The organism is Insulibacter thermoxylanivorax (assembly GCF_015472005.1).
GTDB lineage: Bacteria > Bacillota > Bacilli > Paenibacillales > DA-C8 > Insulibacter > Insulibacter thermoxylanivorax.
Genome location: NZ_BMAQ01000031.1, coordinates 1 through 57671 on the forward strand (window position 1 = coordinate 1; position 57671 = coordinate 57671).

The 57671-nt window shown below is 52.6% G+C and carries 57 protein-coding genes, 4 tRNA genes, 1 pseudogene, 1 riboswitch and 1 other annotated feature (1 of these 64 running past the window's edge); of the genes and pseudogenes, 13 read left to right on the forward strand and 49 right to left on the reverse strand.

The genetic code is table 11. The features are described 5' to 3' along the window. The 13 genes from PRECH8_RS11035 to infC form a co-directional block, all read right to left on the reverse strand. On the reverse strand, positions 1 to 1186 hold a 1186-nt coding region (locus PRECH8_RS11035), incomplete at its 3' end, for an anti-sigma factor domain-containing protein (protein ID WP_200967163.1). Beyond that, positions 1183 to 1989: an RNA polymerase sigma factor SigI gene (sigI, locus tag PRECH8_RS11040; protein ID WP_200967164.1), complete on the reverse strand. Its 807-nt coding sequence runs from the start codon at positions 1987 to 1989 to the stop codon at positions 1183 to 1185. The genes sigI and PRECH8_RS11035, both read right to left, overlap by 4 nt. Before the next feature lie 165 nt (positions 1990 to 2154). Beyond that, entirely contained in the window at positions 2155 to 2580 is a 426-nt protein-coding gene (locus tag PRECH8_RS11045; RefSeq protein ID WP_200967165.1) for a hypothetical protein, read from the reverse strand. A 317-nt stretch (positions 2581 to 2897) separates the two neighbouring features. Continuing rightward, positions 2898 to 4730: a monovalent cation:proton antiporter family protein gene (locus tag PRECH8_RS11050; protein ID WP_200967166.1), complete on the reverse strand. Its 1833-nt coding sequence runs from the start codon at positions 4728 to 4730 to the stop codon at positions 2898 to 2900. A gap of 308 nt (positions 4731 to 5038) precedes the next feature. After that, a complete protein-coding gene (gene gcvH / locus PRECH8_RS11055; RefSeq protein ID WP_200967167.1) occupies positions 5039 to 5428 on the reverse strand; it encodes a glycine cleavage system protein GcvH in 390 nt (129 codons plus the stop codon). Between the two features lie 164 nt (positions 5429 to 5592). After that, complete coding sequence (gene leuB / locus PRECH8_RS11060) at positions 5593 to 6675, reverse strand: 3-isopropylmalate dehydrogenase (RefSeq protein ID WP_200967168.1); 1083 nt, start codon at positions 6673 to 6675, stop codon at positions 5593 to 5595. Between the two features lie 100 nt (positions 6676 to 6775). Further along, a complete protein-coding gene (gene leuA, locus PRECH8_RS11065; protein WP_200967169.1) occupies positions 6776 to 8455 on the reverse strand; it encodes a 2-isopropylmalate synthase in 1680 nt (559 codons plus the stop codon). A 90-nt stretch (positions 8456 to 8545) separates the two neighbouring features. After that, positions 8546 to 8813 (reverse strand) — a binding site (T-box leader). Positions 8814 to 8874: 61 nt separating this feature from the next. Next, complete coding sequence (ilvC, locus tag PRECH8_RS11070; protein ID WP_200967170.1) at positions 8875 to 9867, reverse strand: ketol-acid reductoisomerase; 993 nt, start codon at positions 9865 to 9867, stop codon at positions 8875 to 8877. Between the two features lie 147 nt (positions 9868 to 10014). Then, positions 10015 to 10512, reverse strand: coding sequence for an acetolactate synthase small subunit (ilvN, locus tag PRECH8_RS11075; protein ID WP_200967171.1), 498 nt, complete (start codon positions 10510 to 10512; stop codon positions 10015 to 10017). Beyond that, complete coding sequence (gene ilvB, locus PRECH8_RS11080; RefSeq protein WP_200967172.1) at positions 10509 to 12257, reverse strand: biosynthetic-type acetolactate synthase large subunit; 1749 nt, start codon at positions 12255 to 12257, stop codon at positions 10509 to 10511. The genes ilvN and ilvB overlap by 4 nt, the downstream gene beginning before the upstream one ends. A gap of 472 nt (positions 12258 to 12729) precedes the next feature. Continuing rightward, complete coding sequence (rplT, locus tag PRECH8_RS11085) at positions 12730 to 13089, reverse strand: 50S ribosomal protein L20 (protein WP_200967173.1); 360 nt, start codon at positions 13087 to 13089, stop codon at positions 12730 to 12732. Between the two features lie 32 nt (positions 13090 to 13121). Next, positions 13122 to 13322 (reverse strand): 50S ribosomal protein L35, encoded by a 201-nt coding sequence (rpmI, locus tag PRECH8_RS11090; RefSeq protein WP_200967174.1) that lies wholly within the window; start codon positions 13320 to 13322, stop codon positions 13122 to 13124. A 34-nt stretch (positions 13323 to 13356) separates the two neighbouring features. Next, positions 13357 to 13857: a translation initiation factor IF-3 gene (infC, locus tag PRECH8_RS11095; RefSeq protein ID WP_200967175.1), complete on the reverse strand. Its 501-nt coding sequence runs from the start codon at positions 13855 to 13857 to the stop codon at positions 13357 to 13359. 456 nt (positions 13858 to 14313) lie between these two features. On the opposite strand from infC, the gene PRECH8_RS11100 reads away from it, so the two are divergent. Further along, the gene (locus tag PRECH8_RS11100) at positions 14314 to 14838 is read left to right on the forward strand and encodes a phosphatase PAP2 family protein (protein WP_200967176.1); all 525 of its coding nucleotides are present in this window, start codon (positions 14314 to 14316) and stop codon (positions 14836 to 14838) included. A 93-nt stretch (positions 14839 to 14931) separates the two neighbouring features. Next, the gene (locus PRECH8_RS11105; RefSeq protein ID WP_200967177.1) at positions 14932 to 16083 is read left to right on the forward strand and encodes an MGDG synthase family glycosyltransferase; all 1152 of its coding nucleotides are present in this window, start codon (positions 14932 to 14934) and stop codon (positions 16081 to 16083) included. A 73-nt stretch (positions 16084 to 16156) separates the two neighbouring features. Here PRECH8_RS11105 and trmB read toward each other — a convergent pair whose 3' ends face one another. Continuing rightward, positions 16157 to 16882, reverse strand: coding sequence for a tRNA (guanosine(46)-N7)-methyltransferase TrmB (gene trmB / locus PRECH8_RS11110; protein WP_200967178.1), 726 nt, complete (start codon positions 16880 to 16882; stop codon positions 16157 to 16159). Between the two features lie 229 nt (positions 16883 to 17111). Here trmB and mnmL point away from each other — a divergent pair, with 229 nt between their 5' ends. After that, positions 17112 to 18065, forward strand: coding sequence for a tRNA modification radical SAM protein MnmL/YtqA (gene mnmL / locus PRECH8_RS11115; protein ID WP_200967179.1), 954 nt, complete (start codon positions 17112 to 17114; stop codon positions 18063 to 18065). Positions 18066 to 18156: 91 nt separating this feature from the next. Continuing rightward, positions 18157 to 18753, forward strand: a complete 597-nt coding sequence (gene mnmM, locus PRECH8_RS11120) for a tRNA 5-(aminomethyl)-2-thiouridylate-methyltransferase MnmM (RefSeq protein ID WP_200967180.1) — start codon at positions 18157 to 18159, stop codon at positions 18751 to 18753. A 29-nt stretch (positions 18754 to 18782) separates the two neighbouring features. On the opposite strand, the gene PRECH8_RS11125 is transcribed toward mnmM, so the two are convergent. The 8 genes from PRECH8_RS11125 to PRECH8_RS11160 all read right to left on the reverse strand — a co-directional run bounded on the left by PRECH8_RS11125 (position 18783) and on the right by PRECH8_RS11160 (position 27757). Continuing rightward, entirely contained in the window at positions 18783 to 19577 is a 795-nt protein-coding gene (locus PRECH8_RS11125) for an ABC transporter permease (protein ID WP_242457552.1), read from the reverse strand. Then, positions 19574 to 20461, reverse strand: coding sequence for an ABC transporter ATP-binding protein (locus PRECH8_RS11130; RefSeq protein ID WP_200967181.1), 888 nt, complete (start codon positions 20459 to 20461; stop codon positions 19574 to 19576). The genes PRECH8_RS11125 and PRECH8_RS11130 overlap by 4 nt, the downstream gene beginning before the upstream one ends. Beyond that, the gene (locus PRECH8_RS11135) at positions 20461 to 20649 is read right to left on the reverse strand and encodes a PLD nuclease N-terminal domain-containing protein (RefSeq protein ID WP_200967182.1); all 189 of its coding nucleotides are present in this window, start codon (positions 20647 to 20649) and stop codon (positions 20461 to 20463) included. The genes PRECH8_RS11130 and PRECH8_RS11135 overlap by 1 nt, the downstream gene beginning before the upstream one ends. Before the next feature lie 3 nt (positions 20650 to 20652). After that, positions 20653 to 21762, reverse strand: a complete 1110-nt coding sequence (locus PRECH8_RS11140) for a helix-turn-helix domain-containing protein (RefSeq protein ID WP_200967183.1) — start codon at positions 21760 to 21762, stop codon at positions 20653 to 20655. 222 nt (positions 21763 to 21984) lie between these two features. Then, entirely contained in the window at positions 21985 to 23790 is a 1806-nt protein-coding gene (locus tag PRECH8_RS11145; RefSeq protein ID WP_200967184.1) for a B12-binding domain-containing radical SAM protein, read from the reverse strand. 135 nt (positions 23791 to 23925) lie between these two features. Beyond that, complete coding sequence (locus tag PRECH8_RS11150) at positions 23926 to 25455, reverse strand: putative bifunctional diguanylate cyclase/phosphodiesterase (RefSeq protein WP_200967185.1); 1530 nt, start codon at positions 25453 to 25455, stop codon at positions 23926 to 23928. 60 nt (positions 25456 to 25515) lie between these two features. Next, a riboswitch (cyclic di-GMP riboswitch) is annotated at positions 25516 to 25604 on the reverse strand. Positions 25605 to 25756: 152 nt separating this feature from the next. Further along, positions 25757 to 26389 (reverse strand): YigZ family protein, encoded by a 633-nt coding sequence (locus PRECH8_RS11155; protein ID WP_200967186.1) that lies wholly within the window; start codon positions 26387 to 26389, stop codon positions 25757 to 25759. A 9-nt stretch (positions 26390 to 26398) separates the two neighbouring features. Further along, positions 26399 to 27757: a glucose-6-phosphate isomerase gene (locus tag PRECH8_RS11160; RefSeq protein ID WP_200967187.1), complete on the reverse strand. Its 1359-nt coding sequence runs from the start codon at positions 27755 to 27757 to the stop codon at positions 26399 to 26401. A gap of 369 nt (positions 27758 to 28126) precedes the next feature. On the opposite strand from PRECH8_RS11160, the pseudogene PRECH8_RS14805 reads away from it, so the two are divergent. Further along, positions 28127 to 28867, forward strand: a pseudogene (locus PRECH8_RS14805) (NAD(P)-dependent oxidoreductase); the annotation flags it as partial. A gap of 44 nt (positions 28868 to 28911) precedes the next feature. Here PRECH8_RS14805 and tkt read toward each other — a convergent pair. The 3 genes from tkt to PRECH8_RS11180 all read right to left on the reverse strand — a co-directional run bounded on the left by tkt (position 28912) and on the right by PRECH8_RS11180 (position 33293). After that, the gene (tkt, locus tag PRECH8_RS11170; protein ID WP_200967189.1) at positions 28912 to 30924 is read right to left on the reverse strand and encodes a transketolase; all 2013 of its coding nucleotides are present in this window, start codon (positions 30922 to 30924) and stop codon (positions 28912 to 28914) included. Between the two features lie 326 nt (positions 30925 to 31250). Continuing rightward, positions 31251 to 32144, reverse strand: coding sequence for a formyltetrahydrofolate deformylase (purU, locus tag PRECH8_RS11175; protein ID WP_200967190.1), 894 nt, complete (start codon positions 32142 to 32144; stop codon positions 31251 to 31253). Positions 32145 to 32162: 18 nt separating this feature from the next. After that, positions 32163 to 33293 (reverse strand): deoxyribonuclease IV, encoded by a 1131-nt coding sequence (locus PRECH8_RS11180; protein ID WP_200967191.1) that lies wholly within the window; start codon positions 33291 to 33293, stop codon positions 32163 to 32165. 335 nt (positions 33294 to 33628) lie between these two features. Between PRECH8_RS11180 and PRECH8_RS11185 the strand changes: the two genes are divergently transcribed. Beyond that, positions 33629 to 34057 carry a DUF2621 family protein gene (locus PRECH8_RS11185; RefSeq protein ID WP_200967192.1) on the forward strand — a complete coding sequence of 143 codons (429 nt, stop codon included), beginning with the start codon at positions 33629 to 33631 and terminating at the stop codon, positions 34055 to 34057. Positions 34058 to 34104: 47 nt separating this feature from the next. Here PRECH8_RS11185 and PRECH8_RS14645 read toward each other — a convergent pair whose 3' ends face one another. Beyond that, the gene (locus PRECH8_RS14645) at positions 34105 to 34227 is read right to left on the reverse strand and encodes a hypothetical protein (RefSeq protein ID WP_276569109.1); all 123 of its coding nucleotides are present in this window, start codon (positions 34225 to 34227) and stop codon (positions 34105 to 34107) included. Next, on the reverse strand, positions 34224 to 34700 hold the full coding sequence (locus PRECH8_RS11190; RefSeq protein ID WP_207161794.1) for a PleD family two-component system response regulator: 477 nt from the start codon (positions 34698 to 34700) through the stop codon (positions 34224 to 34226). The genes PRECH8_RS14645 and PRECH8_RS11190 overlap by 4 nt, the downstream gene beginning before the upstream one ends. A gap of 175 nt (positions 34701 to 34875) precedes the next feature. Between PRECH8_RS11190 and PRECH8_RS11195 the strand changes: the two genes are divergently transcribed. Continuing rightward, positions 34876 to 36399 (forward strand): MDR family MFS transporter, encoded by a 1524-nt coding sequence (locus PRECH8_RS11195; RefSeq protein ID WP_200967194.1) that lies wholly within the window; start codon positions 34876 to 34878, stop codon positions 36397 to 36399. 196 nt (positions 36400 to 36595) lie between these two features. Here PRECH8_RS11195 and PRECH8_RS11200 read toward each other — a convergent pair whose 3' ends face one another. From PRECH8_RS11200 to PRECH8_RS11225, 6 genes are all read right to left on the reverse strand, one after another. Beyond that, entirely contained in the window at positions 36596 to 37474 is an 879-nt protein-coding gene (locus PRECH8_RS11200; protein ID WP_200967195.1) for an ROK family protein, read from the reverse strand. Positions 37475 to 37830: 356 nt separating this feature from the next. Beyond that, positions 37831 to 37916 (reverse strand) — tRNA-Leu (locus tag PRECH8_RS11205). Positions 37917 to 37922: 6 nt separating this feature from the next. Next, positions 37923 to 37994, reverse strand: a tRNA-Glu gene (locus tag PRECH8_RS11210). Positions 37995 to 38303: 309 nt separating this feature from the next. Next, positions 38304 to 38389, reverse strand: a tRNA-Ser gene (locus PRECH8_RS11215). A 3-nt stretch (positions 38390 to 38392) separates the two neighbouring features. Further along, positions 38393 to 38468, reverse strand: a tRNA-Asn gene (locus PRECH8_RS11220). 34 nt (positions 38469 to 38502) lie between these two features. Next, a complete protein-coding gene (locus PRECH8_RS11225) occupies positions 38503 to 38976 on the reverse strand; it encodes a SprT family protein (RefSeq protein ID WP_200967225.1) in 474 nt (157 codons plus the stop codon). Between the two features lie 533 nt (positions 38977 to 39509). On the opposite strand from PRECH8_RS11225, the gene PRECH8_RS11230 reads away from it, so the two are divergent. Together PRECH8_RS11230 and cmpA are read left to right on the forward strand one after the other, a co-directional pair. Next, positions 39510 to 39857 carry a hydrolase/acyltransferase gene (locus tag PRECH8_RS11230; RefSeq protein ID WP_200967196.1) on the forward strand — a complete coding sequence of 116 codons (348 nt, stop codon included), beginning with the start codon at positions 39510 to 39512 and terminating at the stop codon, positions 39855 to 39857. A gap of 368 nt (positions 39858 to 40225) precedes the next feature. Beyond that, positions 40226 to 40384, forward strand: a complete 159-nt coding sequence (cmpA, locus tag PRECH8_RS11235) for a cortex morphogenetic protein CmpA (RefSeq protein ID WP_200967226.1) — start codon at positions 40226 to 40228, stop codon at positions 40382 to 40384. 145 nt (positions 40385 to 40529) lie between these two features. Here the strand turns inward: cmpA and PRECH8_RS11240 are convergent, their stop codons facing one another. The 7 genes from PRECH8_RS11240 to PRECH8_RS11270 form a co-directional block, all read right to left on the reverse strand. Next, the gene (locus tag PRECH8_RS11240) at positions 40530 to 42722 is read right to left on the reverse strand and encodes a Tex family protein (RefSeq protein WP_200967197.1); all 2193 of its coding nucleotides are present in this window, start codon (positions 42720 to 42722) and stop codon (positions 40530 to 40532) included. 200 nt (positions 42723 to 42922) lie between these two features. Then, positions 42923 to 43273 carry a type II toxin-antitoxin system PemK/MazF family toxin gene (locus tag PRECH8_RS11245; protein WP_200967198.1) on the reverse strand — a complete coding sequence of 117 codons (351 nt, stop codon included), beginning with the start codon at positions 43271 to 43273 and terminating at the stop codon, positions 42923 to 42925. 5 nt (positions 43274 to 43278) lie between these two features. After that, positions 43279 to 43560, reverse strand: coding sequence for a CopG family ribbon-helix-helix protein (locus tag PRECH8_RS11250; RefSeq protein ID WP_276569110.1), 282 nt, complete (start codon positions 43558 to 43560; stop codon positions 43279 to 43281). A gap of 197 nt (positions 43561 to 43757) precedes the next feature. Continuing rightward, positions 43758 to 44951: an alanine racemase gene (alr, locus tag PRECH8_RS11255; RefSeq protein ID WP_200967199.1), complete on the reverse strand. Its 1194-nt coding sequence runs from the start codon at positions 44949 to 44951 to the stop codon at positions 43758 to 43760. Between the two features lie 141 nt (positions 44952 to 45092). Continuing rightward, positions 45093 to 46145: a LolA family protein gene (locus PRECH8_RS11260; RefSeq protein WP_200967200.1), complete on the reverse strand. Its 1053-nt coding sequence runs from the start codon at positions 46143 to 46145 to the stop codon at positions 45093 to 45095. A 103-nt stretch (positions 46146 to 46248) separates the two neighbouring features. Continuing rightward, complete coding sequence (locus PRECH8_RS11265; RefSeq protein WP_200967201.1) at positions 46249 to 47328, reverse strand: phosphodiester glycosidase family protein; 1080 nt, start codon at positions 47326 to 47328, stop codon at positions 46249 to 46251. Then, the gene (locus tag PRECH8_RS11270) at positions 47309 to 47722 is read right to left on the reverse strand and encodes a hypothetical protein (protein ID WP_200967202.1); all 414 of its coding nucleotides are present in this window, start codon (positions 47720 to 47722) and stop codon (positions 47309 to 47311) included. The genes PRECH8_RS11265 and PRECH8_RS11270 overlap by 20 nt, the downstream gene beginning before the upstream one ends. A 641-nt stretch (positions 47723 to 48363) precedes the next feature. On the opposite strand from PRECH8_RS11270, the gene PRECH8_RS11275 reads away from it, so the two are divergent. From PRECH8_RS11275 to PRECH8_RS11290, 4 genes are all read left to right on the forward strand, one after another. Beyond that, positions 48364 to 49710: an MATE family efflux transporter gene (locus tag PRECH8_RS11275; RefSeq protein WP_200967228.1), complete on the forward strand. Its 1347-nt coding sequence runs from the start codon at positions 48364 to 48366 to the stop codon at positions 49708 to 49710. Between the two features lie 30 nt (positions 49711 to 49740). Beyond that, positions 49741 to 49890, forward strand: a complete 150-nt coding sequence (locus PRECH8_RS11280; RefSeq protein ID WP_200967203.1) for a hypothetical protein — start codon at positions 49741 to 49743, stop codon at positions 49888 to 49890. Between the two features lie 245 nt (positions 49891 to 50135). Continuing rightward, positions 50136 to 50780, forward strand: coding sequence for an adenine nucleotide alpha hydrolase family protein (locus tag PRECH8_RS11285; RefSeq protein WP_200967229.1), 645 nt, complete (start codon positions 50136 to 50138; stop codon positions 50778 to 50780). Between the two features lie 521 nt (positions 50781 to 51301). After that, positions 51302 to 51802, forward strand: coding sequence for a hypothetical protein (locus PRECH8_RS11290; protein ID WP_200967204.1), 501 nt, complete (start codon positions 51302 to 51304; stop codon positions 51800 to 51802). 111 nt (positions 51803 to 51913) lie between these two features. On the opposite strand, the gene PRECH8_RS11295 is transcribed toward PRECH8_RS11290, so the two are convergent. The 9 genes in view from PRECH8_RS11295 to PRECH8_RS11335 are tightly spaced (at most 44 nt apart) and all read right to left on the reverse strand, a layout consistent with a single transcriptional unit that may run on beyond the window. Then, positions 51914 to 52342 carry an RDD family protein gene (locus PRECH8_RS11295; protein WP_200967205.1) on the reverse strand — a complete coding sequence of 143 codons (429 nt, stop codon included), beginning with the start codon at positions 52340 to 52342 and terminating at the stop codon, positions 51914 to 51916. A 44-nt stretch (positions 52343 to 52386) separates the two neighbouring features. Beyond that, complete coding sequence (gene sppA, locus PRECH8_RS11300; protein ID WP_200967206.1) at positions 52387 to 53049, reverse strand: signal peptide peptidase SppA; 663 nt, start codon at positions 53047 to 53049, stop codon at positions 52387 to 52389. Beyond that, complete coding sequence (locus tag PRECH8_RS11305) at positions 53000 to 53308, reverse strand: Clp protease/crotonase-like domain-containing protein (protein WP_200967207.1); 309 nt, start codon at positions 53306 to 53308, stop codon at positions 53000 to 53002. The genes sppA and PRECH8_RS11305 overlap by 50 nt, the downstream gene beginning before the upstream one ends. Positions 53309 to 53321: 13 nt before the next feature. Then, a complete protein-coding gene (locus PRECH8_RS11310; RefSeq protein ID WP_200967208.1) occupies positions 53322 to 54266 on the reverse strand; it encodes a M23 family metallopeptidase in 945 nt (314 codons plus the stop codon). Between the two features lie 27 nt (positions 54267 to 54293). Continuing rightward, the gene (locus PRECH8_RS11315) at positions 54294 to 55202 is read right to left on the reverse strand and encodes a serine hydrolase (RefSeq protein WP_276569111.1); all 909 of its coding nucleotides are present in this window, start codon (positions 55200 to 55202) and stop codon (positions 54294 to 54296) included. Between the two features lie 12 nt (positions 55203 to 55214). Then, on the reverse strand, positions 55215 to 55400 hold the full coding sequence (locus PRECH8_RS11320) for a hypothetical protein (protein WP_200967210.1): 186 nt from the start codon (positions 55398 to 55400) through the stop codon (positions 55215 to 55217). A gap of 17 nt (positions 55401 to 55417) precedes the next feature. Beyond that, complete coding sequence (locus PRECH8_RS11325) at positions 55418 to 56764, reverse strand: DCC1-like thiol-disulfide oxidoreductase family protein (protein WP_200967211.1); 1347 nt, start codon at positions 56762 to 56764, stop codon at positions 55418 to 55420. After that, a complete protein-coding gene (locus PRECH8_RS11330) occupies positions 56745 to 57386 on the reverse strand; it encodes a DUF5819 family protein (protein ID WP_207161795.1) in 642 nt (213 codons plus the stop codon). The genes PRECH8_RS11325 and PRECH8_RS11330 overlap by 20 nt, the downstream gene beginning before the upstream one ends. Then, on the reverse strand, positions 57322 to 57671 hold the 3' portion of the coding sequence (locus PRECH8_RS11335; protein WP_200967213.1) for a hypothetical protein. Its footprint extends 55 nt past the window's final position; only the last 350 of its 405 coding nucleotides appear in the window; the start codon falls outside the window, past its right edge — the gene reads right to left on this strand; its stop codon occupies positions 57322 to 57324. Before PRECH8_RS11335 ends, PRECH8_RS11330 begins: the two co-directional genes overlap by 65 nt.

Here is a 57671-nt window from a genome sequence, read left to right on the forward strand (position 1 = left end):
CCTTCTTGCCGCCGTTCACACCCGGACCGCGGGCAGGGCCGCGGCGGTCGTCTTTGTCTTCGTCCTTCTTGCCGCCGTTCACACCCGGACCGCGGGCAGGGCCGCGGCGATCATCGTTGTCTTCATCCTTCTTGCCGCCCTTCGCTCCCGGGCCGCGGGTTGGACCCCGGCGCTTGTCATCATCATCGCTGCTGCCCTTATTCTTCCCGGTTTCATTACCGCCCTTATGGGAAGCGGGCTTCTCGAAGCCGATATCCTTCTTGCCTTTGGCACTGTTTTTGAACAATTGCTCGATATTCGAACGCAGTTGTTCCTGATCCTTCTCCAGGATGCGCTCCAACCCCCCGGCCTCTTCGGCCAATTGCGTGATCGATTTCTGCTCGATCTCTTCAAGGGGCAGCGCCTGCCCAGTCTTCTCAGCGATGATCAATCCCACGGCCAGTTTGCCCGCAGAGATTCCCTTCTTCTTGGCATCCTCGCGTACTTCATTGGGCACGGTAAGCGTCGTGATGGTGATCGGCTTCTCCTCCATAATGGAAGTCTGCGATGGGACGAGTCCCCCCTCTTCTTCCTCAGAGGTGTCTGCGGATGCTGCAGCCGCAGCGGTTCCGATCGCCGCCTTCTGACGGATGGCGCGATCGATCACAGCCCTCACCTTCTCCTGCAGTTCTTCTTGATTCAGATTGCTGTGTTCTCCGATGACGGTGCTGGTGATGACGATCTCTGCCTTCCCCGCCGCCACATACGGCTCGAGATAGGGGTCAGCCCGCTCGATCAGCTCTTCCATGACCAGCTCCACATCACGGCCGATCGCGTCGATGCCTTCCACCAGTTCCCGTCCTGCCTCGTTCAGCCCAACCAGCTCCACTACCCGGGCGTTGTCATCTACGCCGATCTCCACGCTGGGGTTAATATCGATCGACAGATAAGCCACCGCTGCTGCCACCGTTCCCTGCAGCATCCGCTGCCCGAACAGCGTGCTCAGCGCAACCAGGCAGAGGAGGAGCGCTGCAGCTGCAAGCGCCCATTGCATTCGGCGCACAGGAGATACTTCCGCCTGTACATCGAAAGCGATCTCTTCGCCGACCTGCATGCCGGGCTTATAACGCAGCTTGATGAAGCGGCCGTCCCGGGTCATGACGACGGCGCTGCGCCTCGATACTTCCATGACGATCCCTGTATTCATAAAGGCTCCTCCCTTCCTACATCCTCTGGCAGCCGCAGGTAATCCTGCAGGTGCGGATAAGCGCCGCCCGCGATCAGCGCGATGGCGATAAGATATTTGCGATTGCGTTCCAACGTCTTGCGGGACACAGGCAGATGTTCTGACAACTCCTTAATCGGGAGCATCTTCTTCTGCATAAGGGTCTCCATCCACTGTTCATTCGCAGCGATGCTCTTGCCGATCATGATCATCTTCTCCCGCGCATCCCGGTGTTTCGGCGACAGCTTCGTCAACTCGCGAAAAGATATGCCGAACTGGGCCAGCTTGGCCGCATATTCCTCAATCTCCTGCTGTCTGTCCAGGCGAAGTTTCTCGCGTTCATAGCGTTCGATGGACTGGTGGATCTCCAGCGGATTGATCAAGTTGTTCTCCTCGTCCTCCACATCGAAGGCACTGTAAGGGATATGCGGCTGATGGCGATTCTCCCTGCGCAGGTGATCGATCAGCCGGCGGCGGATGACCGTTTCGGCAAAGCCGAAAAAACTCCCCGCTGCATCACTGGAATATTGATTGATCGCTTCATCAAAGGCCATCAAAGCGATGCTGTACTCATCATCCCGCGTTGGATCGATGTACCGCCTGCAGAAACGGCTGGTCATCTTCGCGATCAACGGCTGATAATTCGTGATGAATTCGTTGCGGAGTTTAACATCGCCTTGCTGGATCCTCGCGATCGTGATTTCAACAGGCATCTCTTCCTGCTCGTCAGCATCCCTTATGGAAGGCTGCCTGCCGAGAAATCTATGTAATACTGCTAGCAGCAATTGTTCCACCCCTCGCTATATAATATCGTCGACAGAATGGGGTTTATGGGGGCTGGATGAACATATGGACCCCTCACGCCTGCCTGTGTCGCTTCACAACGGACATTCCACAGCTTACTCTATGCAAAAAGCGCCTCATCAGAGGCGCCTGTCCTATAGGCTTAGTCACAATCTGCCTAGTTTGTTCTTGTTCCGCAATTTGGAATATCGTTGACTGAGCACGACGAGCCTCTTCTTCAACTGCTCCTCCCATTCCTCATCACCGATGGATTTGGCGATGGGCAGGAGATCCAGCGCCATATCGATCTGATTGCGCACGATCGACAGCGGATCTTCGTCCTCTTCATTGACGCAGTTGTCGTACAGCTGATCCGCATGCTCTAACTCCACAAAGTCTTCAAAATCGATCTCGGTGGCACCGTCGCCATGAGCGTATTCAGCCAGGATTTCGTATTCATTTTCGATCAGGTAATGCACCTCAACCCGGTGGCATACCGGGCAGAACAGCAACGGTACATTCTGAATACGCGTCCGGATGTATTTTAAAGTACCCCGAGTACCGATCATACTGGCTCCACAGCAGAAACTCATGGCTCACCCCTCCAAGTTTGCCTCTTATTCGTTATCCATGTTGTCCGATCTAGGATCCCCTGTTACATACATTTACGGTGAATTATATCATAAATCTCCAGATCTTCTAGAAGGCTGATAATTTTCTCTTACCTTATTCGCGGCAGGAACGCTTCATTCCTTGTTCTATGGAACGTTAAATATTGGAATACGTGCAGGCACCGCCTGACATTCGCAAACCCGCAAACCGCAGCTCCGAACGCCTTAGGTTATCGGGTTCGCTGATCCGCGGGTCACCGGGCGCAACCTGTTATTGCATCCATCGCAGCGGGCTGGTTTTATTTCTCCTCCAAGGCTTGTCTCATCTGCTCGATATGCTCCGCTTCCCCGCTGACCAAGAGCCGGTCGCCCAGCAGGATCTCCGTCGATCCCTGAGGAACGACGAAGGATTGTCCGCGATAGATGCGAAGCACTAAAGCCTGTCCTAAGATCGGCATATCTCTCAGCATCATCTTATGATAAGCAGGATTGCGAACGACAAGTTCCTTCAAGGTATCGTCGTTGGTGGTGATCAGCTTCACCGCGCCCGGGTACTGGATCATCCCGCGCAGCAGCGTCCGCGCCGCATACAAGGTCGAGAACACCGTGAAACCTTCCTCTTCCGCCTTCTCCACGCGCTCCGGATCTTCCAGACGAACGATGATCCGTTCCACTCCCATCGAATGGGCGTGACGGGCCAACTGCATATTCACCTGATCATCAAGAGAACCGCAGATCAAGACATCAGCATCAAAGGCCCCCTTGTCGGCCAGAGAGACGATATCCAAACGAGGCACTTCCGTCAGCGGGAAACGGCTGTACTGCTCCTCCTTAGATTCCATCCCCGAAGGCTTGGCGCTGTACAGCGTGACCTCCAAGCCATCCTTCTGCAGATCCTGAGATACAGGAAGGGTGATATGATTCGCACCGATCATCGCGATCTTCAGCGGTTTGTCCTCCTTAGGCGGGTTCAAGCGATTGAACATGACCGGAGCGACGAAACAGCTGATAATCGCCACGAGGATCAGCGCGCCATGCATCGACGAGGTGATCAAGCCGAGATCAAGAGCTACGGTCGCTGCAGCGATTACCAAACTCAAGGTAGAAGACAGCAGGATCCCGGCACTCATGGACTCCTTCCATCCGAACCAGAAGCGGAGCATGACGGCCGGCATCAGCTTCGAGATGAAGAGCGCCAGGAGCAGCACGGGGATGAAGAACAGGATGCGAATATCGCTGAACAGCTCCCAGATATTCAATTTCACCCCGGTCATCACGAAGAAGATCGGGATCAAGAATCCATAGCCGAAGCTCTCCAGCGAATGTTGGAAACCTTTATCCGGCACGACCAAAGTCACGACCACCCCGGCCAGGAATGCGCCGAGGATATTCTCCACACCCATGTTCTCTGACATCACGACGAAGAACAGGAGCAGAGCGAATACCCCGCGGGTGCCCAGCTGCGCAGTTCCCTTCATCAAGGCTTCAAGAAACTTCGAACGCGTGAATCTTCGAATCGAGAGATAGACGATCACCACGAGCAGGAAGAAGGCGATGAGCAGCAGCATGCTGGCCATCGAACCGCTGAGTGAACTTATGTAGATCGCAAGCAAGATCATCGTGACAAAATCCGAGATCACGGTGATCAACAGAATCGTCTGTCCAAACGGCGTCTCGATCAAACCTTGCTCCTTAAGCACAGGAACAACCACGCCGAGGGAGATCGTAGCGATGATAATCGTCATCAGGTAGGGTTCGCTGACGAAGCCCAGCCAGACCAATCCCTCTGCCAATCCGTATGAGATCAGCAGGATCCCGGTGAACACGATCAGCGATGCGACCAGCGGATTCGGACCTTTCTTGCGCGGGGATCTCCTTCTCGCAAATTGATTGAAATCAATCTCCATCCCGCTTAAGAACATGAGATAGATGAGGCCGAAGGTGGAGAGCAGCTCCAACCAAGCATCTTCTTGAATCAGATTAAATCCGCTTCTGCCGATGATCAGTCCGACGAGGATCTCCGCTACGACAACGGGCAACACTTTGAGCCGCAGTTGATGCAGGATGATCGGAATAGCGAAGGCGATCGCGACGACGATCAGGAGTGATGTAAGGGATGTATGTGCTCCCATTAGGCGCCTCCTTTGCAGTCACGCGGGCGGCCTGCCCGCTGTTTGTAGTCTGTACTTTTTTCCATTATCCATAACATTGCTCCGACAGGCAAGCCATGAACCGGGCATGATTCGGCTGGCAGCCGTTTATTGGACCTTAAGCGGCAGGCGATTGCCTTGATTCTATAGCTCTCTATGAATATTGCATACACTGTTAAGAAAAAAAGCCGCCCCAAGGCGGCTCAAGCAAACAACCAAACAAACGACTTCCCGCGGCCGCTTGTCCCGGCCGGCATCCAGTCCGTGCACCCAACCATCCCAGCTGCGGTTTAAGCCTCTGTACCCCCGTAGGTCTCTCTGTACTTGTCCGCAGACCAGAGTTTCTCGAGTTCCGATGCATCGGTGTATTCGATTGCGATCAGCCAGCCATCGCCGTAAGGAGCTTCGTTCACCTTGCCCGGAGTATCGGCAAGCGCTTCGTTGATCGCAGCTACTTTGCCGGATACCGGAGCGTACAGCTCCGATACGGTCTTCACTGATTCAACGCTGCCGAAAGGCTGACCGCCGGTGACGGGATCGCCGACGCGCGGCAGTTCCACGAACACGATCTCGCCCAGCTCGCTGACGGCAAATTCCGTCATGCCGATCACCACGCGGCTGCCTTCCACCCGCACCCATTGATGGTCTTCACTGTACTTTAACGCTGCAGGAATCTCCAATCCATTCACTCCTCCGTCGTCTGTTGTCCATCTTAGCTGTCTTTAGACTGAATCCAGTCCTGAATGCAGACCTTAACATGGCAAATACTAGCACTCATGCAGGGGGAAAGTCAAGCCGAAGGCTCACACCGCTAGCAGAGGATGACCAGTATGATGCACATGCTTTACACTTTGCGCATATGCTCTGCGACCAGGGATCCCATCTGCTCCGTGCTGATGGCTTTGCTCGAATCTACGGCGATATCCGCCGTGCGGTGGCCGGCATTCAGAACATCCTGTACCGCTTTCTCGATGCTGTCCGCTGCATCGGCATAGTTGAAGGTGTAACGCAGCATCATCGCCGCTGAGAGGATCGTCGCCAGGGGATTGGCGATGCCCTTGCCGGCGATATCCGGTGCCGAACCGTGCACGGGTTCGTACAAGCCGAAGCTGCCCTCGCCCAGCGATGCCGATGCCAGCATGCCGATGGAACCGGTCAGCATCGCCGCTTCATCGCTGAGGATATCGCCGAACATATTCTCCGTGACGATCACGTCGAAGCTCGCAGGACGGCGCAGGAGCTGCATCGCACAGTTATCGACGAGGATGTGCTCGAGTTCCACGTCAGGATATTCCGGAGCGATACGGTTCACCGTCTCTCTCCAGAGGCGGGAGGTCTCCAGCACGTTGGCCTTGTCGACAGATGCCAATTTCTTGCGGCGCTTGCGCGCGATCTCGAAGGCCTGGCGCACGATCCGCTCCACTTCCATCACACTGTATACGCTGGTATCTACCGCTTCTTCACCGCCCGGTCCCTCGCGGCGGAACTTGTCGCCGAAGTAGATGCCGCCCGTCAGTTCGCGCACCACGATAAGATCCGTTCCTTCCAGCACTTCCCGCTTCAGCGTCGAAGCCTCGATCAAGCAATCGAAGACAACCGCCGGACGCAGATTGGAGAAGAGACCAAGTTCCTTGCGGATGCCAAGGAGCCCGGTCTCCGGACGAAGTTCCTTCGGATTGTTATCCCACTTCGGACCGCCGACGGCTCCCAGCAGCACGGCATCCGCGCTGCGGCACATCTGCAGCGTCTCATCCGGCAGCGGCGTGCCCTTCTCATCGATGGCGATGCCGCCGAACAGACCGTGTTCAAATTCAAAGCGATAGCCGTACAGTTCCTCCACCCGCTTGAGCACCTTGATCGCTTCATTGACGACTTCCGGCCCGATCCCATCGCCGGCGATGACGGCGATTTTCTTGACTTCTGCCACTTCAACCACTCCTTATCATGGATTCAACTTCTGGGATTGCCTATCGTATCATTCGTACCATAAGTCTCGCCATAAATCCAAGATATAGAACCAATGAGGATTATAGGCGTTCGCTATGAGCCTGTTTCATATGGTTCACAGCACTGAACAAGGCTCTGACAGAAGAGGTCATGATATCGGGATCCACGCCGGCTCCCCAGAACACCGTTCCCTGATCATCGGTGATGCCGATGTAGGAGATCGCCTGCGCCTTCGAACCGATCTCAAGGGCATGCTGCTTGTAGATCATATTGTTGTAAGAGAGACCGAGTTCCTTCTGAAGCGCATCATTCACCGCATCCAAGCGGCCGTTGCCTATGCCGATGATCTCCTTCGTCTCGCCGCCAATAGTCAGCGTCACCGCCGCCTCATAATCCCCGTTCTTCTTCGTGAACAAGCAGCGTTCAAAGGCAAACGGCTTCTCGATATTGACATAGGTTTCGCGGAAGATCTCCAGGATCTCCTCCGGCTGCAGTTCCTTCTCCAGCTTGTCGGATACATCCTTCACCCGATAGCCGACATGCTCGCGCATCTCTGCCGGCATCTCCAAGCCGAAGCGCTGCTGCAGGATATAGCCGATCCCGCCCTTGCCCGACTGGCTGTTGATGCGGATGATATCGCCTTCGTACTCCCTGCCGATATCCTTCGGATCGATCGGCAAGTACGGCACGTTCCAGTACTTCGGTTTCTTCTCCTCGCGCCAAGCCATGCCCTTCGCGATGGCATCCTGATGGGAGCCCGAGAAGGCTGTAAACACCAGTTCCCCGGCATAGGGATGCCGTTCCCCGACCCGCATCTTCGTCAGCCGCTCATAGACCTTGATGATCTCCGGCAGATTCTCGAAGTTCAGTTTCGGATCAACGCCGTGTGAATACAGATTCAGAGCCAGCGTGACGATATCTACATTGCCCGTGCGCTCGCCGTTGCCGAACAAGGTTCCTTCTACCCGCTGTCCTCCTGCCAGAATGCCAAGCTCAGCATCGGCCACACCGGTTCCCCGGTCATTGTGCGGATGGACGGAGAGGATGACGTGTTCGCGATAGTTCAGATGGTTGCTCATATATTCGATCTGACTCGCATAGACGTGAGGCATCGACATCTGTACGGTAGCAGGGAGATTGATGATCACGGGATTGTCCGCAGAAGGCTGCCAGACATCCAGCACTTCATTGCAGATCTCCAATGCATATTCGATCTCCGTTCCCGTGAAGCTCTCAGGCGAATATTGGAATTGGAAGTTACCTTCCGTCTCTGCAGCGAACTTCTTCAGCAGCTTCGCCCCGGTAACAGCGATCTCGATGATCTCCTGCTTCGACTTGCGGAAAACCTGTTCCCGCTGTGCTACGGACGTCGAGTTATACAGATGGACGATCGCCCGCTTCGCTCCCCGCAACGCTTCGAAGGTCTTACGGATGATATGTTCGCGGGATTGGGTCAACACTTGGATCGTCACATCATCCGGGATCAGATCCTGTTCGATCAACGTGCGCAGGAATCGGTATTCGGTCTCCGAGGCTGCGGGGAAACCAACCTCGATCTCCTTGAAACCGATCTCGACGAGCATCTTGAAGTATTCTAGTTTCTCTTCCAGATTCATCGGCACGACAAGCGCCTGGTTGCCGTCGCGGAGGTCGACGCTGCACCAGATCGGCGCTTCGGAGATGTAATCCTTCTTAGCCCAATTCAGGCTTGGTTCTGGGGGGAGAAAATAACCTCTTGTGTATTTGTCCACGTTCTTCATCGTCCCTACCTACCTTTCATGTGAAGCTTGCTGATCTCGAGCGCTGTGAGAAGCAAACTTAATGGATATAAAAAAGTCTTCCGCCTCCTGATCGGAGACGAAAGACTGTAAGCATCTTCCGCGGTACCACTCCATTTCATACCCTTAGATGGGTATGCGCTTAGTGAGCAGGATGAGTTCCATCCCGCATCTCCTGAATTAACGGTCAGGTCCCGGCTCCACCTACAGAGGCATGCGAGAAGCCTGTTCAGCGAGCTACTCTGAGGCGAGTTCGGATGATTCGCCGCCGCTGCTTCGCACCTACCAGCAGCTCTCTGTGCGCTGGGAATCCCCTACTGCTCCTCTTCATCGTAATTGGAAGTGATGCTGATTTTATTCATATATTCTACTCGAAGGCCTGATGGAAAATCAAGCCCTTTTTATTTTTGAATCCACTGCATCATCTCGCGCAGTTGTCTGCCGACGCGCTCGATCTCATGCTCCGCTTCTCTGCGGCGCGTAGCCGTCATGAAAGCTTGGTTGGACTGGTTCTCCAGGATGAAGTCGCGGGCGAAACGGCCGGACTGGATATCCTCGAGGACGCGCTTCATCTCCTGCTTGGTCTCATCGGTGATGATGCGCGGGCCGGTGACGTAATCGCCGTACTCAGCCGTGTTGGAGATGGAGTCGCGCATCGCGGCCAGACCGCCTTCGTAGATCAGGTCGACGATCAGTTTCATCTCGTGCAGGCACTCGAAGTATGCCATCTCCGGCGCATAACCGGCTTCCACCAGCGTTTCGAATCCGGCCTTGATCAGCGCGCTTACGCCGCCGCAGAGCACCGCTTGCTCGCCGAACAAGTCGGTTTCCGTCTCTTCCTTGAAGGTGGTCTCGATGACTCCCGCACGTGTGCAGCCGATCCCTTTCGCATAAGCGAGACCGATCGCTTGCGCATTGCCGGTAGCATCCTGATGAACAGCGATCAACCCGGGAACGCCGAAGCCTTCTACATAGGTGCGGCGCACGAGATGCCCCGGCGACTTCGGAGCCACCAGCAGCACATCGGTATCCGCCGGCGGAACGATCTGTCCATAATGGATGTTGAAGCCGTGGGAGAACATGAGCGCAGCGCCTTGTTTCATATTCGGCTTGATCTCTTCATTGTATACCTTCGCCTGTGTCTCGTCCGGCATAAGGATCTGGATAACATCGGCTTGTTTCGCGGCCTCTGCTACCGTGTAGACCTCGAAACCGTCGTTTTTCGCCTTCTCCCAAGAACGGCCCTGACGCAAGCCGATGATGACTTTCAGGCCGCTGTCGCGCAGGTTCTGTGCTTGCGCATGGCCTTGGCTGCCGTAACCGATGACGGCGATGGTTTTGCCTTGAAGTACGCTGAGATCTGCATCTTGTTCATAGAAGATTTTTGCTGCCATGAATAATTGCCTCCTTTAGTCATTTAGGACTTTAATGTAAGTGAGTTATAGGGTAGAGAAACACCGCATAAAGAGGTTTCTCTCCAGTGCCTGTTCACTATGAACCATGTTGGTGGGAACCTTAGGACGGATTAGGAACGAACGCCGTCAGGGCTGCTGCTTGCGGATCATGCCGCGCGTCATCGCCGTGACACCTGTGCGCGTCAGCTCCTTGATGCCATAAGGTTTTAATAATTCTACCATTGCATCTATCTTATCAGAGTCGCCGACAACTTGCACGATCAAAGTGTTCGGCCCCACATCGACGACGGATGCCCGGAACGTATCCACCACACCCAAGATCTCTGGACGTTCAGCCGGCTCCGCGCCTACTTTGATCAAAGCAAGCTCGCGAGCAACCATCGGGCTGGCGCTGAGATCAACGACCTTGGCTACATCGATGAGCTTATACAGCTGCTTGGAGACCTGCTCCATCGTCTTCTCATCGCCCCGCGTGACGATGATCATGCGGGATAAACCCGGTTCTTCCGATGAGCCTACGGTGATGCTCTCGATATTGAAACCGCGCCGGCCGAACAATCCGGCCACCCGCTGCAGGACACCCGGCTGGTCATTCACTAGGACGGATATCACATGCCTTCTCATTCGCTATCCCCCATTATCATCTCATCTAAGGTGCAGCCTTGCTGAACCATCGGATAGACGTTCTCCATCTTCGAGACGACAAAGTCGATCAGCACCGGGCCGGGATGATTCAAGGCTTCCTGCCATGCTGCCCGCGCCTCCTCCTTGGTCGTGGCGCGCAGTCCCTTCACCCCGTATGCTTCCGCCAGCTTCACGAAGTCCGGGCTGCCGGATAGGTCGATATGGCTGTAGCGGCTGTCATAGATCAGCTCCTGCCACTGGCGCACCATACCCAGCACCTGGTTGTTGATGACGACGATCTTCACCGGGATGTTATTGATCGCGCAGACTGCCAGTTCCTGAGCACACATCTGCATTCCGCCGTCGCCGTTGATGGAGATGACGAGTTTGTCCGGATGCGCCATCTGCACGCCGATCGCCGACGGGAATCCGAAGCCCATCGTCCCAAGGCCGCCTGAGGTGATCAGGGAACGCGGGTTCTTGAACTTATAGTACTGCGCCACCCACATCTGATGCTGGCCGACGTCCGTCGTGATGAAGGCTTCCCCGTTCGTCGTCTCACTGATCATCTCGATGACCCACTGCGGCTTCAACTCATCGTCAGAATCTTTGTACCTGAGCGGGTATTGCTCTTTCATCTCCTGGATCTGCTTGATCCATTCCTCGGACTGAGCCGGTCTGGCCTTCGTGTTCGCTTCCTTCAATGCTTCCTTCACATCGCTGACGACGGGGATATCGACGGGCACATTCTTGCCGATCTCCGCCGGATCGATATCGATATGAGCGATCTTCGCACGGGGTGCGAAGCCTTCGAGCTTCATCGTCACCCGGTCATCGAAGCGCGCACCGATGCTGATGAGCAGATCTGCGTTCTGCAAAGCATAGTTCGCCGTCTTCGTGCCGTGCATGCCCGGCATGCCCATCCAAAGTTCATGCCCGCTGGGGAATCCGCCCAAACCGAGCAAGGTCGTCGTCACCGGGATGCGCGTCTTCTCCGCGAACTCGATCAGTTCGGCTGAAGCGTCGGCATAGACGACGCCTCCCCCGGCCAGGATTACCGGCTGCTTCGCTTCCTCGATGGCTGCGAGCAATTTGTCGACTTGCAATTTGTTCGGATACAGCGTCGGCTTGTAGGTAGGAAGGCTGATCGTCTCTGGATATTCGAATCTCGTCACTTGGTTCGATACATCCTTCGGGATATCGATTAACACGGGACCCTTGCGTCCAGTGCTCGCGATATGGAAGGCTTCGCGAATCGTGCGTGCCAAGTCCTTGACATCGCGGACCAGGTAGCTGTGCTTCGTGATCGGCATGGTGATGCCGATGATATCGGCTTCTTGGAAAGCATCGGAACCGATCAGAGAAGTAGCTACGTTGCCGGTGATGCAGACGAGCGGCACGGAATCCATGTATGCTGTAGCAATCCCCGTGACCAGGTTCGTCGCCCCCGGACCGGATGTTGCGATGCAAACGCCCACCTTGCCTGTGGAACGGGCATAGCCGTCCGCCGCATGGATGGCTCCTTGTTCGTGGCGCGTCAGCAGATGCTTGAAGTCCGGATTGCCGTACATCGCATCATAGATATAGAGCACCGCACCTCCCGGGTATCCGAACACGCACTCGACACCTTCCAGTAATAAGGTGCGGAGCAGAATCTCGGATCCGGTGATCTCATCGGGTTTAAGCAGCCGCTGACGCAGTTCATCCTTCGACTCACTTGAAGCAATAACATTCTGTATGCTCATCTTATCCTTCCTCCTTCATCATATAATGGAATGCAGCCATACTGCATAGCCGGCGTTTCACAGTATGGGTCATGCATGTGCAAATATGGCAAAAAAACCCCTTCCATCCCAAATGATTAGGGACGAAAGGGGTTCATCTTCCGTGGTACCACCCTGATTCACCGCATGTTTCGCAACACGCAGCCTCAGCAGGTGCAACTCCTGCACCCTAGCGCATATAACGCGCGCCACCCGGTTTCCCCTAATGAGTCTATGCAGACCGTTCAGGAAAACAGCTCCGAGGTGACATCGTCATAAGGGATTAAGGCATCGGTCTCAGCTGATCCTCTGCTCTCTGTTCTTAATTGCCCTTATAACTTTATCCTCTTCACAGCCGATTGATGATCGTTATGATGATGTTTAACGCATATTATATGCCACGGAATAAATAATAGTCAATACCTTTTTGAAAATTGCCCTGCATCGGCTTGGATTAGGCGTTCACTTTCTCCTTAGCAATGCCCGCCAGCTGGGAGAATGCCTGAGCATCATTGACAGCCAGGTCAGCCAGCATCTTGCGGTTGATCTCGATGCCGGCAAGTTTCAGACCATGCATCATCTTGCTGTATGTGAGACCGTTGTTGCGAGCTGCCGCATTGATGCGCACGATCCACAGATTGCGGAAATTGCGCTTTCTCTGACGGCGGTCACGATATGCGTAGGAGAAGGATTTTAACAGCTGTTCGTTCGCCTTTTTGAATAATCTATGTTTTGCACCGTAGTATCCTTTCGCCAGTTTCAATACTCTCTTGCGTCTACGGCGAGTCACGTATCCGCCTTTAACTCTTACCATTGTAGTGCTACCTCCTCTGGTCGATTATCGAATTATTTCACGTAAGTGATCAGTTGTGCAATGCGCTTCGCATCGCCCTTCGACATGATGACGCTGCCGCGAAGCTTTCTCTTCCGGCTTGGAGTCTTCGCTTCCAACAAGTGTCTTCTATATGCACGGTTTCTTCTGACCTTACCTGTGCCGGTCTTGCTGAACCGCTTAGCCGCACCGCGGTGTGTTTTCATCTTAGGCATGATTGATTCTCCTCCAGTCATAGTTATATTACGGTTACTTCGTTTCCTTCGGCGCTAAGATCATAATCATGCTGCGGCCTTCCAGTTTGGGATGGCGTTCAACGACACCGAGTTCGCTGGCCATTTGCGCTGCGCGCTCGAGCACCTTCTTGCCAAGATCCGCATGCGTAATCTCCCGGCCGCGAAAACGAACCGAGCATTTTACCTTGTCGCCCTCTCGCAGGAACTTCAGAACATTGCGCATCTTCGTCTGGAAGTCATGTTCCTCGATGTTGGCGCTGAAGTTGACTTCCTTAACCTTCACGACACGCTGATTCTTGCGCGCTTCCTTCTCTCTCTTCTGTGACTCATAGCGGAATTTGCCATAGTCCATAATGCGGCACACAGGCGGCTTGGCCTGAGGAGCCACAGCGACGAGATCCAAGTTTTGGTCCATGGCCATCTGAAGCGCTTCACGCAAAGGCTTGATCCCAATCTGTTCACCGTCAGCTCCGATTAATCGCACCTCACGGGCGCGAATATCGTGATTAATCAAATGATCTCTACTGATAGTTTGCCACCTCCAAAGGAAAACTGTTCCCGGATGATCCGGGCGAATTCACCGTGATAAGTCCATCCGCATATACCATAAAAGGGTGCGAGCTTCAGCCCACACCCTCAATTGGTCATCCCTCATCCACACTAGACCTGAGAAGACAGCAACGGTCTAACGCGGAATCCTTGTGCCAATGGACCAGCCGACTCAAGCGTCGGTCAGGTGAGAAGCGGGCGCTTCTGCTTCGTACACGGCTATTCCACTCGATGATCATACCATGCTGAGACACTTCTTGTCAACACAAGATTGCACTGTCCGCCGGATCGTTCATAAATCATGTTAACACGGCGTTGATCCTGTTTTGACGGTTCTCTGTTATTGTATTGTTAGTGCATATGAAAAACAGGATGCAATTTCTCCGCGTTCAGTGTAAAATTCATCATGGGGGGATATGCTATGAGCCGTGTTGTATTATGGTTGCATCAGAAAGAACTTCGGCTTTTTTTCTATATTAATCATAAATTGCAACACTCGATATTACAATATATTCTGAACATCCTGACGCATCTGGGCGGGGCTGTCTTCACCATCGCCGCCACGCTCAGCATCGCGCTGTTTACAGAGGGCAATCTCAGCAAGACAGGCTGGCAGGCCTTTGCAGCGCTTGCGCTCAGCCATGTGCCCGTAGCCTTGATCAAGCGCATCTACCCGAGACTGCGGCCGTACCTGGTCCTGCCCCATACGAATATAGGGAAACAACTGCTCAAAGATCATTCCTTCCCTTCAGGGCATACGACGGCGGCCTTTGCCAGTATGACGCCGTTCGTGCTGGCCTATCCGCCGGCCGGCTTCATCTTGATTCCGATGGCTTTCATCGTTGCGTTCTCGCGGATCTATCTGGGTCTTCATTATCCATCTGACTGCGCAGCCGGGATGATCATCGGCACAAGTGCAGGATATCTATGCGCTGCATTCATGTAACGCAGCCATAGCGCAAGAGCGGTTTCGTCATGTACGATATAGAGAAGGAGTATTAAGAGAAGGAGTATTATAAGCAAAGGATGCGTGGACCCATTGAGGAAAAGAAGAGTTCTGCTTCTGTCGGAAGGGTTCGGCACCGGCCATACCCGTGCGGCACATGCCATCTCGAAAGGAATCAGCACCTTATCCCCAGACATCATCACGAAGGTGTTGGAGCTCGGTGCATTCCTGCACCCGACGATCGCACCGATGATCTTTAAAGCCTATCGCAAGACGGTTATCAATCGACCTAAGCTGTACAGTTTGCTGTATCGATCACAATATAACAAATCCTTAAATCGCGTTGCGCAGCTCGCTCTGCACCGGATCTTCTACGCGCAGACGGCAAACGTGATCGAGCAGCTGCGGCCGGATGTCGTGATCTCGACCCATCCGTTCCCGAGCACCGTCATCTCCCGCCTGAAGCGGATCGGTCTCAAGATCCCGCTCTGCACGGTGATCACCGACTACGATGCCCATGGGACTTGGATGAGTTCCGGTACGAACCTGTATCTGGTTTCAACTGCCGATGTACGGGATAAGCTGATCGCCAAGGGTGTGGCCAAGCAGAAGATCGAAGTGACCGGCATCCCGGTTCATCCGGACTTCTGGTACAAGCATAATCGGAAAGAGCTGCTCGTAGAACTGAATCTCCGGGATCTGCCCACGGTGCTCGTGATGGGCGGCGGCTGGGGGATCATGAGCAGCGTCGAGATGTTGGAGTATATGGTGAAGTGGCGGGAGCAAGTCCAATTCATCCTCTGTCTCGGCGACAATGAGAAGGCTCGGGAAGAACTTCTTGAGAACCCCGTTTTCCGTCATCCGAACATCCATGTGCTGGGGTATACGAATCAGGTCCACAAGCTCATGGATGTCGCCGACCTGCTCGTAACCAAACCCGGCGGGATGACGAGCACCGAGGCGATGGCGAAGAAACTGCCGATGCTGTTCTATGATGCCATCCCCGGTCAGGAAGAGGAGAATCTGCAATATTTCATCAAGAACGGCATTGCGGAGATGATCGATGGTCAGGAGACCATCGCCAAGTGGCTGAACATGCTCGTCTCCGACAAGGAGGAATACGAGCATAGACGCCGGATCTTCGAAAGCAGCGTGAATGCTTACCGACCGCAGCGATGCGTCGAGAGAATCCTGCAGTTTCTGGACGATGCGATAGAAGCGGATCGAACCCGCGCCAATGCATAGCCGCTGATCAAGCCGGCGTTGCATCGGCGTTTTTGTTTTATAAAGACCTATTGATTGATTATCTTAATCTTGCTCATCTTGCCGCCTGATCCTCTTCCCAAGCGGCCCGGACCTGCTCCTCGTAGGTTGCGACCGCCTCGCTGCCGACGAGCACGCGGCAGTGGTAGATCGGCATCCCTTGGCCGACGAATTTGGCTTCGTATTCGGTCATGACATGACCTTGCGGGGTACCGTCGCGATGCAGATCGAAGGTGATCTCAACGGTGCGCAGGCCGAGGTCTGCGAAGCTGTTCAGCGAGAATTCAAACAGGGACACCGAGTCGGTGCGCAGATAGATCTCGCCCCGTTCGTTCAGGATCTCGATGAATTTGCGCAGGAAGCGCGGATGGGTCAGCCGCCGCTTCGCATGCCGCTTCTTCGGCCAGGGATCGCTGAAGTTTAAGTAGATGCGCTCTACCTCACCCGGCGCAAACAGCTCCTCGATATGTTCGATGTTGAACAGGACAAGGGACAGGTTGTCCGGTTCTCCCCGCCCGTATTGCTCATGAACTTCATAGGCTTTTTCGCCGCTGCGGCGCAGCAGTTCATCGTAGCGGTCGATGCCGATATAGTGGATCTCCGGATGCCGGGCGCTCATCTCGCTGATGAAGCCGCCCTTGCCCATGCCGAACTCGGCATGGATCGGCTTGCCCTTCGCCCGTTCCTGCCATTTCCCCCGCAGCTTGCGGCCTTCCAAGATGATCAGTTGATCATGCTCTTGCAGCCATTCTTTGGTCCCTTTTTTACGTCTAAGTCGCATATGCTGTCTGCCTCCGTTGTCAACAGTGTCATTCACGTATTATAGTTGATTCTCTTCGTAGATGCCAAGTCCGCTTTTACTCTTGCCGATGACGCATCGCTGAATCATCAGTGAATTGGTGATTTAAGGATGTATTTGTCGATGATTCACCTTCGCCTGTCACTTCTGCTACAATAAAGGTTACAATAAAGAATGATGATTAATCTATAGGTGAGGAGTTTCACGAACCATGCAGATGATCCAAGACAAGCCCCGAACATGGGGAGATAAACGATTCCATACATGGAACTATGAGATGAGGGAGCAGTTCGGCGAGAAGGTGTTCAAGGTGATGCTTGACGCCGGTTTCACCTGTCCGAACCGGGACGGTACGATCGCCATCGGCGGCTGCACCTTCTGCAGCGCCAGGGGTTCGGGAGACTTCGCAGGGCGGCGGAAGGACGACCTCGTCACCCAGTTCAATACGATCCGCGACCGCCAGCATAAGAAATGGCCGAAAGCCAAGTATATCGGATACTTCCAAGCGTATACGAACACCTATGCACCCGTAGAGGTGCTGCGTGAATATTACGAAGTGATCTTGCAGCAGCCCGGCGTAGTCGGGTTGTCGATCGCGACGCGGCCGGATTGCCTGCCCGATGATGTGGTAGAATATCTGGCCGAGCTGAATGAGCGCACCTATCTCTGGGTGGAGCTGGGCCTGCAGACGATCCATGAGCGTACTTCACAGCTTATCAACCGCGCCCATGATACGGACTGTTATTATGAAGCCGTCGAGAAGCTGCGCAAACACAACATCCGCATCTGTTCGCATATCATCTACGGCCTGCCTCTAGAGACCCACGAGATGATGATGGAGACCTGCCGCGCCGTTGCCAATATGGATGTGCAGGGGATCAAGATCCATCTGCTTCATCTTATGCGCAAGACCCCGATGGTCAAACAATACGAGGCAGGGCTGGTGCGCTTCCTCGAGATGGATGAATACATCAAGTTAGTGGTCGATTCCCTGGAGATCCTGCCGCCGGATATGATCGTCCATCGCTTGACCGGCGACGCGCCGCGGGACCTGCTCATCGGTCCGATGTGGAGTCTCCGTAAGTGGGAAGTGCTGAATGCCATCGACCGCGAACTCGAGCGGCGCAACTCGTGGCAGGGCAAGTTCTGGAGGGGGGATCAGTGAGGGGATTCGCGGAGAGCCGTCCGATCCCGCAGACGCTCAGCCCACAGCCCAATCTCACACAGCATCAGCAGCTTGGGATGGAGGATACAGGATGGGATTCACATCAGTACTAGGCTATGCTCACCAGCTCGTGCGGGAGCGTGTCCAGCCGGGGGATCGGGTCATCGACGCGACGATCGGCAACGGTCATGATACGGTCTTCCTCGCTGAATTAGTCGGCACGCGGGGGGCGGTGTACGGCTTCGATATCCAGGAAGCGGCGGTCGCCGGCACGATTGCCGCCTTCGAGCGCCGCCAAGCCGCCCGCGATCATGTCTCGCTCATCTTGGACAGCCATGCGAATATGGCAGCGCATATCCCCGCTTCTGAACACGGGAAAATCGCTGCGGTGATGTTCAATCTCGGCTTCCTGCCCGGAGGGGATCCCTCCGTGATCACCGAGACGGCATCCACGCTCGCCGCTCTGCGCCAAGCGCTGTCCCTGCTTCGGCCGCGCGGCATCATCACCGCGGTGCTATACCCTGGACATCCAGGCGGCGATGTGGAAACGAAGCATGTGGAAACCTGGGCAGCGGGGCTTTCGCCGGCGGAAGTGCAGGTGCTTCTCTACCGCTTCGCGAATAAGCCGCAGGCTCCCTATCTTGTCGCCCTTGAGAAACGAAACCATCCCCATGATTCGTCTAGCTGACGGACCATGGGGATGGTCTTTTATTTTTACTATACCTTCACTTTCTTACGATTGGTCCTGCTCGCGGTGATCCCGAGCAAGATGCACAGCAAGGCAAGGAGCAAAGTGATACAAGCCGTCACCGCAAAATGCTCATGCGCCGCGCCCAATGCCACGAAATCCACACTGTACTCCCCAAGCTTGTAGGGAGAATAGATCCAGAAGCTTCCGATGGCGGCGTCGATCAGCCCACCGGCGACGATGACGATCAACGAGATCGCCGTCGCCGCCCCCGTGCTGAAGGCCGCGCTCATACAGAGTGCAAAGGCCAGTACGAAGCTTAGCCAGAGGAGATAGCCGCCCAGCATATACAGCGCATCCAGCAGAGGGATCTCCCCGTATAAGATCGACGTGTAATAGATGCTGCCGCCGTAACCCAGCAGGGCGCATAGAGCGCCGATCAGCAGCACGGCAGTATATTTGCTGAGAAAGTATGCTGCGAATTGCAGCGGCCGCGTATAGATCATGACCGCGGTGCCGTTCTGCCGCTCACGGCTGACGGCGCCGGCTGTCACCGCCGTGAGCACCGCAAGCCCGATCAGTTGAAACTGCCCCGTCGATGCCCTCAGCAGATCGGCGGGAGCAAGTTCGGGCATGACAAGTTCGAAGCCCTCAGGCAGATTGCCGACGGAGGCCAGGATCTCATCCATGTAGTAATTGACGAGGGGATCCGAGATCCCGAGTGCCAAGAAGACCAGCGGCATCCACAGCAGTTTATAGCTGCGCGCCGCTTCCAGAAGTTCTTTGCGCAGCAGGATCAGATATTGGTTCATGACCTTGTTCATGATCGCTTGGCCACCTTCATGAAGATGTGTTCCAAACTCGCCGCCTGCTTCTCAATCTTCGAAACCTCGAAGGGCAGCGATGATGCGTATTGCAAAATGTCGCGCATGGCCGGCCCGCCGTCCTCCCGCTTGATGATGATCTTCGCCCCCTCAACCTGTACAGCAAACGGAGCAGAGGCTGCAAAGGCTTCCGCCTGTTCCGGCGCCTCCACATGAATAAGCACAATATCATCTGCATACCGCCGCTTCATCTCCTCCAAGGATCCCTGCTCGACGAGCACGCCATCCTGAAGGAAGAGCACCTCATCGGTTATCTCTTCGGCATCGTTCAAGATATGAGTAGAATATAGGATCGTTGTCTCCTGCTGGAGCTGTTTTAAGAGGTCCAGCATCTCGCGGCGGCCGGCGGGATCGAGGGCGGATACGGGTTCATCCAGCAGAAGCAGCCGCGGTTGATGAAGGATGGCCTGTGCAATCCCCAGCCGCTGTTTCATGCCGCCGGAGAAATTATCCGCTTTGGCATTCATCATATCCTTGAGGCCGACGATATCCAGCACTTCCTGCGTCCTTTTGCGAATCTCGCTCGCCTGCATACCGCTGATATGCCCGCAGAGTTCCAACACTTCCTTCGCCGTCAACGCCTCGAAGAATTTCGGATATTGCGGCAGGAAGCCGATCTCCCTCCGCAGATCCCGAGCGCCTTGCAAAGCGATCTCACCGCGATCCGGTTTAAGAAGACCCGCGATCATCGAGAGGATCGTCGTCTTGCCCGCGCCGTTCGGACCGATGAGGGCAGTCGCAGTATATGGTTTCAGGCGGAAGGATACGCCTTTGACGACTTCGCGGCCTTGGAAGCTTTTGCTCAGATTTTGTACCGTTAACATCACTCTCTTCTCCCGCCTACAAAATAAGCAATCGGTCCGAGGATATTGACGAAGATGATGATGAGCGCCCACATCCACCGCGGACCCTTCGTCGCAGCCGTACGTCTAAGATCGATTAACGCGATGAGCATCAAGACGAACTGAATGACGATCAGCGGGGCGACTAACGACCAGTTGATGTTGTCCATCGATCAAACCTCCTTCAATACGTGTTTGACGTTCTCATAGAGGATCGCCAACTCCTTCCGTTGGAGCAGAGGAGCAAGCAGGGGATTGGCATCTACAGCGGCGAGGAGATCGCGTTTGATCGTGTCCATATCCCTTGGCGCCTGCTGCATCACTGTCTGCTCCTCATCGATCCATTCCTGCAGCAGGTAGAAATAGTCATCGCCGCTGAATTGCAGGGGGAATTTCAGCGTTTTGCATGTTTGCAAGTAGCGTTCCACCATTCTAGCCGCCTGCTCCTCGTTCTGCTGCATCGCGTACACGTTCGCCGCTTTCAGGTAAAACACCAGCACAGTATGAATAGACAGTTCCCGTACACCGAAGATGCCGGCCAGCTTCTCCAAGCGATCGACCGTGACGTCAACATAAGACAACCGATCCTTCTCCAGCGCCATGAGCTCCGTCAGTGCGCCGAACAGCGACAACAGGTGCTGATAGGCACTTACTTGCAAGACTCGCTTCGCCTGCGCTGCATCTCCCATCATGGCTAGTGCCGAGGCGATCAGCAGTTCATGATTGAATTCGATCCGCGGCTGCGATCCCAACTGCTCGACTACCTGCTGCGGCTGCTTCAGCAAGAGATGCGTTGCCGCTTCGATCGCTGTCACCTCATTGATCAGATACATATCACCGCTGTGCTGCCTGACACGGCTGCAGAGCTGGAGGATGGTGTCTGCCGTTGCCGGCGGATCGGGGGACTGGAGCAGGTAATTCAGATACAGCTGAGCCATCTTCGAGAGGAAGGGATAGCAGCTGTAATACTCCTTGATGAGCTGCTGAATCGCTTCGTCCACCTGAGCGAATTCCTCCTTCGCAAACCGCTGCGCCAGCTCGCTGTACAGCTCGGCAATCCGCATCACCGTCAGCTGGGGCTGATAACCGAGGAGCGAATCGATGGTAAGATCAAGCAGCATCGCCAGTTTGGGCAGCAAGGTGATATCCGGATAGCTCAGCCCCTGCTCCCATTTGGATACGGCGGCTCGCGAGACACCGACAAACTGTGCCACATCTTCCTGTGTCAACTTCAATTCCTTGCGCCGATTGGCGAAGATCGTCGAAAACTGTATGGGCGGCATCGCACTTCACCTCTTGCTTTAATAGTAAAAGAGCGGGGCTTCCTCGTACAGCGAATGAATGTCACATTTCTGAACTCATCGAAACCGTTGGTTGACATCCATCCTAATAAAAAACCGCTCTTTTGTCTTGTCTTGCTGCTCGCTGACAAAAAAGCGGTCCTCATATCCTTCCTTTTCGCTTATATGCTTATATAACCTTAGAACAATTACCCTTTAACCGGTCTAAACTTCAATCCGCCGCGTGTAGTATCGCACCTTTCTATCCGCTGTCTGTGAATCCGGCGGATAGTAGACGACCAGCAAGGTTTTCGCTTCCAGCACATCCTTCAGATCCTCAGGATTGCCCTCCACCGCCGGGATCGGTGCGGCTTCTGCAAGCTCCAGATACGCTGCCAGATCACAGTCGATGATCTCCACGACGGTATGCTTGTACAGATCCTTCTCCGTCAAGCCAAGCGCTGCAAATTCAGGGGATAGCTCTTCCGGACGCTCGGCGAGGTCCTGTATGAGCTCACCCAGTTCCTGCTTCGACAGACGATACTCCCACCAGATCTTGCGCGGTCTGTACCGGTGATTGAGATAATAGTCGAGCTTCATCAGCCCCTCTGTCAACTGCGGGAAGCGCAGCTTGAGCTCGGCGAGGAACTCAGCCAGCCTGGTGAAGAGATCCTCGAGCTGATGGCCGATCTTCGGCCAGCCCCGTTTCTCCCAGTATGCACCGAATTCCTGAAAAAAATCAAAAGGAGAATCAAACTCATACCGGATCAAATACTCAAGCGTATGGTCCATGCGGCGGGCGTTCCAATATTTCTCCAGGATGTCCTCGGCTTGTTTGATGCGGATGATATCATCGAAGGACAGCACATCGTTGCCCAGAATCTCATAGGGCGCATGATCCATATAGATATAGCCATACTTCTCCGCATCCCTGCGCAGTCCCGTGCCCCGCAGCAGCTTGAGGAATCCCAGCTGCAGCTCTTCCGGACGCAGATTGAAGACATCGTTGAAAGTCTTGCGGAAGGAATGGTAATCCTCCTCGGGAAGTCCGGCGATCAGGTCGAGATGCTGGGCAATCTGGCCGCTTTCCTTGATCATCATCACGGTGCGGCTCAGCTTTTCGAAGTTCTGACGCCGCTTGATCAACTCGTTCGTGCGCTCGTTGGTCGACTGGATGCCGATCTCGAAGCGGAAGATGCCCGGGGGCGCATGTTCCTGCAGGAAGGTGATCACTTCCGGCCGCATGATATCGGCGGTGATCTCAAATTGGAACACACAGCCGCGGTGGTGTTCGATCAGGAACTCGAAGATCTCCAAAGCGTAATCCCGTTTGATGTTAAAGGTGCGGTCGACGAATTTGATCTGCTTGGCCCCGTTCTCGATCAGGTAGAGAAGGTCCGCCTTCGCCCGCTCGATATCAAAATACCGCACCCCGACTTCGATGCTGGACAGGCAGAACTGACAGCTGAAAGGACAGCCCCGGCTTGTCTCGAAGTAGACGATTCGGTTCGCCAGATGCGGCAGATCTTCCTCGAAGCGGTGCGGCGACGGGATCGTATTCAGATCGAGCTTCGGCCTTCCGGGATTGACGATGACTTCCCCGTCCTTGCGGTAAGCCAGACCAAACACATAATGAAACTTTCGCTCCCCTGCCAGCTCCGTCAGCAGATGGTGGAACGTTTCTTCCCCTTCCCCGAACACGATGAAATCCACTTCCGGCAGCCGCTTCATCCAATAGTCCGTGTCATAGGAAACCTCCGGTCCGCCCAGCACGATGGGGACATGCGGCAGGATCTTGCGCAGCATGTTGATAACGACAATCGTCTCCTCGATGTTCCAGATATAACAGGAGAAGCCGATCACATCCGGCTTGCGCTTATACAAGTCGGTGACGATGTTCATTGGCGGATCCTTGATCGTATATTCCGCGATCTCGATCGCAAAATCACGCTCCGCATAAGCCTTCAGATAGCGGAGCGCGAGGTTCGTATGTATGTATTTGGCATTTAACGCAGCGAGGACAATTTTCATCTTCGTACCCTCTTCATTCGTGTAATGGTCGGTGCAAGTTAAATCGTCCAGCAGGACCACATACGCCGCTGGACGATCTATCTTTCATTATATACTTGAACGAAGAGCGGTTACAAGGAGAGCGGAGACCCCAGACTAAGAGGGCGGGCTCACGGATCCGTCTTCCGCTGCCTTCCTCCATCCTTCGCGTTCTCCAAGCAGCGCTAACATCTGCTGCAGATCGAATTGCTGCAGGAACTGTTCGCATACATCATGCGGCACAGGGCGGCATAACAGATAACCTTGAACTTCATTGCAGCCCTTGCGCATAAGGAACGCTAACTGCTCGGACTGTTCTACGCCTTCCGCAACAACGGTGAGTCCGAGGTCCCTCGCAAGCTGGATGACAGAAGCGGTGATGATCTGTCCGGTATCGGACTGCGTGCCGGTGATGAACTCCTTGTCGATCTTCAGCGTATCCGCTGGATATCGCTTGAGGTAGTTGAGCGAGGAATATCCCTTGCCGAAGTCATCGATTGCAATACGTATGCCCCGCTCCTTGATCTTGTCCAAGATCTTGCTGATCTTTTGCGGATTCTCGATGAAGATGCTCTCGGTCAGCTCCAATTCCAATTGCTTCGGATTGAGACCGGTGCGCGCCAACACATCATCCAATACAGCGACAAAATCCGGGTGAACCATCTGCTGCACAGAGATATTGATGCTGATCCGGCACTCTTCGCTGCCTTGCCAGTTCCAGCCGGCCGCTTGCGCACAGGCCGTCTCAAGCACCCACTCACCGATCGGCACGATCAGACCCGTCTGTTCCGCGATCGGGATGAACCTGCTGGGCCGTACATGGCCCAGCTCCGGGTGCTGCCAGCGCAGAAGCGCCTCGATCGCTGCGATCCTGCCTGTTGCCAGGTCAATGCGGGGCTGGTAGGCCAAGCTGAGCTCGCCATTGCGGATCGCTGTTCTTAATTCCGTCGCCAGCTGCAAACGGTCATGCATCTCTTCATCCATCACAGGATCGAATTCGACGACGTGGATATAAGACTGTCTGGCTTGAGTCAGCGCGGTATCCGCATGGCTCACCAGTTCGCTGGCGGTTCTGCCATGCCGAGGATAACCTGCCAGCCCGGCAGAAGCCAGGATCTGCAGAGACTGTCCGCGCACCTCGACCGGCTGTTCATCGAAACGGCGGATCAGATCCATGACGATCTGTCTCGATTCAGCTGTATCATGATCGAGGATCAGAGCAAATTCATCTCCGCTTAACCTGGCGATATCCGGCTTGCCTTCGATCCCCATACGCAGCTGCTGAGCGACGATCATGATGATGAGATCGCCAAGATCACTGCCCAAGGCATCGTTGATCCAGCGGAATCGATTCACGTTCAGCAGAACAACGGTCAACGGATCATGGCCGGCTTCACGTATGCGCTCTTCTAACCGCTGCATGAACGCTTGTCGATTGAGCAAGCCGGTCAGCGGGTCATGGGTCATCATGATGCGTTTAGTACGGTTCATCTCGCGCAGCGCAAATAGATAACCCACCCGCAAGGCGACCAGGATCAGAACGACGGCGATTCCGGAGATGATCAGAATCAACCCATTGTCTAACACGATACTCCGTCCCTTCAAAAACGACTCATCCAGCAGAGGCAGCACTAGGACCTTACTCATAAAGAAACATCCACCGATTGCCGATGGATGTTGAATTCAAATCCATGTTCCGTCAACCTGTTCGGCAACTCGGCGACCAATAGAAGTGATCCTTCCTTAGGCCCGTAGCTTTGCGTCCTCACCTTTCGATGAGTTTGCTATTATCGCAGTTGATGTCCTTGTTGAATATTGCCATATGTAGGATAGAAAAACATGGTTGAATAATCCTAAATATAACACAGAGGTCCTATTTTGTCTATGTCGTATATAAAGCAGTAGGCCGAGGGAAATGATCCCTCGGCCTTTTTTCGATCCTATAATCCTAGATCTCTTGTTCGATATATCGATATTCTCTCTGTTCGATGATGCCCTGTCCTTGCGTCAGGTCCGTAATCCAAGCAGTGAAGCGCTCTGCTTCTTCCGCTTCAGGCAGACAGAGGATGCTCACCTTGTCGGTAAATGTCGGAGGTTCGGTGATTACGCCGCGGTTGTTGAGCTCATTCTCCAACTTGCCGTACCAGGTGTAATCGACCGTCACCGTAACTTCTCTGTGCAGGACTTTGAGCACGGGCTTCGCTGCCTTGACAGCTTCCACTGTGGCCTCCGTGTAAGCTCTTACGAGACCGCCGGCTCCGAGCAGGGTTCCGCCGAAGTAGCGCGTTACGACAACGGCGGTGTATTTCAGTCCTTGCTGTTTAAGCACTTCCAGCATCGGTTTGCCGGCTGTGCCGCTTGGCTCTCCATCATCGGACTGCTTCTGATACTCATCCCGGTCACCGACCAGATAAGCCGAACAGTTATGCGTCGCCGACCAGTGTTTTTTCTTGATCTCTTCGATGAATTGAATCGCTTCTTCTTCGGTTGCCACGGGCCGGCAATGGCCGATGAAGCGCGACTTCTTGATGACGATCTCAGCCTCGCCGGGCCCCTGAACCGTTCGGTAGCTTAAGAGCATCGGGCAGCATCACGCTCTTCCCAGACGGCGTTCCAGTTCAGCCTTCTGGTCTTCGAATCCGGGCTTGCCAAGCAGAGCGAACATGTTCTTCTTGTATGCCTCGACTCCCGGTTGGTCGAATGGATTCACTCCGAGCAGGTAACCGCTGATGCCGCATGCCTTCTCGAAGAAGTATACGAGGTAGCCGAACCAATACGGCGAGATTTCCGGAATGGTCACGACCAGGTTCGGTACGCCGCCGTCAGTATGAGCCAGCAGGGTTCCTTCGAAGGCTTTCTTATTGACGAAATCCATCGTCTTGCCGGCGAGGAAGTTCAGACCGTCAAGATTCTCAGCGTCCTCACCGATGACGATCTCCTCCAGCGGCTTCTCCACCTGCAGGACGGTCTCGAACAGGTTGCGCGTTCCTTCTTGGATGAACTGCCCCATGGAGTGCAGGTCCGTCGAGAAATCAACGGAAGCCGGATAGATTCCCTTATGATCCTTCCCTTCGCTCTCCCCGTACAGCTGCTTCCACCATTCAGAGAAGAAGTGGAGGGAAGGCTCGTAGTTCACGAGGATCTCCGTTGTCTTACCCTTGCGGTACAGGATGTTGCGAAGCGCTGCATATTGGTAGCTGGCGTTTTCGCTTAGGTTCGGGTTCGCATATTCACGCGAAGCGTCAGCAGCACCCTGCATCATCGCATCGATATCGATGCCGGCTACAGCGATCGGCAGAAGTCCTACGGCAGTCAGTACGGAGTAGCGACCGCCTACATCGTCCGGGATGACGAAGGTCTCGTAGCCCTCGCTGTCGGCTACGGTCTTCAGCGCGCCTTTCTCCTTGTCCGTCGTAGCATAGATGCGTTTTTTGGCGCCTTCTTTACCGTATTTTTGTTCTAATAAATCCTTGAAAATGCGGAAGGCGATCGCTGGTTCCGTCGTCGTTCCCGACTTGGAGATGACATTGACGGAGAAATCCCGGTCGCCGATCAGCTCGATCAGATGCTTCGTGTAAGTCGAGCTGATGTTGTTGCCGGCGAAGAAGATCTGCGGTGTACCGCGCTTCTCCTTCGGCAGTACGTTATAGAAGGAATGCGACAGCATCTCGATCGCTGCGCGCGCTCCTAGATAGGACCCCCCGATCCCGATCACAACGAGTACTTCCGAATCCTCTTGGATGCGCTTAGCCGCTTCCTTGATGCGCTGGAACTCTTCTTTGTCATAATTGACAGGCAGGTCGATCCAGCCAAGGAAATCACTGCCCGCACCTGTCTTCTCATGCAGCTGATTGTGAGCTGTCTTCACATATTCAGCCATATAGTCAATCTCATGTTGTCCTACAAAAGCCAAGGCATTGCTGTAATCAAAGCGTAAACGGTTGCTCATAAAGTGCGCCTCCTATCCTTATCGTACAATACATACAATACTCATAGCATAAATGAAAAAAGTGGCGTGATCAAGTTCGTCCGACACAATCCCCCATATACCAGGCAACCGCCAGCCTGGGATTCATCACGTTCCTGCCGGATCGGCATTGTCAGACGCTATGAAGTTATGGAGCATGTGATGGCAGCGGCAATGGCGGCGGCATCGTAAGAACAGAATATCATCAAGATGCAGATGAACTGAATCATGTGCTGACAAGCTGCTTCACCTTATCATATGGGTACATCTGCAGCATATCACGTATTAGTACACTGTTTTCCATCATGTGATGCTTACCGCACACTGTGGTAGAATCATGTTCAGGATTCAGCAAGAGAAGCGTCGGTTATCATCACGATGATCAGCAACGATGATGCGCTGCGCGAAGTTTTCTACGGAGAACAGGGCATCTTGTCAGGCATAAAAGGCAATCAAACGGTGATCGACAGCAGCACGGTCTCGCCAACACTGAGCCGTCAGCTGTATGCAGATTGCAAGGCCAAATCCTCGAGCTTCCTCGATGCGCCGGTTACAGGCAGCAAAGAAGGAGCAAGAGACGGCACTCTGACCTTCATGGTGGGAGGCGATCGGGAAGTCATGGAAGCGCATCTCGATGTCTTCCAAGCGATGGGCAAGAAGATCGTCTATGTCGGACCTTCAGGCTCCGGATCACAGCTGAAACTCGCGCATAATACCGTCGTGGCTATCAATACAGCTGCGGTCTGCGAAGGGATAAGCATGGCCTATAAGGCTGGCATCGATCCCGCCGTCTTCTTGGACGTGCTTTATTCGGGAGGCGGCAACAGCCGTGCTGCGGAGATGAAGGGGCCGAAGATCATCGCCCGCGACTTCGATACCCACTTCTCATTGAAGTGGATGCTGAAGGACCTGAAACTGGCTTCAGCTCTAGGCGATCAGCTGAATGCGGTCTCCCCGCTGCTCGGTGCAGTGAAGCAGCTGTTCCAAGAAGCAGTGAATGCAGAGATCGGCGAAGAAGACGTCTCGGCTCTGATCAAAGTATATGAACAAGCGATGAATATGAAGGTGGAGTCCCAGTCAAGCGAGGCGTAATAAGGAGAGCGGCAGTCGATTAGGACTGCCGCTAAAATCGCTTATTACAGCAGAGCTTTCACCTTGGCTACGACGTTCTCGACGGTGAAGCCATACTCAGCCATGACCTTCGGTCCCGGTGCCGAAGCGCCGAAGATCTTGATGCCCAGGATATCGCCATGGTCGCCGACATAGCGCTCCCAGCCAAGCGGGTAAGCCATCTCGACAGCCAGGCGTGCCTTAACATCAGGCAGGATAACGGAATCGCGGTATTCCTTCGGCTGCTTCTCGAAGAGCTCCCAGCTAGGCATGCTGATGACGCGCACATGGATGCCCTCTTCAGCCAGTTTCTCTTGTGCAGCAATCGCAAGCTGTACCTCCGAACCCGTTGCCAGGATCTGAGCAACCGGCTTGCCGTCAGCTGCATCGCTCAGCACGTATGCACCGCGCTCAACGCCTTCGATTGCCTTCTCCTTCGTACTAGGCAGGATCGGCAGCGCTTGACGCGTCAGCACGAGAGCCACTGGGCCTTCGTTCTGCTTCACCGCATAACGCCATGCTGCAGAAGTTTCGTTCGCGTCTGCCGGACGAATCACAGTAACATCCGGAATGACTCGAAGTGCAGGCAATTGCTCGATCGGCTCGTGTGTAGGACCGTCTTCGCCGACACCGATCGAATCGTGCGTCAACACGAAGGTTACCGGCAGCTTCTGAAGGGCGGACAGACGAACTGCAGGGCGCAGGTAGTCGGAGAATACGAAGAATGTACCGCCGTACGGACGAACACCCTTATGCAGCGCCATACCGTTGACCGCAGCAGCCATCGCAAACTCACGCACACCGAAGTAGATATTGCGGCCTTCGTAGCTGTTGCGTGTGTAGATCGGCATCCCCTTCAGATGCGTATTGGTCGAAGACTCCAAGTCAGCAGAACCGCCGACGATGTTTGGCACGTTCTTCGCCAGAGCATTCAATGCAGCACCGGATGCCGCACGAGTTGCAAGCGGTTTATCTTCTGGATTATACCATGGAAGATCTGCGTCCCAACCTTCAGGCAGTTCGTTGGTGATCGCTTGTTCGAATTGCTTAGCCAATTCCGGATATTCCTTCTTGTAAGCTGCGTACAGCTCATCCCATTCCTTGTTCGCAGCTTCGCCTTGAGCCTTAACCTTAGCAAAGTGCTCTCTTACTTCTTCCGGTACGTAGAAATCTGGTTCCTCAGGCCAGCCCAGAGCTTGCTTCGTCAGCTTCACTTCTTCCGGTCCCAGCGGAGCACCGTGCGGACCTGCGGAACCGCCTTTACCCGCTTTGTTCGGAGAACCGAATCCGATCGTCGTCTTCACTTCGATCAGCGTCGGACGGCTCAGATCCGCCTTCGCTTCTGCGATTGCTTTGCCGATCGCTTCGAGATTGTTCTCCTCTTCGACTAACAGGGTCTGCCAGCCGTATGCTTCGAAACGTTGACGAACATTCTCAGAGAATGCCAGGTTCAGTTCCCCGTCAAGGGAGATATCGTTGGAGTCATACAAGACGATCAGTTTGCCGAGTCCAAGGTGACCTGCAAGGGATGCTGCCTCAGCGGACACACCTTCCATCAGGTCGCCGTCACCGCAGATGACGTAAGTATAGTGGTCGATGATGTTATATCCTTCTCTATTATACACAGCAGCCAGATGTGCTTCTGCCATTGCCATACCCACAGCCATCGAGATGCCTTGTCCGAGCGGACCAGTAGTTGCATCTACACCAGGCGTGTGACCGTACTCAGGATGGCCCGGCGTCTTGCTTCCCCATTGACGGAAATTCTTGATATCGTCCATGGACAGATCATAACCGCAGAGGTGAAGCAAACTGTACAGGAGCATCGAACCGTGACCAGCGGAGAGTACGAAACGGTCGCGGTTAATCCATTCCGGATTCGACGGGTTGTGCTTCATATGGCGGGTCCAAAGCTCGTATGCCATAGGTGCAGCACCCATCGGCATGCCTGGGTGTCCTGACTTCGCTTTCTCTACTGCATCGATGGTCAGGGTGCGGATCGTATTCACCGCTAGTTGGTCTACAGATTGATTCTTCATTTGCCTTCCTCCTATTTGTGCTTATCGGATAGAATAGTTTTATCATTGTAACATGGATTGAACCACGTTGCTACCAACTATTTCATAAGTTATCCTCAGGTCATCCTTATAATAAGGACAAACATACGTTCAAAGAAAACAAAGAGCCTCTCACCAAAAATAACACATCCCGGTCATGTTACACGGGGATCCGTCACAAAAACCTGCTCCAAGCAATACCACATGATGGGAATATTGCTATTAAGACACGCCACAAGCAGGGAACTTGCACAAAGGCTCTTCGCACTTAGGTCATCCTGCACGAAGCAATTCACGCTGATGTAACCCTACACGAAAACAACGGTCTTATTCTGATGGACGAGGATGCGGTCTTCACAATGCCACTGCACCGCCCGCGCCAGCACGATGCGCTCGATATGGCGGCCGATGCGCTTCAACGAATTCACATCATCGCGGTGGCTGACCCGCTGCACGTCCTGTTCGATGATCGGTCCGCCGTCCAGCTCCTCCGTGACATAGTGAGCCGTAGCGCCGATCAGCTTCACGCCCCGCTCATAGGCTTGGGCGTACGGCTTGCCGCCGACAAAAGCCGGCAAGAACGAATGGTGGATATTGATGATGCGATTCGGATAGTGCTGCAGGAATTGCGGCGAGATGATCTGCATATAACGCGCTAAGATAATCGTATCGACCTTGCCTTGGACGAGCTCCAGCTGTTTCTCCTCCGCTTCCCGCTTCGTCTCCGGCGTGACCGGCACGTGGTAGAACGGAATACCGAAGGATTCGACCAACTCCTTCATGATCGTGTGATTGCTCACCACGAGCTCGATATCCGCGTAGAGATCACCGGCCTGCCATTGCCACAACAATTCAAGCAAACAGTGATCCTCCTTGGAGACGAAGATCGCCAGTTTCTTCTTCTTGGCCGCTACTGAGAAGCGGTACTTCATCTGGAATTGCGCAGCAATGGACTGGAAACGCTGTTCCAAGTCTGGAAGTTTCTGTTCCAGGTCCGGCAGATCGAATTCGATGCGGATGAAGAACATTCCCCCATCGGGGTCCATCGTATACTGATCGGATTGCACGATATTCGCTTGATTCTCGCTTAGGAAGCTCGAGATCGCAGCAACGATGCCCGGACGATCCGGACACGAGATAAGCAAACGCGCGCGATCTTTGCGATGATCGACGCTGCTTTGAAATTGACCTTGTGTTTTCACCCTGTTTCCCCCTATCCCCTATGCCGTCTTACTTAACTTATATCCTGACAACCAAGCGGTCAGGCGATGGTTGATCTGTTCCTCCGTCAGATCATCCGGCAGCAGCTTCGCCTCGACGACGAGATCGTACAATCTCTCCATCGGCTCGCGGCCGTCAGCCTTACGCGCCTTAGCGTCACTTTTCAACATATCCCATGTGCTCAGGACATATTCACGATAGTGAATATCCTGCTGCTTGAAGAAATGATCCAACTTCTCCACATGTTCCAGAAACTCACCGCCGAAGCGTGCCTCGACCTTGCCGCTGAGCAGCGCGATCTCCACTTCGTACATCGGACGCTGCTTCTTCGTATCCTTGCCGATCCAAGGCGTCTCCAGGATCATCGGCAGGTGTGACAGCTTCTCATGATGCACAACGCGCTGAATCGCCTCGAAACCGATCCATCCCGAGCCAACGGGCGCATGGCGGTCCTTCGCTGCTCCCCGCGGATTCTTGCTGTCATTCAGGTGGACGACGCTGATCCGGTCCAGACCGATGATGCGGTCAAACTCCTCCAAGACGCCATCCAAGTCATTGACTATATCATAACCCGCATCATGCACATGGCAGGTATCGAAACATACGGAGAGGCGGTGGTTGTCCTCCACCTTGTCGATCACCGCCGCGATCTCTTCGAATCTGCGGCCGATCTCCGTTCCCTTGCCTGCCATCGTCTCCAGGGCGATCTTCACATCCGTATCCTTCGTTCCCTTAAGGACTTCATTTAAGCCTTCAGCGATGCGGTTAATTCCATATTCCACGTCCTTATCGGTATATGCACCAGGATGCAGGACGATATTCTCCACACCAAGATAAGCTGTGCGGTGAATCTCCGACTGCAGGAAATCCACAGCTAAACCGAACGTATTCGTCTTATAGGATCCCAGGTTGATAATGTACGGCGCATGCACCACGATCTCATCGATGCCGTGCTGGGCCATCAATTCTTTGCCCTCGGGCACGTATTGTTTCTCGATTGGCTTGCGCACCGTATTCTGCGGCGCTCCCGTATAGATCATAAATGTGCTCGATCCATAGCTGATCGCTTCATTCGCGGCATTTAACAGACCCTTATCGGAAAAGGATACATGTGAACCGATTCTCACCATGGCTGCTGATCTCTCCTTATAACTTGCTGGCGAGCAAGCTTGGTATCTATCGTACATGCTGTACTTACCGATGTTTACGCAGCTGACCCGGGCCCGATCAGGCAAAGAGTCAACCGAAGACAAGCTAACTGTTCACTATTGTACCTTGGATAATGAAATAATTCCAGAAATGCGGTATAATTCTCTTGTCTGCCATCCAAAATGTCACAACTTCGCCGCATCACAGCGCATTTCGCGCGAACATGCGTGCAATAGATCATGTACAAGCTTCGTGCGCAGGATGATGCGTTAGCTTGCATGCACATTGTTCATCTTAATCGCTGAGGTGAGATCCATTGTTTAACTTCTGGCTGATCCTCCTATGGTCCATCCTATTAATAGGAAGCATGTCGATCGGCGGCTACTTTATGTTTCGCAAGTTCCTCAAGTCGCTGCCGAAGGCAGACGGCCGATCGCAGCTGGACTGGCAGAATCACTACATTGAGGCCAGCCGTCACATGTGGACGGATGAGACGAAGGCTTTCCTTGAGAAGCTTGTCTCGCCGGTGCCGAAGCCGTTCCGCGACGTGGCCAAGCACAGCATCGCCGCTAAGATCGGGCAGATCGCTCTCGAATCCGGTGCACCGCAGGTAACGATGGAGCATTGCCTGGAAGGATATATCTTGGCGACGCCGCGCAGGGATTATAAGAGCTTGGTCGCATTTCTTAAGAAGAACAACATCGATTATACAAAATATAAACACATCCTTGAAGAGGCGAATTAAAACCGCCCTTTATACAACAGCTGATGCCCTGCCGTTCTGGCGTGACATCAGCTGTTTTTGTATTCATGGCCGGCTGAAGATGCGCGGTGCTCCGCCCGTCTTGTTCCGCCGGATCGGCAGGATTCGCTTGCAGCTATGCGATTGCGGCCGAGATTCTTCGCTTGGATCAACGAGAACGGCGCGCCATACCGGGCATCCACGCTGATCTGATACCCATCATCCTGTAGAGATAACGCCGATTGTAGCAGCCCGTTAAGCTGTCGGTCGTCGCCAGCTGCTCCAATTTCTTATTCGCATCGAACAGATCTTGCTGAATCCCCGTCAATTCCTGATTGCGGAGAAACAGATCGCGATTCTTGCTGTTCAGCTCTTCTACCATGCTCCGCCATTCTGTGATATCTTGGAAGGTGATGATCCGTCCGAGGCAGCGCTGACGCTGCTTGATCGGATAGATTCGCATGAGCACATGCTGCAAGGCCGGCTGGTAACAGCTTAATTCCGCTTGAATCGATGCCATCGGCTTATGGGTATAGACCTGTAAGAAATCTTCTACATCCTCCGGATCCATACATTCGATGCAATCGTGAATGGGGAAGGTCTTGCCTACTTTGGCTGATGTAAAACGCCTTGCCGTTTGGTTCATATCAATCACCGTGTAAAGGATTATAAACTTCTTACCCTGCGCGATTTCTTAGGGTCGAGGATCTATAGGAGATGATAGAATCAAAGGTCTGATGAATAATGATTATAGTTCAAAGGTCGCATGTCAAAATACTCTTATCGTCCTAATATTATCATAAAGATGTTAGAGGTGGCACATGATTTCAACCATTCAGAAAAAAACATCCCGCCCCGTAGTCCTTGCGATGGTCATGATCGCCATGTTCATCACCGCCATCGAAGCAACGATCGTCTCTACAGCCATGCCAAGCATCGTCAGCGAACTGGGCGGTTTCGAATCTCTGGCCTGGGTTTTCTCCATCTTCCTGTTGATGCAAGCCGTTACCATTCCCATCTACGGTAAGCTGTCTGATCTTTACGGACGCAAGCCGATCTTCACCATCGGCATGATCATCTTCCTCATCGGCTCGATTCTGTGCGGATTCGCCGGCTCGATGACTGAACTCATCGTCTACCGCCTTATCCAAGGATTGGGCGCAGGGGCGGTACAGCCCTTAACGATGACCATCGTCAGCGATATCTACAGCTTGGAAGAACGCGGGAAGATTCAGGGGTATCTGTCCAGTGTGTGGGCCGTTTCATCCGTTACCGGGCCGGCATTGGGCGGATTTTTCGTGGAATATCTCAGCTGGGTGTGGGTGTTTTGGATCAATGTTCCTTTCGGAATTGTCTCTTTGATCGGGCTTCATCTTTTTTTCCATGAGAATATTGAGAGAAAAGCGCGGCAGATCGATTACAAGGGTTCCGCACTGCTGTTCATCGCCATCGGCTCGCTGATGACCTTCTTCATCGGCAGCGGTACGCTCTGGCGGTGGAATTCCTTATTGACCTATGTTCTGCTGCCGCTGTTCGCCGCCAGCCTCTTCCTCTTCATCAAGGTCGAACAGCAGGCCCGTGAACCGATTATGCCGCTTACGCTGTGGCGGAATCGCACGATCGTCCTCAGCAACAGTGCTGCGCTGACCTCGCACATGGTGCTGATCGGAATCTCGACGTTCCTCCCCACTTATGTACAGGGGGTTATGGGATATTCACCGTCGATCGCCGGCATGACCCTCGGGGCGATGTCGATCGGCTGGCCGCTTGCCTCCAGCATCGGCGGCCGCTATATGCTTCGCATCGGCATGCGCCGCATGACGATCAGCGGTTCGATCTTCATCATCCTCGGCACCGTCTTCTACATCATGATGAGACCGGAATACGGGCCGTTCTATGTCGGTACAGCCTCCTTCGTAACAGGAGTTGGACTTGGACTGCTGTCGACGGCGTCCCTGCTGATCGTCCAAGGCAGTACGGAGTGGCAGATGCGGGGGGCTGCGACGGCCTTGATCATGTTCATGCGCATCTCGGGCTCTACGATCGGTGCTTCGGTGCTGGCAAGCGTGCTGAACAACCGCTATCTGTCTTATATGAAGACAAATGCAGGGCCGCTGGGCAGCGAGATTGAGTTGAACGATGCCAATATCCTGCTCGATCCCGCGCGTCCGCCGATGGATGCCGAATTGGTCGAGCTGCTGCAAAGCGGTCTGACCTACGGCTTGAACGGCGTCTATTGGTCAATCGGCGTATTAGCGATCCTTACGTTTGGGCTGACCTGCTGGCTGCCGCCTCTGGATCCCAGCACCCTCAGCACATCGCGCACCTCCAGCGAGCAGAATTAGCCGGTGCAGGGTGCGCGGTGCACGGGGTACTTGGCATGATGCACGGAGCACGAGGCACGGTACACTGTCTACGATGCACGATGCGCGTTACACGACCAACGATATACGGTGCAGGCTACACGGCTCACGATGCACGATCCATGGCCCACGGCCGCATCTCGATCCCCGGCATTCCTCACTTAACAGACATCATTGCTCACTGTGCACGCCACGCTTCGATCCCTAAGGCCAAGGCTCCGGTCAACCCGGCTAGGCTGCCCAGACCAGGAGGTACGATATAGGCATCGATTTCCTCTAACACTGCCTTTGCTTGAACATAGCCGTTTAAGTTTCGCTTCACTTCCTCGCGGATCAGCGGGAGCAGCTGCTCTTGCTGCATCACGCCGCCCCCAAGAATCACCTTCTTGGGCGATACCGTCAGGATCATGTTCGACACCGCTTGGGCGATATAGAAAGCTTCGATCCGCCATGCTGGATGATCCTTAGGAATCTCAGCGCCTTTCATCTTCCATCTTGCTTCCAGGGCCGGACCTGCAGCCATGCCTTCCAAGCAGTCCCCGTGATAGGGACAATTCCCCGGAAAATCATCCTCAGGATGACGGCGAATCAGCACATGCCCAGCCTCCGGATGAACCAGGCCGTGGATCAGCCTGCCCTCCGCGTAGATGCCGACGCCTACGCCGGTGCCTATGGTGTAGTAGACGCAGCTGTCCAGCCCGCGTGCTGCCCCCCATCGAGCTTCTGCAAAGGCGGCCGCATTCACGTCGGTATCCCATCCGATGGGCACATCGAAGGCGCGCCGCAGCGTTCCGACGAAGTCATAATCTCTCCATCCCTGCTTCGGCGTCGTCGTCACATACCCATACTTGGGATGATTCCGATCCAGTTCAATCGGTCCGAAAGAGGCGATGCCGAATGCTTCCACCTCCTGGTTCTCAAAATATTCGATCACCTTCTCCAGCGTCGGCTCCGGAAGCTCCGTTGGAAACTGGATCTTCTCCTCGATCACCCCTTGTTCATTGCCGATCCCGCAGACGAATTTGGTCCCGCCCGCTTCAATCGCTCCAATTCGCATACTCCTTCTCCTTTCCTCGGCCTATTCCCGTTCCCGATTCTTCTTTATGCATCCTTTTAATATGGATCCTATCATAATTTTTGCAACTGAGACGATGGTTTTTGTCGTTTTACACTGCGATGCCGCTCCCTCTCATGCTGAGTCACAACCGCTTCCGTTATCGCGCAAGTTGAAACGACATTAATTGACGTTTCACACACTGATCCCGCTTTAATGCACACTGAGACGACACATTTTGTTGACTCACATGGCAATTCCACCGCTGACACGCTGAGTCAACACTTTCTGCCGGTCGAACCCCAACAAAAAAGGGACCTCAGTCCAATGACTGAAATCCCTGTATCCTCAATTATGTATGGTGCGGTCGGTGGGATTTGAACCCACACGGGCGTCCGCCCACTACCCCCTCAAGATAGCGTGTCTGCCGTTCCACCACGACCGCATGAAATGACCCGTAGGGGATTCGAACCCCTGTTACCTCCGTGAAAGGGAGGTGTCTTAACCACTTGACCAACGGGCCAGAATATGAACGATTGCGTTCGGTTCTTGTCCTGCCAGCAAGATCTTCTGCAAGAAATGCTCGCAAGCGACAAATGTTATTATACCGGATATCCGCTCTAATGGCAAGTGGGTTTTTGCTGATAGACAGCATGAAATTATTGGTTCTGACATTAGTTCTAACATTGGTTCTGATATTCGCTTTGCCAAGTTCAAAAGCTCGTTCTAACAAGTTCAATCCAATAAGTTCAAACCAAAATCCTATACGGGCACAAAAATAAAATTGGACATGTTCATGTCCAACAATTCAAACTCTCTTATAAGGAGAAAACGGAGAGGGAGGGATTCGAACCCTCGCGGCTGTTACACCCTAGCGCTTTAGCAAAGCGCCCCCTTCGGCCTCTTGGGTACCTCTCCATATGGCTCCCCGAGCAGGACTCGAACCTGCGACAACTCGATTAACAGTCGAGTGCTCTACCGGCTGAGCTATCGGGGAACGACTCTCAATCGAAGTGACAAGAATTAATTTATCACGAATTTCGATCAGAGTCAAGCCTTAAAATGATTAATTTATGATGGCACCTTGCACATACGTATTTTGATGGGTCAAAACGCCGTTTGCGATAAAACTCCGCACCGCATCCCGTGCACATCACCCGCCAGCGGTAAGGCAGTGTTCTTCTGCCTCCCGGCAAAGCACGGCAATACCGGGTTCCGCCTACGCGCGCCAGCAGTTCTTTGAAGTCCGCATCCCTGTGGCGGTAGCCTTTGCCCTCCAGATGAAGGTGATAGTGGCAAAGCTCATGCTTGATGATCTTCTCCGTTTCTTCGATGCCGTAGATTTCATAATGTTTGCGGCTGATGTCGATTTGATGCGTAACAAGGGAATATCTCCCGCCGCAAGCCCTAAGCCGCGGATTAAAGACGGCCTTATGGCGGAACGGCTTACCGAAGAACTCCAGCGAGATGCGTTCCACCCAGGCTTGCAGATCCGCATCGCTCATCGCCGTCGCACTGACCGCTTGCTTCTTCTGCTCGTTCATCATCTGCCTTCCTAACCTTCTTCCCGATCTTCTAGGATCCTATACAGCCTAATTGAAGAAATGTATTCAGCATCCCCTATTCCTCAATCACCGATGCTCCCTACATCTAGTCACAGGTGAGAAGCAAGGCTCATTTCTGAAGTCCCTTAACCTCAACTTCTCTGATGTTCCTTTACGGCAACCCCAACGATTTCATGAGTTAATGATTCTATGCGGCACCTTAGCGCACAAGATCTCTGATCTGTTCTTGAATTTGCAGGACATCCCAGATACACTGTAAATATTGGTCAAAATACTGCCCAAATTCATTGCTCAAATTCTTTGCCCAGATTCATTGCTAAGGTTCGTTACTCAGATTCATTGTTGCTTAGATCCATTGCTCAGATCCAATGATCTAATTCTCGAACACCTAGCTAAGTCCAGGAAACGTAAACGACACAGACCATGTCTTAATACACAGGTATACGATTGATGTAGAAAGGGGAAGACTAATCATGGCTGACTTTAAGATCATCCTGCTGCAAGACGACGCCGATCTCATCTTCGTAGAGATGCCCGCCACACACGCCTATCAATTGACCGCGCTGCTGTTTCGGCTCCACAAGGAGGCAGGCAAGCTGACGGCCAATAACGTGCCTGTCCTGCCCCAAGTTGTCGCAGAATGTGCGCAGGTTGACTTCCTGCAAGACCAGTATAACACAATCAGCGGACTCGATTATATCAATCGATTAGAAGCAGCCTTCGCGGCGATTGACGAGCGCTCATATCCGATCATCTCACTGCTGACGGAGATCCGGGCGCTGCAAGCACAGCTGGAACAGTGGTACGAGGAAGAGATGTAAGCTCAGCAGCTTTCTTGGAACTTTGGAAACTCACATATAAACTCACAGTATGCTCACGATGAAGTTGGACCTGCACCGGGCATCCGCCTGCTCGATATAATAGGATGGATACGAACTTTGACCTGCGATTCCATGGCGAAGATGCTCTGAAGATGTTGTATAGGATGGGCGTAAAACCCTTAATCGTACGCTATCATCGAATACTTTTGATTACAAAGCAACTTGATTGTAAAAACAACTTCAATTTTCCAAAAAACTGCACAATCCCATTTACAAAATATGCAATAGTTCATATCCATATAGGACAACAGCAACATATCATGCAGGCAAGGGGAGATCCAATTATATACCCACAGGAGGTTATAGCGATGCCTCAATGGTTGTGCAACCAACTTCAACGGGCTTTTATAATGAAGGACCTGAGGCAGATCCGTGTGCTGAATGAGTGTTGGTTTTTTTACCGTACAGGTTCAGATCATACCAACAGTACCACCAGCCCTCATCTTTCACTTGATGAGCGGGTGTAAATCTTGCCGCCGCAAAACAAAGCACTCCTTCCCGTCATGCCCTCGCAAGATCGGGAACGGAGTGCTTTATTCCTTTTATCTCCTTCGTGAGTCTAACGATGCCTCTCCCTTTTCGCCGAACATCCGCAGAGCATCCAGCCGAGCATCATAGATTGCGCATCGTAAGGCTTACTCTGCCCCGTTTCAGATCCGTCTGCAGCACCCGCACGGTGACGATATCACCGACGGAGACAACGTCCATCGGATGTTTGACGTATCGGTCGCTGAGCTGCGAGATATGCACTAAACCGTCATTCTCCAGGCCGATATCGACGAAGGCGCCGAAGTCCGTCACGTTCCGCACCGTCCCCTTAAGTTCCATGCCCGGAGCAAGGTCCTCGATCTTCAGCACATCCGTCGAGAAGATCGGCGGCGGCAGCTCTTCCCGCGGGTCACGGCCCGGCCGCTGCAAGCTTTCGAGGATATCGCGCAGCGTCGGCAGACCGACATCCAGCTTCGGAGCAAGTTCCTCAGGCCGGACCTCCCGCAGCCGTGCGTTGAGCTCCTCCGTACCCAGCTGCTCGAGCGAGATCTGCAGCTGTTCGAAGAGCTTATCCACGATGGAGTAAGATTCCGGGTGGATCGGCGTATTGTCCAGCGGATTGTCGCCGTCCCGGATGCGCAGGAAACCGACGCATTGTTCGAAGGTTTTCGCACCGAGCCGCGGCACTTTGAGGAGTTGCTGGCGGTTCGTGAAGCGGCCGTTTTCCTCGCGGTATTTGACGATGTTCTTGGCGATCTTCCCATTGATGCCGGATACATAGGAAAGCAGCGACGGAGAAGCCGTGTTGAGGTCGACGCCAACATGGTTCACCACAGATTCGACGACGAACTTCAGGCTCTCCTCAAGCCGCTTCTGCTGAACATCGTGTTGATACTGGCCAACTCCGATCGATTTCGGATCGATCTTCACCAGCTCCGCCAGCGGATCCTGCAGCCTGCGTGCGATCGACACGGCGCTCCGCTCTGCCACATCGAAGTCCGGGAATTCCTCTGCCGCCAGTTTGGACGCAGAGTACACACTGGCACCGGCTTCGCTGACGATGATATACTTCAGCTTCGGATTGCCCAGCTTCTTGATCAACCCGGCGATGAAGCTCTCCGTCTCGCGCGAGGCCGTCCCGTTGCCGATGGCAATTGTCTCCACGCCGTACTTCTCGATCATCGCGCCTATGGTCTGCTCCGCTTCGGCCGTCTTGTTATGCGGCGGCGTTGGATAGACGACGCCCTTGTCGAGCACCTTGCCGGTATCATCGACAACCGCGAGCTTGCATCCCGTGCGGTAAGCCGGATCCACTCCAAGCACCACATGGCCCTTCACCGGAGGCTGGAGCAATAGATTGCGCAGGTTATCTGCGAATACTTTAATCGCATGTTCTTCCGCTCGTTCCGTTAATTCCCCGCGCACTTCCCGTTCAATCGACGGCGCGATCAGCCGCTTATAGGCATCCTCGATGACCGCCAGCAGGATCTCCCTTACGGCTGATGTCTGCTGCAACGTGCGCTGTACAATCTGATCGAGGATCCGTTCTTCCTCCACCGCCAGCCGCACCTTCAGTACATCCTCCCGCTCACCGCGGTTGATGGCGAGGATGCGGTGAGGAGGCAATCTCTTCACCGGTTCCTGATAGGCATAATACATCTCATAGACGGATTCCATCTCGGGATCCTTCGCTTCCGTTACGATCATCCCATGGTTATAAGTGTGCTGACGAACCCAAGCGCGAATCGCTGCATCATCGGCGATTCGCTCTGCAAGGATGTCCATCGCGCCCTGCAGCGCCTCCTCGGCACTGGCGACACCTTTCTCCTCGTCTATGTACTTGGCTGCCTCCGCAAGCGGATCACCGGCTGGCGGCTGGCTCATCAGCCACTCAGCGAGCGGCTCCAATCCTTTCTCCTTCGCGACGCTCGCCCTCGTCTTGCGCTTCTGACGATAAGGGCGGTACAGATCCTCGACCTCTTGCAGCTTCGCCGCTGCGGTGATCGCCAGCCTGAGTTCTTCGGTTAGTTTCCCCTGTTCGAAGATCAGGCGCAGCACTTCCGTCTTGCGCGTTTCCAGATTGCGCAGGTACTGCAAGCGTTCTTCAATCGACCGGATGGCATGCTCATCCAGCTCACCAGTCATCTCCTTGCGATACCTGGCGATGAACGGAATCGTATTGCCCTCATCGAGCAAGCCCACGGTTGTGCGCACTTGTTTCGCGCTGAGCTTTAGTTCGCCGGCGAGCATCTTCAGGATTCGTTCTTGCACCTCGTCCGGTGATGGTTCCACCCACTCTGTTATGATCTCAGACATGCATGAGTTCTCCTTTTTCCATAGTCCATCTTTTTGTTTCCGTTTGCCTCTCCACGGCCCATAGACCGTAAGACCTGACTTATTATACCACTTGTCCTTCACAGCGCACAATTTGCTCCATGCAGATCCAGATAATCAAAAAGGAGGCTCCCGCCTCCTCTTCCTCATCCTTCATATGTAAATATGCGCAATCGTTTGTGCTAGAAATCAATCAAACCAAGACTGATCTGCAACGAATCGTTCACCTTGCGCATCATCGCCTCATCTAAATGAGTAATCTTATCCGTGAGTCTCGTCTTATCAATCGTACGAATCTGCTCCAACAGAATGACCGAATCCCGGTCAAATCCGTGCTCCTCCGCATTAATCTCAACATGGGTTGGGAGCTTCGCCTTCTGGATCTGCGCTGTGATCGCTGCGACGATCACCGTCGGACTGAACCGGTTGCCGATATCATTCTGAATGACGAGTACCGGCCGCACGCCGCCTTGTTCCGAGCCGACGACCGGTGAAAGATCAGCGAAGAATACATCTCCTCTTTTGACGATCAATCGCATCACACCCCGCTTACTAAGCGGTTCAGAATCGTACCCGCATCTTCTTCCGCCTGGAACGCCTCCGATGCCATGCTCAGATTAATCTTGGCCATTTCCATGTATCCACGCTGCATGGATTCGCGCAGATTGCGCTTCTTCCGCTCGACTAGATAAAGCTTCATAGCCTGACGAATTAACTCGCTGCGATTCACTTTCTCTTCCTGTACGATTCCATCCACTTCCTCCAGCAAATATTCGGGCAGGCTAATCATTATGCGCTTCGTATTATGCAAATTGGCCACCGAATGAGCACCTCCACTAACGAATACGGTCAATATTACCAGTATGATATGTTTGCCGCCAATTTATACAATTTCAAATATATGCTTGCCGTATATCAATTATGTTATATCCTCCATACGGCACCAGTTCTAAATTAATCATATTCGATGTTTTTGTATTTTTTCCTCTTAAAATAGCAAAATCACAACGTGGTAAATCATTCCTGAGCATATGGCATCTTGATGAGGTCGTTGTCCACATGGACGACTTCACCATTCAGCGTATATACCCGAGGTACGCGGTGCGAGATCATGCAAGGGATCTCGTAATTAATCGTACCAAGATGTTCGGCCAGCTCTTCGACATGCAGCTGCGCATCGCCTTGGCTGCCAAATAATACAACTTCATCGCCTAGTGCAACATCTTCAATGTTTGATACGTTTAACATACACTGGTCCATACAGATGCGTCCGACGATGTTCGCGCGCTGTCCATGGATGAGCACCTGCGCTTTGCCGCTGAGGAGCCGTGTATACCCATCTGCATAGCCAACGGGCAGGGTGGCGATCGTCTCATACCCCGAGGTGCGGTAAGCAGCGCCGTAACTGACACCGGATCCCGGGGGCAGGGTCTTCACCATCACAACCTCGGTGACGAAGCTCATGACGGGCTTCAGATGCACGCGGCTCTTGAACACTTCTTCCGACGGATACAACCCGTACATACTGATGCCGAGACGTAACATGGAGAAGGTCAGCTCCGGACAATCGATCCCTGTTGCGCTGTTGCCGGCGTGAATATGCGGGATGTTGATCCCGCGCTCGCGGCAAATGTCCACGATGCGGCGAAAGCGTGTATGCTGCTCCATGGTATAGGTTTTGTCCCGTTCATCCGCGCAAGCGTAATGGGTGAATAATCCTTCTAATTCTACTCCCGGCAGGGCATGCACCTGTTCGATAAACGCGACTCCCGTATCATCTGCAGGCACGCCGATGCGCCCCATTCCGGTGTCCACTTTCACATGTACTTTCAATTTGCGGTCCTTGATCGGATCGTAGGCCATCGATCGCAGCGCTTCGACGATATCCTCACTGTATACCGTCACCGCAATATCGCGATCTCTTGCTGTCCTAAGTCCTTCAGGCGGCGTATAACCCAAGACGAGGATCGGCGCTGTAATCCCTGCATCCCGAAGCTCGATGGCTTCGTCGAGGAATGCAACGCCGATATAGTCTATGCCGCACTGCAACGCGTATCTGGCCGTCTGCACTGCACCATGACCATAAGCATTCGCCTTCACGACGGCCATGATCCTGATTCGCTCGGGCACATGTCTGCGGAACTCAGCGATGTTGTGCCGTAGTGCATCAAGCGAAATTACCGCCCTCGTCGGGCGGTAGTAAGTTTTCATCCAACCACCCCCGCGCCTTCTCCTGCTGACTATGCCAGTTTGCATACGATCCGATATCCAATGGTATTATGGTAATCGTAATCCAAAGCGGTGTCAACGCAGGATGAGCGTTTTGCGCTCGGTAAATGGTGGGTTGAGGATTTATTTTCCTGTTTGGCCTTGTACGGATTGAGCGATCTTCACCATCTCTTCCGTCGGCAGCGTACTCGTAGTCATCCTATATTCTACACCATCCTCCAGCCAGATCAAGGTTTTATGTTCCTCTCCGGTGAGGATCCCCATCGTGAATTCGAGATCCACCAGGGTCGTCTCATGCACGAATACGGCCGTATCCCGCGGTCGGGACTCCAGAATCGTGTAGGAATAGTCCCCTCCTGCATACTGCAGGAGCACCGCATCCGTCTCACCGAGCTGCACATCCTGTACATCGACAAGCTCAACTCCTGCCGGTGCATAGGCTGGATAGATGATGCCGAAGTCCCCGCTCAGCTGCGCCTTGATCTCTTCGCTCAGCTGATCCGCCCCGGGCATGGGCGACATGGCAGGCAATGTGGTGATATTCCAGCTCGTCAGATTCCAATTCATATCGAAGTTCGTCGCTTCAAATTTCTTATTCAGTTCGAAGCTGCTGAAATCCACAGTGACAATCGGCTTATCGTTCTCATCGAGCAGCTCGATATGAATCGGCGCATAGCCGTCCTGTTTGAGCCAGATCTTCTGCCTGGGCAGGGCCATGTTCTGATAGTTCGCCTTCACATCGAAGACATAATGCTCCCCGTCCTTCGTAACCGCCCGCTCCGGGTCGTCGACGATGCTGCGAAGAAGCGTTTGGTAGAGATAGATCTGTCCTTGAGTGTTCGGCCAATCGCTGCGGAAACGGAAACTCTTCTGAAGATGAGGGGTCAGGACGAAGACTCCTTCTTCATTTTTGAGCACGATCTGCGTAACATTCTTCTGTTTGTTCGTAATCGCGATCCGATAGAATTCCGGTTTCTGAAACCAGACAGACAACTGATATTCCTGCGGCTGCTCACCCGAGTGGAGGATCATCGATCCTTCTGCAGCATAACTGTTCATCCGATCGATCATCTGTTCCAGTTCTCGAACAACATCCGCTTCACTCTTCTCACCGCATCCTGCCAAGATAAGTACCGCACTCATTACGACGGCCGCAAGCCACGTGATCCGGCGCATTCCATCATCCCCTCTTTGCTCATTAATCGCTTGACTAGTTCATGTCTATGTGGGGACTTGGACTTTTATGCGGACTAGTTTGACGAGCTTGACAAGTAACGACTTATGGAAGGATGACTAAATTCGTCGCCACTCGTCTTTCTGCTCCGCCAGAGGGTTTATTCAATACTTTGCCATCATAGTAGAAAGTGCTTGACCCGCCGCCGTCAAGGTTGTATGCGTCCGTCACATTGAACTCAAGCAGCTTATCCTGCGCTTCTTCCAAGGTCACGCCGCTGCTCCAGTCTTTTCTGCGGCCGTCGATGACGATGAACAACAGATCTCCATTGGAGAAATGCCCGATCATCGTTCTCGGCTCCCGTCTATTGGCCCAGTCTCTTGGGATCGCCTTTTTCTTGCCGTTTTCCAGCAATGTCGGCAGGAAACTCGCACCTTGCTGGACTTCCATGGTCTCTAATTGTTCACGCGACTCAATCCGGCCGCCGACAAGGCGTCCGTCCTTGTTGAAGCCAACGAAACTTACATCTGGGTTATCGGAAAAAGTGCGGATCTCACCATCAACGACGGTGGTGCCCAAAGGAACGATCATGCCGTCGCTGGTGCGATGGAAACCGCCGGCATTGACGGCGAGTACCGCACCCGTTCGTTTTGCCGCTTGACTCGTCGTTTCGCCTTTGCTTTTAATCTGATCGTGAGCGAGCACCAATTTGAGTGCGGAGGGATCATGCAGCTTAATCTTGGCCATATACCCGCGGTATCCAGCCTCCTGCAAGGAATAGACCTTCACCGTTGCGCGCTTGCCAAAGGTTTGCCCGATCGGTTCACCCAGCTTATTGGATAGAATCTCTTCGAGAACATCTTGCGTCTGTGAGATCTGTTCCGAACTGGCTGCGATCAAGTTGGAGATCAGCGCACCGGTCTCAGCATATCCTGCTTTTTCCGCCTCGACCGTCTCATAAATCGCTGTCAGCGATGCGGAGATCGCGTCCAGAGCTGGTTGTGACTCAGCCATTTGCTGCCGCAATCGCTGCACACGTTCTTCTGACTCGATCGTCGATACGAGTGAGGATGCATTGTCTAACCGCAGATCAGTGCCATAGGATTGGAGAGCGATCCAGAATCCCACTGCCGGCGCCGCAAGCAGCAGAAAGAAAAGCTGCAGTCTAATAAACCCGCGCTGCATCTTCTAACTTCCTTATCGCTGCTCTTAGTTCTTCCAACTGCTTGTCCAATGCATGAATCTGTGCTTGCAGCGCAAGTCTTGTATCATCATTGCCGGTGATGGATTCGCTGGTCATCTGCAATTCTTCTCGTATCGATTCGATTTTCTCGGAGACATCGGTCATGATCGCCGTTAATTCATCCAGTTCGGCATGCAGATCATCGATTCTGGCATTGCTTTCTGAACGGATTTCTTCGATGTGCATAAGCAGCTTGGCTTCAATCTCCGCCTGCTGCGCTTGCATCTTATTAGCGGCCAGTTCATATCCGCCATAGGCCAATCCGCACCACACCGCGCATGTGAGCAGGGAGTAGAGGACGGTGCGCCGTTTGCTGCCAGCTTTGCGCCCTCTCATCTTCGTGACCCTGGATGAAGGTTGGTCTGTCCGAGGTGAATGAAGGAAGTTGTTCATTTGGCATCTTCTTTCTAGTTGTTCTAGTTGTCATTTTTGATATTCCGAGTCTATTAGTCGATTTAATAGATCTTCTACTTACAATATCTTAGACGACCGGCGGTTGCAAAAGTTGCACGCATGGCGGTGCACAAAACATGTAAACACGGCGATTTCCTTAAAATAATCAAATCCGAATTTTGTCCTAAAAGTCGTATATAAGAATGGCAGAAAGAGTTTATATAAGCATTTTTATCGTAAAAGTCGTACAAAAAGCGGCAACTGGGAACCCTGAGGGTGGTTTTTGTCCGAAAAATAGGACAAAATCCGTAAAACCTGAGTTGATCCAAGTTGTTTATCCTAAAAATCGTACAAAACCGCCCATGCATCACGTCTGCTCCTGGGCCTCCAAGGTTTCGCTGCAAAAATACTTGTTGTCCAAATAGACATCAAATCTCCATAATCCTCAATCCTGTTCCAGGGTTCATAATCAGCCTCTGCCCGGGCGTCAGCTCCATCCGTACCGCAGGCCGCAGCTGATCCTCCCCACACCGCCGGAATATGCTACATTAATAATGGACATCAAGCGGAAAGGATGAAGCACCATCAAACAGCAGCAATTTACAGAAGGGAAAATCCTGCAGCCGCTGATCGCGTTCTCGGTACCGATGATGCTCGCGAACTTATTGCAAGTGTCTTATCAGTTCGTAGACAGCCTGTGGGTGAGCAACCTCCTAGGCGCGAATGCCCTTGGCGCAGTTTCTGTTTCGGGTACGGTGATTTTTACTGTTCTTTCTTTTATCTTGGGTTTCAACAACGCGGCGCTCACCATTCTCTCACAGCAGAAGGGAAAGCAGGACGAAAGCGGATTGAAGCGGTATTTGAATGCCTTCGTCGTCCTTATGTCCCTGCTTGCTCTCGCCCTCGGCGCCGTTGGCTTTGCTGCTTCAGAAGCGATTCTGGCCTGGATGGGTACGCCGCAAGCCCTTATGCCGGAGGCAGCGGTGTATTTGCAGATCAATTTCGCAGGCGTGTTGTTCGTATTCGGCTATAACTTCATCAGCACGGTGCTGCGCGCCCTCGGGGACAGCCGCACACCGCTTCGTTTCGTCTTCGCAGCGGTGGTGCTGAATGCGGTGCTGGACCCGCTGTTTATATCCGGCTTTCATCTCGGCATCCAAGGCGCTGCCTATGCAACGGTTCTCTCTCAGAGCTTGGCCTTCATCTACGGGTTGATCGTGATCCTGCGGGGGCGCTTGGCGCCCTTTACCGTGCCGCATCTGCCCAAGCTTTCCGAGATCAAATTGATCTTTCGCCTCGGCATTCCAGCGGGCCTGCAGATGATGGTCATCTCCGCGGGATCGATGGCGATCATGAGCGTTGTCAACAGCTTCGGCGAGGGCGTGGTGGCAGGATACGGTGCGGCCCAGCGGCTCGACAGCATCTTGATGATCCCCGCACAAGCCTTGGGCATGGCCGTGAACAGCATGGCCGGTCAGAATATCGGAGCCAAGCTGTGGCAGCGTGTGCATCAGATCGCCAAGTACGGCTTAATGCTGAATCTCGGCATCATGCTGTCGACAGCCGTGCTGCTCGTCTCCTTCGCAGACATAGGCATTCGCCTGTTCGTGGCAGAGGAGACGGCCCTGCGATTCGGCTCAGATTATTTGCGGATTCTTGCTTTTTTGTATCCTTTTCTGGGCATTAACTTCGTGCTGAACGGGATCGTTCGCGCCTCCGGAGCGATGTTCCAGGTCTTAGTGCTGAATATCATCTCGTTCTGGGTGCTGCGCTATCCCTTGACGTACCTGTTGGCGAACCTCCTCGGGGAACGGGGGATCGGGTACGGAATCGGCATCAGCTTCGTCATCAGCAGCATGGTGGCTTTTGGGTATTATCGCTTTGGCAAGTGGAAGGAACGGGAGTTGTTTGCAGAAGAAAAAACACCATAAAGCTTATGCATACGATAAAAATAACTGCGAATGTTCAGGTTTCACATGGCTGGACAGCACCGCACGGATATGATGCTGCGGCAGCTGCCCCTGCTCTTGATCGGCATCTCCGTCTATGCGGGAGCGATGTTCGCTGCTTATCATCTGGCTGCCAAACGCTTCGAGCGGGTCGATCTTTAATCCTTGGAGAGAAAATCCGCTTCCTCGTATAATAAGGGCAAAGCACAAATGCGCGTTTCATCTCGTTGACAGGACTTGGCTTTGGTTGTAACCTAATATAAAATTATGATTTCATAACGGGTTGGTCTTGGCGGGAATGTTCCATGCAAGATCCTGAACATCTCCCTTCCAACCTCGTATGCCAGCCAATGCCTGAACAGGAAAAAACGATACCGAGGTGAACTGATAAATTGAAACAAACCCGGATGGATGAGAGTATACTCGTTTGCGTGTATTACGGCCCCAACGGGGAGCGGCTCATCAAGCGCGGCGGCAAGATTGCAAAGCTGCTGCAGTGTCCCTTGACGATCCTTACGGTAGATCCGCAGCCGGAGAATGAATGGGACATTGAGAAGGTCCGCTATGTAGACCGTTGGAAAGAACTTGCCAAGGAGTACGGCGGCGAGTTCATGATCAAATACAACGAGAAACGGCCGGTTGCCAAAGTGATTGGCGAAGTGGCCAAGCAGAAGAACGTAACCCAAGTCGTCATTGGTCAGACGGCCCACAGCCGTTGGGAAGAGATTACGAAGCGTTCTTTCATCAATATTCTGCTGAAGGAGATTCCCTTCGTTGACTTGCATATCGTATCGGTTCCTCGCGAGTTGAAGGAACAGGCAGGTCACTACGAACGGGGCATTCGCGCGTATCTTCGGCAAGAGGAAGAAGGACTGCGTCTGTGCTTTGACCATACTGACGAAGAACAGGTATATGACGGGATCTTCTACAAAGAGGTGGGTACCGACTTCGACAACGGCATCTTCAAATTCATGAAGGGCGGCCAGACGTTGGAAGTACAAGTGGTGGACGGCTGGGTGAAGAACTGGGAGCTGAACGGAAAGGATCACTAGCAATGGCTCCTTGTACGCCCAAATGCCGCACTAGTCCGTTTCACCAGATTTGATAAGTGGATAAGGCTTCATGTAACACACCATCGAGGCGCCCATGCTGGGCGTCCAATGAAAACGCCGATCCTCAAGGACCGGCGTTTTTTTCATGTTATTCCTTCAAAGCTGTCTAACGGATCTTGCCAGATCTTGTGATAGAACTTGATAAATTCTTATAGAAAGGCGGTTCCTATTCTGGACTAAAAAACTTTCTTTTATTAAATTTAACAATTTATCCAATGTATCCTATAATGTGGTTATAGGAGGTAATTCGGAGATGGGGGGTGAATTTTGATTGAGAACTAAGCGGATCAGCAAACGGTACTTTCTCTTGATGGGCGGTCTAATCATCGCAGGAATCATAGCTTTTGTTTTCGTACCGTCATCCTTTGGAGCCAATCGGTATACGATCGAAACTGAATATCTCGGTTTTCATCCCTCCGCACCAAGTCGTTCCTCCTGATGATCGCGCCGTTGTGCATGGGGTGCAGATCTCGATATACCCTTTAGAAGAATTGGCTTTCGAATACGTGCTGGATACCCAAGAACTGATCCAACTGGATGGCGGATTACATGTGCGCAAGTTTACCTTCGATCTCTTATCGGATGCGGTGATTCAGGATCATCGGGGCGAGAGTTCCATAGAATGGATTGGAGCCAGGGTTGATTTGCAGGCTGACAGGGATGAGCCTTATGATATTGAACATGACTTTAAGGATCATATCCAAATACTCGGTCCATCAGAGGAACCCTTGCCGTTATATGATTCCGTTCGAGCTGATCAGATTCACTCCTTTTCTAGATCGACGATTTTCGAAGATGTCTACAAGAGGTACGGCCGTCACTGGCAGCAGGCTAAAGTGGATTTGAGTTATGATGAGCAGCTTAGCAACCATATGATTGGCTTTATATTAAGTGCTGTTATATCGAATGCCCCTGGCAGTGAGCCGATGTATAAGCTGAAAGTTGAATACAATGTGGAGTAGACATCTTGCATTTAAAGCAAGGGGCTGTCCAGCAAGTCAGCCATGAGTGACTGAGTGGACAGCCCCTAAAATTATGTATGCATCAGGTCATGCAATGCCCGCTGATCCTCTCTAGCGGCCACCATTATTCTCCGTCAACAAAGGATCATCCCAAACCACACACAAACCGGACAACCGATCATGCAGCGCTTGTTTCCTGGGGTGTACCGCAATCATGAACAGGCCGACGAACAAAATAAGAACAGATGAAACTTTGCCAATGACCTCTCGCAGCAGCACATCTTCCCAAGCAGGTTTGTCCGTAAGAGGATGCACCACCTTGATTCCCATAATCATTTTACCAATTGTCTGACCAAACAAAGAGGTGAGAAGAAAGAAATAAAGGGAAATCATCAATACCAGACTCATCTGAGCTGTCAGACCAGAGGGATCAAGAACAGTATCGATCAGAATGACTTTCAGCGACCACAGGAAGGATATATCTAACAAGAAAGCCAGACCCCTAACCACAAATCCGGCATACCGAACGGGCTCTCCCATGTAAGTATGAACCTCTCTTTCACATAAACACCTTTTATTCTGAACTACCGCATCAAATACATGACTTTTGGCGGAGCCGCGATCAGTTCCTCGATGAGATTCGTCAAAGGTTGATCCAGCACAGGTTGAGCGTTTGTTATTCCATCTAATAACGATGTTTTCCTCGCATAACGAATCACTTTAATATCGGGTATCTTCAGTTCATTTTTCAAATAATCCACCGCATCTTCCAAACTTCCGAATTGATCGATCAGTCCGAGCGACTTCGCCTTTTTGCCTGAAAAGACACGACCATCGGCCAGGTTTAATACCTTCTCTTTGCTCATATTTCTTCCTTCCATGACCACCTGCACAAATTGCTCAAAACTATCTTCCACGATATCGCGATAAATCTCTTCGGCATGTTCCGTAAAATCAGACCATGGATCACTCAACACCTTGTTCTCTCCGCTGGTGATATGGATACTGCTGATTCCCAATTTCTCTCCCAATCCTTGATAGTTGGTAAAACTGATGATTACTCCAATGCTGCCGGTAACGGTAGAAGGGTTGGCGAAAATCTCCTCTGCCGCTGACGCAATATAATAGCCTCCGGATGCCGCAATGGACCCCATGCTGGCTGCAATTTTCTTACCTGAATGTTTGATTTCGAGCAATTTACGATAGATGTTGTCGGAAGTTACTACGTCTCCGCCCCGGGCTGTCAATATACAGGACTACTCCTTTGACAAGGTCATCTTCAAGCGCAGCATTAAGTTGGGAGATGATTTGATCACCGAACGCGCCGGCAGCAATCTGTCCTTCTATCCGGATCTGGGCAATTTTATACGGACCCGCCCCTTCGATCCACTCTTCCTGCCAAATCAAAGCTCTTTTTTGATTATCGTGGATCATATGCAATAAGCCTGCTGTCATCAAGAAAACAAGTAACGTGCAGACGGCTATCGTAAGCTTCTTCACATCCATCCCACCAATATCCCTATCGAAATATGATTTTTCCGTCTAAGATCAAATCGTTCCGCTTTAAGAAAACCCCATCCACCAAGAGAGGAATCGGCGAACCAGTGAGCCCTTCATTCGATTCTTCTAATCCTTTCAGAGCATGTACATGCAGGTGCGGTTCGCTGCTAATACCAGAATTCCCAACATTCGCAATCCATTGACCTTTTTTTACGGTGTCGCCCTCTTTGACCCGTATACTCCCCTCTCGCAAATGCAGTAACATAATATAAACATCTTCATGTGCAATGACCACCATATTAGCGATTTCGTCCTGATCCAGAGATAACACATCTTTAAGCTCGTCGCTCTTCCCATCAATGGTTTTGATCACTGTACCATCGACAGGACTGTATACAGGTTCACCGTATATTTCATATTCTTCGGGTTTCGATGGAGTCGAGATCGTTTTTTTGCGCATTCCCCACGCATTGAGCTTGACGATGTCGATCGCATAAGTTTGGTTAGGATAGGCATAGTGGTAATTAAGAGTCGTCGATGCGCCGCCATGGGATATGCTGTATACGCCGCCCCTTAGAGGAAATTCTATCTCAACCGCCGCCTCTGCAGGAGGTTGATGCCAATACACGCCTGGAATTCTCAGCAGCACAACCAAGGCATTAAGAAGTCCAATGATAAGTAACAACGATTGGCCTATGGATGCATATTTGACCGTATCCTTGCGAGACCATGGCATGCCTCGATGTTTCCAAGCTGAGCATCCAATGGCGATGAGTAATAACAATGCCAATCCAACACGCAAATACTGACTGAGCTGCGCCCAATCCACAAACATCAGCATAGACATCGTCCATGCAAAGGTAACCGAACTTAAGAGAAGCCAGTTTTTCCAACTTTTCAGACGCAGAACCAACAGCAAGAGATTGAGCACAAGAGGGGCTGCGAACGCCTTAAAAACCAGCAACAGAACACTTCCTTCCAAGGGTTCCGGTTATCCTTTCAGTTCCTGGGCAACCTGCGATCGATATGATGGGTCCGTGAAGAGCCGCTGAACAAAAAGACTTTGGTTTTTTTTCGTCCATTTTAGCCCGCCGGATGGGTCATGGATGAACAAAGCCAAAGAATACCGATTTCCCGTCCGATCCTTCACATACATCACATCATTGGAAATCGCGATGCTTGAGCCGCCCTTGTACAATAATTGGACAAACGGCGAACCTTCTCTCACCTTGCGCCCCATCAAGTGCTCAAGCTGCTGACGGGCTTCCTCATCAAACCACTCCAATTGTTCCAGCCGTTCTAGCAGCTCGGCATAGAGGCGCGTTGTACATGCGGGCATGTTCCGTGATTCGATGAGCTGAAGCTCGCGATCGAAACTTGTGCGGTTGTTATAACGCTCGATGAATCGCTTGTGATCACCTTCTGAAAGTTTCTGGTGAACTTCCTTTGCCAGGGCTTGATATTCCTCAGCATCCATATCCGCCAGCCGCTGTCTCACGGCTTGCAGCTTCATGTGTTCTTTGTCCATCAGGTAGGTGCCGACCAATCCGGCGGAAGAGATCGGGAAGATCGGATCGTGTTCTGAGCCGCAGATCTCATCCACGGTGCGGTTAACCGCCTCCAAACCGAGGACATCCATGAGATATTCGGTGTTCGCATTAGAACTGTACTTGGTCATCCCCTCCGCCACTTCCTGCAAGGTCACAGATTTCCGCTGTTCCTGTTTGCCTTGATGGATTTCCCGTAACCAATTTTTGTGAGAGCCCCCGTCGCTGTGCGGGATGTAATACCGTTCCAGATCCTCCAATGCGACCGTCTGGTCGGGGGAGATCCGGCCTGATCTTATTTGTCTGATGAACTCAACGGCGATCATAATTTTCATCACGCTGGCAAGAGGCATCTTCTGTTCGGCTTAATATGAGATGATCGTTTGACCATTTTCGATATAACAGCAGGACACCTTGTCCGGATTTTTCTTAAGGTATTCCAGAAAATCATCGTCATTATTCTTTGCCCTGCCTTTAACAACCGCTGCAACAATAGCCAAGAGCAACAGCACAAGCAAAGCGATTACCGCAGGTAGGATCCACTCCCCCACGAGAAAACACCCTCTCTTTACCGCTCCATTGTGACTTGAGGCATTTCGCAAAAATCATCGCAATGATTGACTGGAATCAGCTTGCGTTTCATGGCAATGTAATCATAGACCATCGAACCGATCCCGATTTTGCCCGAAAGATACAGGAAAGGAACCAGCGGCCACAGCGGGACGATCCGGGTGCAGATTTGTACGATAGAATGAATACCCGCTTTTTTCTCATTAACGCCGCTTACTTTCATGCTGTGAATCCGCTTCTCTACTTCTTGCGGATTCAAGCCGTAACGTGCGATGACTTGCGGATGCCGAAAACTCGTAAACTTAAGCAGACCAAAATAATCCAACCGACGCATGCTGCGCATGATCCTTCTACACATTGGACACCATCCATCATAGAAGACAAGGATTTGATATGGCGCCAACCGCCTTCTTCCCCAAGCCCTTCCCGCACGCATAAAGGAGAGATGCAGTTTTCTTCCGAATATTCGCAGCCGCTTCCAACCGCTGCGATACTCCTCATCCGTGAATACCAGCAATTCCAACACGATCATGATCAACGAGAACGTTAACAGTCCCATACCGATGCATATTCCGAGATGAAACGCAACCATAGCAGCGACAATAAAGGGTTTTAGTTTCTTATTCAGTATGGAAAATGGGAAGGCAATCTTAATCCACATGCTGAGATAGGTAAGGATCACTGTGAGCCACAAATGTTCATCAACCAAATAGCGAAGCATGGGTCTGCTGAATTCTTTGACTTGTGAAATATAGTAAATGGCCGTGCCATTGTGCCACAATTCGCCCTTCAGTTGATACATACCGGAGAAGAAATAGAGAATGCACAGTTGCACAATGCAGAATATGACGGCAAAATTGTGCAGCATGGCTGAAAATTGACCCCTGAGCGTATCTTGATTCGCTTCCCGATCCCGTTGAAAACGAGCTTGATCCAATGAGAAATAAGCGGTGTTGTTGGCAAAGATCAGAAAGAACATGCAGATGATCAGAATGTTGTCTCCGCCATCGCTAAGATGACCGTAACGTTGACTAAGCGAATAATAAAACAAAAAATTTAAAGCTGTGAAAACGCGGCCTTTATAACCCAACAGATAAATGATGCAGACGACAATACCTAAATGATAGATCCAATCGAAATAGGCTAATGAAGGGTTTAAATGATAGAGGGACCAAGGCTGTTCTTCGTAAAAAGGCATGACGCCTTCCGAACTAAACAAAAAATATCGCTGGCCGTAATGGATCAAATACTGGTACAGGATGATGATTCCGATACTGATCCTAAGTAACGATGCCCCTATCAAAAACCGTTCATGTACCATAAAATCACGGTAACGGGAGAACATCGTCTACCAACTCCCTCCATTCATGAATGGAGTAATGCTCCTCGACTTCGTAATTCGCGTCATTTCGTTTGGAATACGGCACCGCTTCTTGGCGTCCTGTCATGATTCTAATCTCTACAATCTCCTTATCTGGAAAAGCTGATTTGACAAAGGCTGATACATAGCGATACAGATTATCTTCATGGAATTCCGCCTGTTGCAGCAAACTTTCCTCGATATGCGCGTCCAGCTCTTCCTTCTCGCTTGCCTTTTTTAATATCTTGTAGGTAAGCTCGTCATATCCGCCCAGCTGCAAAGCATGCACATACCCCAACCCCAAGCGCACCATGCGATTGTGCGGAGAGAACAGCGTTTCTTCATTTTTCTCCAGTAGAGGTGTCATCACATCAATCCAGGGGCTTTCAACTGGTTCGTCTTCTCCCGCTTCGATATACCGGACTTGCGCGAAAAGGCGGAAGTTCGTCGTGATCGGGTCCGGGGCAAACAGATGCCAGTTTTGATAGAAAAACGGGATCACATAAGTGTTAAGAAATGGCTGCAACTTCGCTGAAATGGGATTAATGGGACCGGCGTGAAGTGCTATAATTGAAAAGTGTACAACTGTAAAAATAATCCAGGTCAAAGATCTCCTCGATCACCTTCGCATCGCTGGAAGCCAGGTCTGTCCCCATGACATACATCGATGCGTCGCGCATAACACGATCAAGGTCATCAGCATAATGTTTCGCTGCTTCCTTTACATAAAATGCCGCTTTGGTTACGGCCCTGGTTGCCGCTCTGGCTGCAGCCGCTAAAACTGCTTCCGGGGTCCCGCTGGAATCCTCCGACAGCAGTGCGGTATTGCCAACCTCAGAGACTTTGGAAGCCACGGCGTTATTGGCAGAGAAGGAAGCGTGCAAGGTAAGAC

Bases quoted from the DNA above. Each gene is read 5' to 3' on its own strand.
- PRECH8_RS11315 (WP_276569111.1), bottom strand. From the start codon at position 55,202: ATGCCTCTTGCCAGCGTGATGAAAATTATGATCGCCGTTGAGTTCATC.
- rpmI (WP_200967174.1), bottom strand. From the start codon at position 13,322: ATGCCTAAGATGAAAACACACCGCGGTGCGGCTAAGCGGTTCAGCAAG.
- PRECH8_RS11160 (WP_200967187.1), bottom strand. From the start codon at position 27,757: ATGAGCAACCGTTTACGCTTTGATTACAGCAATGCCTTGGCTTTTGTA.
- PRECH8_RS11155 (WP_200967186.1), bottom strand. From the start codon at position 26,389: ATGCTCTTAAGCTACCGAACGGTTCAGGGGCCCGGCGAGGCTGAGATC.
- PRECH8_RS11280 (WP_200967203.1), top strand. From the start codon at position 49,741: ATGTTCAGGTTTCACATGGCTGGACAGCACCGCACGGATATGATGCTG.
- alr (WP_200967199.1), bottom strand. From the start codon at position 44,951: ATGAAAACTTACTACCGCCCGACGAGGGCGGTAATTTCGCTTGATGCA.
- leuA (WP_200967169.1), bottom strand. From the start codon at position 8,455: ATGAAGAACGTGGACAAATACACAAGAGGTTATTTTCTCCCCCCAGAA.
- PRECH8_RS11200 (WP_200967195.1), bottom strand. From the start codon at position 37,474: ATGCGAATTGGAGCGATTGAAGCGGGCGGGACCAAATTCGTCTGCGGG.
- PRECH8_RS11100 (WP_200967176.1), top strand. From the start codon at position 14,314: ATGAGCCGTGTTGTATTATGGTTGCATCAGAAAGAACTTCGGCTTTTT.
- ilvN (WP_200967171.1), bottom strand. From the start codon at position 10,512: ATGAGAAGGCATGTGATATCCGTCCTAGTGAATGACCAGCCGGGTGTC.
- PRECH8_RS11225 (WP_200967225.1), bottom strand. From the start codon at position 38,976: ATGAGCGATGCGGATCTGCAAGCCTGGGTGGAACGCATCTCGCTGGAG.
- PRECH8_RS11270 (WP_200967202.1), bottom strand. From the start codon at position 47,722: ATGAGAGGGCGCAAAGCTGGCAGCAAACGGCGCACCGTCCTCTACTCC.
- PRECH8_RS11045 (WP_200967165.1), bottom strand. From the start codon at position 2,580: ATGAGTTTCTGCTGTGGAGCCAGTATGATCGGTACTCGGGGTACTTTA.
- PRECH8_RS11230 (WP_200967196.1), top strand. From the start codon at position 39,510: ATGGCTGACTTTAAGATCATCCTGCTGCAAGACGACGCCGATCTCATC.
- PRECH8_RS11150 (WP_200967185.1), bottom strand. From the start codon at position 25,455: ATGAGTAAGGTCCTAGTGCTGCCTCTGCTGGATGAGTCGTTTTTGAAG.
- PRECH8_RS11285 (WP_200967229.1), top strand. From the start codon at position 50,136: ATGGATGAGAGTATACTCGTTTGCGTGTATTACGGCCCCAACGGGGAG.
- rplT (WP_200967173.1), bottom strand. From the start codon at position 13,089: ATGGTAAGAGTTAAAGGCGGATACGTGACTCGCCGTAGACGCAAGAGA.
- PRECH8_RS11135 (WP_200967182.1), bottom strand. From the start codon at position 20,649: ATGGACAACATCAACTGGTCGTTAGTCGCCCCGCTGATCGTCATTCAG.
- mnmM (WP_200967180.1), top strand. From the start codon at position 18,157: ATGGGATTCACATCAGTACTAGGCTATGCTCACCAGCTCGTGCGGGAG.
- tkt (WP_200967189.1), bottom strand. From the start codon at position 30,924: ATGAAGAATCAATCTGTAGACCAACTAGCGGTGAATACGATCCGCACC.
- PRECH8_RS11240 (WP_200967197.1), bottom strand. From the start codon at position 42,722: ATGTCTGAGATCATAACAGAGTGGGTGGAACCATCACCGGACGAGGTG.
- PRECH8_RS11140 (WP_200967183.1), bottom strand. From the start codon at position 21,762: ATGCCGCCCATACAGTTTTCGACGATCTTCGCCAATCGGCGCAAGGAA.
- PRECH8_RS11145 (WP_200967184.1), bottom strand. From the start codon at position 23,790: ATGAAAATTGTCCTCGCTGCGTTAAATGCCAAATACATACATACGAAC.
- PRECH8_RS11195 (WP_200967194.1), top strand. From the start codon at position 34,876: ATGATTTCAACCATTCAGAAAAAAACATCCCGCCCCGTAGTCCTTGCG.
- PRECH8_RS11125 (WP_242457552.1), bottom strand. From the start codon at position 19,577: ATGAACAAGGTCATGAACCAATATCTGATCCTGCTGCGCAAAGAACTT.
- PRECH8_RS11050 (WP_200967166.1), bottom strand. From the start codon at position 4,730: ATGGGAGCACATACATCCCTTACATCACTCCTGATCGTCGTCGCGATC.
- ilvC (WP_200967170.1), bottom strand. From the start codon at position 9,867: ATGGCAGCAAAAATCTTCTATGAACAAGATGCAGATCTCAGCGTACTT.
- PRECH8_RS11260 (WP_200967200.1), bottom strand. From the start codon at position 46,145: ATGCGCCGGATCACGTGGCTTGCGGCCGTCGTAATGAGTGCGGTACTT.
- PRECH8_RS11305 (WP_200967207.1), bottom strand. From the start codon at position 53,308: ATGGATGTGAAGAAGCTTACGATAGCCGTCTGCACGTTACTTGTTTTC.
- PRECH8_RS11130 (WP_200967181.1), bottom strand. From the start codon at position 20,461: ATGTTAACGGTACAAAATCTGAGCAAAAGCTTCCAAGGCCGCGAAGTC.
- cmpA (WP_200967226.1), top strand. From the start codon at position 40,226: ATGCCTCAATGGTTGTGCAACCAACTTCAACGGGCTTTTATAATGAAG.
- mnmL (WP_200967179.1), top strand. From the start codon at position 17,112: ATGCAGATGATCCAAGACAAGCCCCGAACATGGGGAGATAAACGATTC.
- PRECH8_RS11325 (WP_200967211.1), bottom strand. From the start codon at position 56,764: ATGTTCTCCCGTTACCGTGATTTTATGGTACATGAACGGTTTTTGATA.
- trmB (WP_200967178.1), bottom strand. From the start codon at position 16,882: ATGCGACTTAGACGTAAAAAAGGGACCAAAGAATGGCTGCAAGAGCAT.
- ilvB (WP_200967172.1), bottom strand. From the start codon at position 12,257: ATGAGCATACAGAATGTTATTGCTTCAAGTGAGTCGAAGGATGAACTG.
- PRECH8_RS11190 (WP_207161794.1), bottom strand. From the start codon at position 34,700: ATGAACCAAACGGCAAGGCGTTTTACATCAGCCAAAGTAGGCAAGACC.
- PRECH8_RS11265 (WP_200967201.1), bottom strand. From the start codon at position 47,328: ATGCAGCGCGGGTTTATTAGACTGCAGCTTTTCTTTCTGCTGCTTGCG.
- PRECH8_RS11295 (WP_200967205.1), bottom strand. From the start codon at position 52,342: ATGGGAGAGCCCGTTCGGTATGCCGGATTTGTGGTTAGGGGTCTGGCT.
- PRECH8_RS11180 (WP_200967191.1), bottom strand. From the start codon at position 33,293: ATGGTGAGAATCGGTTCACATGTATCCTTTTCCGATAAGGGTCTGTTA.